The sequence below is a fragment of the Proteus vulgaris genome, assembly GCF_023100685.1.
GTDB lineage: Bacteria > Pseudomonadota > Gammaproteobacteria > Enterobacterales > Enterobacteriaceae > Proteus.
This window is the reverse complement of the sequence record NZ_CP090064.1, coordinates 2,071,563-2,129,233: the sequence shown is the minus strand read 5'-3', so window position 1 is coordinate 2,129,233 and position 57,671 is coordinate 2,071,563. Positions and strand designations below refer to the sequence as shown.

53 protein-coding genes (2 of these 53 cut by a window edge) are annotated in these 57,671 nt (G+C 35.7%); 32 read left to right on the top strand and 21 right to left on the bottom strand.

Features of this window, described 5'->3' with window-relative positions:
* Both LW139_RS10480 and LW139_RS10475 read right to left on the bottom strand, forming a co-directional pair.
* Positions 1-1,741: the 5' portion of a TonB-dependent receptor plug domain-containing protein gene (locus LW139_RS10480; protein WP_247851178.1), read on the bottom strand. It extends 398 nt beyond the left edge of the window; 1,741 of the gene's 2,139 nt are visible here — the first part of the coding sequence; it begins with the start codon at positions 1,739-1,741; its stop codon lies beyond the left edge, outside the window.
* Positions 1,742-2,018: 277 nt separating this feature from the next.
* On the bottom strand, positions 2,019-2,501 hold the full coding sequence (locus LW139_RS10475; RefSeq protein WP_227336879.1) for a MarR family winged helix-turn-helix transcriptional regulator: 483 nt from the start codon (positions 2,499-2,501) through the stop codon (positions 2,019-2,021).
* 97 nt (positions 2,502-2,598) lie between these two features.
* Between LW139_RS10475 and LW139_RS10470 the strand changes: the two genes are divergently transcribed.
* Positions 2,599-3,474, top strand: a complete 876-nt coding sequence (locus tag LW139_RS10470; RefSeq protein ID WP_247851177.1) for an EamA family transporter — start codon at positions 2,599-2,601, stop codon at positions 3,472-3,474.
* 69 nt (positions 3,475-3,543) lie between these two features.
* Positions 3,544-3,999, top strand: a complete 456-nt coding sequence (locus tag LW139_RS10465) for a YaiI/YqxD family protein (RefSeq protein WP_109408232.1) — start codon at positions 3,544-3,546, stop codon at positions 3,997-3,999.
* Between the two features lie 111 nt (positions 4,000-4,110).
* Here LW139_RS10465 and LW139_RS10460 read toward each other — a convergent pair whose 3' ends face one another.
* Positions 4,111-5,352 carry a TerD family protein gene (locus LW139_RS10460; RefSeq protein ID WP_166541224.1) on the bottom strand — a complete coding sequence of 414 codons (1,242 nt, stop codon included), beginning with the start codon at positions 5,350-5,352 and terminating at the stop codon, positions 4,111-4,113.
* Positions 5,353-5,524: 172 nt separating this feature from the next.
* On the opposite strand from LW139_RS10460, the gene LW139_RS10455 reads away from it, so the two are divergent.
* Both LW139_RS10455 and LW139_RS10450 read left to right on the top strand, forming a co-directional pair.
* Positions 5,525-6,925 (top strand): amidohydrolase, encoded by a 1,401-nt coding sequence (locus tag LW139_RS10455; RefSeq protein WP_166541225.1) that lies wholly within the window; start codon positions 5,525-5,527, stop codon positions 6,923-6,925.
* Between the two features lie 350 nt (positions 6,926-7,275).
* Positions 7,276-8,928: a DUF4139 domain-containing protein gene (locus tag LW139_RS10450; protein ID WP_162556983.1), complete on the top strand. Its 1,653-nt coding sequence runs from the start codon at positions 7,276-7,278 to the stop codon at positions 8,926-8,928.
* A gap of 81 nt (positions 8,929-9,009) precedes the next feature.
* Here the strand turns inward: LW139_RS10450 and LW139_RS10445 are convergent, their stop codons facing one another.
* The 4 genes from LW139_RS10445 to LW139_RS10430 all read right to left on the bottom strand — a co-directional run bounded on the left by LW139_RS10445 (position 9,010) and on the right by LW139_RS10430 (position 12,732).
* Positions 9,010-9,453 carry a GNAT family N-acetyltransferase gene (locus LW139_RS10445; protein ID WP_166541226.1) on the bottom strand — a complete coding sequence of 148 codons (444 nt, stop codon included), beginning with the start codon at positions 9,451-9,453 and terminating at the stop codon, positions 9,010-9,012.
* 215 nt (positions 9,454-9,668) lie between these two features.
* Positions 9,669-10,643, bottom strand: coding sequence for an HTH-type transcriptional regulator YidZ (yidZ, locus tag LW139_RS10440; protein WP_166541227.1), 975 nt, complete (start codon positions 10,641-10,643; stop codon positions 9,669-9,671).
* Positions 10,636-11,814, bottom strand: coding sequence for an MFS transporter (locus tag LW139_RS10435; protein WP_166541228.1), 1,179 nt, complete (start codon positions 11,812-11,814; stop codon positions 10,636-10,638). The genes yidZ and LW139_RS10435 overlap by 8 nt, the downstream gene beginning before the upstream one ends.
* A 126-nt stretch (positions 11,815-11,940) precedes the next feature.
* Complete coding sequence (locus LW139_RS10430; RefSeq protein WP_166541229.1) at positions 11,941-12,732, bottom strand: helix-turn-helix transcriptional regulator; 792 nt, start codon at positions 12,730-12,732, stop codon at positions 11,941-11,943.
* 94 nt (positions 12,733-12,826) lie between these two features.
* On the opposite strand from LW139_RS10430, the gene LW139_RS10425 reads away from it, so the two are divergent.
* Positions 12,827-14,227, top strand: coding sequence for an MFS transporter (locus tag LW139_RS10425; protein ID WP_247851176.1), 1,401 nt, complete (start codon positions 12,827-12,829; stop codon positions 14,225-14,227).
* Positions 14,228-14,279: 52 nt separating this feature from the next.
* Here the strand turns inward: LW139_RS10425 and LW139_RS10420 are convergent, their stop codons facing one another.
* A complete protein-coding gene (locus LW139_RS10420; protein ID WP_247851175.1) occupies positions 14,280-15,656 on the bottom strand; it encodes an IS1/IS1595 family N-terminal zinc-binding domain-containing protein in 1,377 nt (458 codons plus the stop codon).
* 169 nt (positions 15,657-15,825) lie between these two features.
* Here LW139_RS10420 and LW139_RS10415 point away from each other — a divergent pair, with 169 nt between their 5' ends.
* Entirely contained in the window at positions 15,826-17,385 is a 1,560-nt protein-coding gene (locus tag LW139_RS10415; RefSeq protein WP_166541231.1) for a bifunctional metallophosphatase/5'-nucleotidase, read from the top strand.
* A gap of 188 nt (positions 17,386-17,573) precedes the next feature.
* A complete protein-coding gene (locus LW139_RS10410; protein ID WP_166541232.1) occupies positions 17,574-18,317 on the top strand; it encodes a DUF4184 family protein in 744 nt (247 codons plus the stop codon).
* Between the two features lie 87 nt (positions 18,318-18,404).
* Here LW139_RS10410 and mnmH read toward each other — a convergent pair whose 3' ends face one another.
* A complete protein-coding gene (gene mnmH, locus LW139_RS10405) occupies positions 18,405-19,490 on the bottom strand; it encodes a tRNA 2-selenouridine(34) synthase MnmH (protein WP_247851174.1) in 1,086 nt (361 codons plus the stop codon).
* A gap of 316 nt (positions 19,491-19,806) precedes the next feature.
* Between mnmH and LW139_RS10400 the strand changes: the two genes are divergently transcribed.
* From LW139_RS10400 to LW139_RS10385, 4 genes are read left to right on the top strand one after another with little or no spacing between them, the layout of a single operon-like run.
* Positions 19,807-20,043: a YtcA family lipoprotein gene (locus tag LW139_RS10400; protein ID WP_227336871.1), complete on the top strand. Its 237-nt coding sequence runs from the start codon at positions 19,807-19,809 to the stop codon at positions 20,041-20,043.
* Between the two features lie 6 nt (positions 20,044-20,049).
* Positions 20,050-21,090, top strand: a complete 1,041-nt coding sequence (gene mdtN, locus LW139_RS10395; RefSeq protein ID WP_109408243.1) for a multidrug transporter subunit MdtN — start codon at positions 20,050-20,052, stop codon at positions 21,088-21,090.
* Positions 21,080-22,933: an FUSC family protein gene (locus LW139_RS10390; RefSeq protein ID WP_247851173.1), complete on the top strand. Its 1,854-nt coding sequence runs from the start codon at positions 21,080-21,082 to the stop codon at positions 22,931-22,933. Before mdtN ends, LW139_RS10390 begins: the two co-directional genes overlap by 11 nt.
* Positions 22,933-24,402, top strand: a complete 1,470-nt coding sequence (locus LW139_RS10385; RefSeq protein WP_247851172.1) for a TolC family protein — start codon at positions 22,933-22,935, stop codon at positions 24,400-24,402. Before LW139_RS10390 ends, LW139_RS10385 begins: the two co-directional genes overlap by 1 nt.
* Positions 24,403-24,483: 81 nt before the next feature.
* On the opposite strand, the gene LW139_RS10380 is transcribed toward LW139_RS10385, so the two are convergent.
* Positions 24,484-25,572, bottom strand: coding sequence for a linear amide C-N hydrolase (locus tag LW139_RS10380; protein WP_247851213.1), 1,089 nt, complete (start codon positions 25,570-25,572; stop codon positions 24,484-24,486).
* 102 nt (positions 25,573-25,674) lie between these two features.
* On the opposite strand from LW139_RS10380, the gene LW139_RS10375 reads away from it, so the two are divergent.
* Positions 25,675-26,088 carry a DUF6122 family protein gene (locus tag LW139_RS10375; protein ID WP_247851171.1) on the top strand — a complete coding sequence of 138 codons (414 nt, stop codon included), beginning with the start codon at positions 25,675-25,677 and terminating at the stop codon, positions 26,086-26,088.
* A gap of 38 nt (positions 26,089-26,126) precedes the next feature.
* Here LW139_RS10375 and LW139_RS10370 read toward each other — a convergent pair whose 3' ends face one another.
* Both LW139_RS10370 and LW139_RS10365 read right to left on the bottom strand, forming a co-directional pair.
* On the bottom strand, positions 26,127-26,558 hold the full coding sequence (locus tag LW139_RS10370) for a DMT family transporter (protein ID WP_166541239.1): 432 nt from the start codon (positions 26,556-26,558) through the stop codon (positions 26,127-26,129).
* Between the two features lie 3 nt (positions 26,559-26,561).
* On the bottom strand, positions 26,562-27,017 hold the full coding sequence (locus tag LW139_RS10365; protein ID WP_166541240.1) for a DMT family transporter: 456 nt from the start codon (positions 27,015-27,017) through the stop codon (positions 26,562-26,564).
* Between the two features lie 97 nt (positions 27,018-27,114).
* Between LW139_RS10365 and LW139_RS10360 the strand changes: the two genes are divergently transcribed.
* Positions 27,115-28,038, top strand: a complete 924-nt coding sequence (locus LW139_RS10360) for a LysR family transcriptional regulator (protein ID WP_166541241.1) — start codon at positions 27,115-27,117, stop codon at positions 28,036-28,038.
* On the opposite strand, the gene LW139_RS10355 is transcribed toward LW139_RS10360, so the two are convergent.
* The gene (locus tag LW139_RS10355; RefSeq protein WP_247851170.1) at positions 28,039-28,515 is read right to left on the bottom strand and encodes a hypothetical protein; all 477 of its coding nucleotides are present in this window, start codon (positions 28,513-28,515) and stop codon (positions 28,039-28,041) included.
* Positions 28,516-28,712: 197 nt separating this feature from the next.
* Between LW139_RS10355 and yegD the strand changes: the two genes are divergently transcribed.
* From yegD to LW139_RS10330, 5 genes are all read left to right on the top strand, one after another.
* Positions 28,713-30,065 carry a molecular chaperone gene (gene yegD, locus LW139_RS10350; protein ID WP_109408252.1) on the top strand — a complete coding sequence of 451 codons (1,353 nt, stop codon included), beginning with the start codon at positions 28,713-28,715 and terminating at the stop codon, positions 30,063-30,065.
* Positions 30,066-30,179: 114 nt separating this feature from the next.
* Positions 30,180-31,205 carry a threonine aldolase family protein gene (locus LW139_RS10345; protein ID WP_247851169.1) on the top strand — a complete coding sequence of 342 codons (1,026 nt, stop codon included), beginning with the start codon at positions 30,180-30,182 and terminating at the stop codon, positions 31,203-31,205.
* Positions 31,206-31,369: 164 nt separating this feature from the next.
* The gene (locus LW139_RS10340) at positions 31,370-31,633 is read left to right on the top strand and encodes a DUF3811 domain-containing protein (protein ID WP_109408254.1); all 264 of its coding nucleotides are present in this window, start codon (positions 31,370-31,372) and stop codon (positions 31,631-31,633) included.
* A gap of 139 nt (positions 31,634-31,772) precedes the next feature.
* Complete coding sequence (locus tag LW139_RS10335) at positions 31,773-32,237, top strand: YhfG family protein (protein ID WP_247851168.1); 465 nt, start codon at positions 31,773-31,775, stop codon at positions 32,235-32,237.
* A 3-nt stretch (positions 32,238-32,240) separates the two neighbouring features.
* A complete protein-coding gene (locus tag LW139_RS10330) occupies positions 32,241-32,834 on the top strand; it encodes a putative adenosine monophosphate-protein transferase Fic (protein ID WP_166541246.1) in 594 nt (197 codons plus the stop codon).
* On the opposite strand, the gene LW139_RS10325 is transcribed toward LW139_RS10330, so the two are convergent.
* From LW139_RS10325 to LW139_RS10305, 5 genes are all read right to left on the bottom strand, one after another.
* The gene (locus tag LW139_RS10325) at positions 32,831-33,523 is read right to left on the bottom strand and encodes a hypothetical protein (RefSeq protein ID WP_247851167.1); all 693 of its coding nucleotides are present in this window, start codon (positions 33,521-33,523) and stop codon (positions 32,831-32,833) included. The genes LW139_RS10330 and LW139_RS10325 overlap by 4 nt on opposite strands.
* A 134-nt stretch (positions 33,524-33,657) precedes the next feature.
* Entirely contained in the window at positions 33,658-35,112 is a 1,455-nt protein-coding gene (gene xylB / locus LW139_RS10320; protein WP_247851166.1) for a xylulokinase, read from the bottom strand.
* Between the two features lie 72 nt (positions 35,113-35,184).
* Complete coding sequence (gene xylA / locus LW139_RS10315) at positions 35,185-36,501, bottom strand: xylose isomerase (protein WP_247851165.1); 1,317 nt, start codon at positions 36,499-36,501, stop codon at positions 35,185-35,187.
* Positions 36,502-36,511: 10 nt separating this feature from the next.
* The gene (gene nhaC, locus LW139_RS10310) at positions 36,512-37,987 is read right to left on the bottom strand and encodes a Na+/H+ antiporter NhaC (RefSeq protein WP_109408257.1); all 1,476 of its coding nucleotides are present in this window, start codon (positions 37,985-37,987) and stop codon (positions 36,512-36,514) included.
* 6 nt (positions 37,988-37,993) lie between these two features.
* Positions 37,994-39,163: a MalY/PatB family protein gene (locus LW139_RS10305; protein WP_208105247.1), complete on the bottom strand. Its 1,170-nt coding sequence runs from the start codon at positions 39,161-39,163 to the stop codon at positions 37,994-37,996.
* Positions 39,164-39,351: 188 nt separating this feature from the next.
* Here LW139_RS10305 and LW139_RS10300 point away from each other — a divergent pair, with 188 nt between their 5' ends.
* Positions 39,352-40,518 carry a XylR family transcriptional regulator gene (locus tag LW139_RS10300; RefSeq protein WP_109408259.1) on the top strand — a complete coding sequence of 389 codons (1,167 nt, stop codon included), beginning with the start codon at positions 39,352-39,354 and terminating at the stop codon, positions 40,516-40,518.
* Positions 40,519-40,558: 40 nt separating this feature from the next.
* On the opposite strand, the gene LW139_RS10295 is transcribed toward LW139_RS10300, so the two are convergent.
* Together LW139_RS10295 and LW139_RS10290 are read right to left on the bottom strand one after the other, a co-directional pair.
* The gene (locus tag LW139_RS10295) at positions 40,559-40,849 is read right to left on the bottom strand and encodes a VF530 family DNA-binding protein (RefSeq protein ID WP_109408260.1); all 291 of its coding nucleotides are present in this window, start codon (positions 40,847-40,849) and stop codon (positions 40,559-40,561) included.
* 111 nt (positions 40,850-40,960) lie between these two features.
* Positions 40,961-41,401 (bottom strand): hypothetical protein, encoded by a 441-nt coding sequence (locus tag LW139_RS10290; RefSeq protein WP_109408261.1) that lies wholly within the window; start codon positions 41,399-41,401, stop codon positions 40,961-40,963.
* A gap of 597 nt (positions 41,402-41,998) precedes the next feature.
* Between LW139_RS10290 and LW139_RS10285 the strand changes: the two genes are divergently transcribed.
* The 6 genes from LW139_RS10285 to LW139_RS10260 all read left to right on the top strand — a co-directional run bounded on the left by LW139_RS10285 (position 41,999) and on the right by LW139_RS10260 (position 48,077).
* Positions 41,999-42,544, top strand: a complete 546-nt coding sequence (locus LW139_RS10285; RefSeq protein WP_166541251.1) for a fimbrial protein — start codon at positions 41,999-42,001, stop codon at positions 42,542-42,544.
* Positions 42,545-42,624: 80 nt separating this feature from the next.
* Complete coding sequence (locus LW139_RS10280; protein WP_247851164.1) at positions 42,625-43,302, top strand: fimbrial biogenesis chaperone; 678 nt, start codon at positions 42,625-42,627, stop codon at positions 43,300-43,302.
* 20 nt (positions 43,303-43,322) lie between these two features.
* Positions 43,323-45,908, top strand: a complete 2,586-nt coding sequence (locus tag LW139_RS10275; protein ID WP_247851163.1) for a fimbria/pilus outer membrane usher protein — start codon at positions 43,323-43,325, stop codon at positions 45,906-45,908.
* A gap of 17 nt (positions 45,909-45,925) precedes the next feature.
* The gene (locus LW139_RS10270; protein ID WP_166541254.1) at positions 45,926-46,954 is read left to right on the top strand and encodes a fimbrial protein; all 1,029 of its coding nucleotides are present in this window, start codon (positions 45,926-45,928) and stop codon (positions 46,952-46,954) included.
* A 16-nt stretch (positions 46,955-46,970) separates the two neighbouring features.
* Positions 46,971-47,531, top strand: a complete 561-nt coding sequence (locus tag LW139_RS10265; RefSeq protein ID WP_227336862.1) for a fimbrial protein — start codon at positions 46,971-46,973, stop codon at positions 47,529-47,531.
* Positions 47,532-47,540: 9 nt separating this feature from the next.
* Positions 47,541-48,077: a fimbrial protein gene (locus LW139_RS10260; RefSeq protein ID WP_166541256.1), complete on the top strand. Its 537-nt coding sequence runs from the start codon at positions 47,541-47,543 to the stop codon at positions 48,075-48,077.
* An 8-nt stretch (positions 48,078-48,085) separates the two neighbouring features.
* Here the strand turns inward: LW139_RS10260 and LW139_RS10255 are convergent, their stop codons facing one another.
* The gene (locus LW139_RS10255; RefSeq protein ID WP_247851162.1) at positions 48,086-48,763 is read right to left on the bottom strand and encodes a Crp/Fnr family transcriptional regulator; all 678 of its coding nucleotides are present in this window, start codon (positions 48,761-48,763) and stop codon (positions 48,086-48,088) included.
* A 137-nt stretch (positions 48,764-48,900) separates the two neighbouring features.
* Between LW139_RS10255 and add the strand changes: the two genes are divergently transcribed.
* The 7 genes from add to LW139_RS10220 all read left to right on the top strand — a co-directional run.
* Positions 48,901-49,896: an adenosine deaminase gene (gene add / locus LW139_RS10250; RefSeq protein WP_247851161.1), complete on the top strand. Its 996-nt coding sequence runs from the start codon at positions 48,901-48,903 to the stop codon at positions 49,894-49,896.
* A 241-nt stretch (positions 49,897-50,137) separates the two neighbouring features.
* Positions 50,138-51,178, top strand: a complete 1,041-nt coding sequence (locus LW139_RS10245) for a hypothetical protein (RefSeq protein WP_166541258.1) — start codon at positions 50,138-50,140, stop codon at positions 51,176-51,178.
* Positions 51,175-52,254, top strand: a complete 1,080-nt coding sequence (locus LW139_RS10240) for an acyl-CoA reductase (RefSeq protein WP_166541259.1) — start codon at positions 51,175-51,177, stop codon at positions 52,252-52,254. Before LW139_RS10245 ends, LW139_RS10240 begins: the two co-directional genes overlap by 4 nt.
* Before the next feature lie 5 nt (positions 52,255-52,259).
* On the top strand, positions 52,260-53,282 hold the full coding sequence (locus LW139_RS10235; protein WP_247851160.1) for an NAD-dependent epimerase/dehydratase family protein: 1,023 nt from the start codon (positions 52,260-52,262) through the stop codon (positions 53,280-53,282).
* Positions 53,279-55,528: a penicillin acylase family protein gene (locus tag LW139_RS10230; RefSeq protein WP_247851159.1), complete on the top strand. Its 2,250-nt coding sequence runs from the start codon at positions 53,279-53,281 to the stop codon at positions 55,526-55,528. The genes LW139_RS10235 and LW139_RS10230 overlap by 4 nt, the downstream gene beginning before the upstream one ends.
* 3 nt (positions 55,529-55,531) lie before the next feature.
* Positions 55,532-56,950 carry an AmmeMemoRadiSam system radical SAM enzyme gene (gene amrS, locus LW139_RS10225; RefSeq protein ID WP_247851158.1) on the top strand — a complete coding sequence of 473 codons (1,419 nt, stop codon included), beginning with the start codon at positions 55,532-55,534 and terminating at the stop codon, positions 56,948-56,950.
* 4 nt (positions 56,951-56,954) lie between these two features.
* A protein-coding gene (locus LW139_RS10220) for a lipase/acyltransferase domain-containing protein (protein ID WP_247851157.1) crosses the window boundary here: on the top strand, positions 56,955-57,671 show its 5' portion. Its footprint extends 525 nt past the window's final position; 717 of the gene's 1,242 nt are visible here — the first part of the coding sequence; its start codon is at positions 56,955-56,957; its stop codon lies off the right edge, out of view.

Below are 57,671 nucleotides of genomic sequence, written 5' to 3'. Positions count from 1 at the left end.
GGGCCATTACCTCCATACCATAAGTTTTCGCGCGATCGATATTGTCATAATAGAAGTAATCTGCTCGGCCTGTTTTGCTATTTCCTTCACAAATACGTTCTCCAGCACAAGCGACTGAGGTGATGTAATCTTTTGCTTCAGAATAATAAATGGCGCTATCAACATACCAATTATTCCCTTTATAACGCGCACCAAATTCCACGTTATTAGAATGTTCAGCCTCAAGATCACGATTGCCATAAGTCACCGCACCGCCCGCCGTTGTATTCATAAATTGCTGAACTAACGTAGGGAACACATAACCTTGTGCAAATGCAAGGCGCAATTCAGTATCTTTAAATCCGGAATAACGCAGATTGGATGAAATAATAAAAGCGTTATCTCTCACAGAGGTAGAGGATAATGTCTTATAGCTTGTGCCTGTTTTATTATGGTTAACAGTCTCATCACCATCTTGTAATTCTGATTTTAACCAATACTGCCTAGCACCCACAGTCCATGACCAATCTTCTGTTATTTTCCAATCATTTTGGGCAAAAACAGATGCATTAGTTTGCTGACTGCGATTATGTAACAGAGATTGTTTTTCATAGTTTACGGCAGGTGGGAAACCCGTTGTACTATTTGAAGATGTTTGGCCAGCAGAGGTTTGTTTTACTTTATCTTGTTGATATTGTGCGCCTAAAATGAGTTCATTATTTGCAGGTAACGTAAAGTTTGCCTGCATAGTCATTCCATAAGTATTCTGTGTATCCTCCGACTGTGTTCGGTTTTTAACAGTTAAATTACCAATCATTGGGCTACCTGTTGGCGTAACGACACCAACGCGGTTCTCAAATTTTCGCTCAATTCGCTGTGTATAAGCATCTATATGAAGTTTCTTAAAATAATCAGCATCAATATCATAATCATAAAATAAGCCGATTTTTTCACGCTCAAGCTTAGGTACTTTAACGCTAAATTCTTGATATTTGCCTTCATCAGCATAATAAGATTGCGTAGATAAATCATAGCGATCAAGTGAAAGCCCAAATTTATGTTTATCAACTTTATAGCCTAACCATGCCCCTTGACCATTATTTCTAAAATGCGTATTAGTTAAGCGACCATCTGGCGTATCGCGATCACCATGATCGGCATAACTCCCATTAAAACGGTATTCAAAATCACCTATTGTGCCTGAAATTAACGCAGACTCACGCCATCCCATCGTTGCTGAGTCATAAACAACTTTAACATTGCCACCAAAGGGCTTATCGCCACCTTTTTGGGTGATTAAATTCACCACACCGCCAATAGCTTGTGAACCATAAAGTACAGAATAGGGACCTTTAACCACCTCAATACGCTCTAGGGCAGATTCATCAATTAAAATACCCGCACCAAAGTTTTGACCACCTCGTTGATAGGTGACTTCTTGCCCATCAACCAATAAAAGTACACGTGATGAAGATTCGCCACGAATACGAATTTGTTTACGGCCCGCGAGGCTATTATCAGTCACTTCAACACCAGGAATATCACGCAATTGATCCGCAATAGAAGAAGCTGTTGATTGACTTAATGACTCTTTATCAATGACTTGAATGGTCGCAGGGCTATTCCATAAAGAGGAAGCACTACGTGTTGTAGTAACAACTAGCGTTTCTTCTTTAGGTGACGCCGTTTCAGCAATGGCGTATTGAGAAAGTGAGAGAGTTAGAGCAGATAAGACGAAGCAAGATTTAAATTGAATGCACATAGTTACAGATCCTAATGAGATCAATAATGATTATCATTCGCTTTATAATTTAACTTTTGGTATTCAGCAACCTAAAAATAGTAAATAGAATACATCTTTGATTTAAATCAAAGTAAAAATGTGACTTCATGCACATTAGGTGCCTAAATAAACAAAAACGGCATAAAAAGAAGGGTTTTTAAGCAAACAAAGAAAAGAAGGTAAGTAAGAACACTCGGTTTCTGTACTTACCTTTATTATTAAATATCTTGCAGAAAATAGAATAGGGGGAAAAATATTATTCTAGGGAATTAAGAAAAACTTTTAGTAATGCATTTAATGCTTGCTGTTCTTGTTGTGATAAACCCGCTACCAAACGTTTTTGATTATTAACATGAGCTTCAATAACTTGATTGATTAATTCCAAACCTTGTGGTGTTAAAGAAACTAAAAAGCTACGACCATCTTCCGGATTAACTTTACGAATAACCCAGCCTGCTTTTTCTAATTGATCAATACGGTTTGTCATTGTGCCCGATGTAACCATCAATGTTGATAACATTTCACCAGGAGAAAGAGTATAAGGATTTCCTGCTCGTCGTAATGTGGCAAGCACATCAAAACTTGATGTATTCAAGCCAAATTGGGAAAAAACTTTCTCCATTTCGCGGGAAAGATGCAAAGTGATATTACCCAACCGGCCAATTAACCCCATTGGGCTAATATCAAGATCAGGTCGTTCACGTTGCCATTGTTCGGTAATTCTATCTATTCTGTCCATGCATTTATCATGTCAATTATTTATCTTGACGTCAAGGTATTATCAATTTATCTTGACCTCAAGATAAATCACAATGACAAATAAATTGAGTCACTTTATGAATCGATACACAACGCTTTTATTAACAGCTTCAGCTCCCATTGTTTGGGGAAGTACGTATATTGTGACAACCGAAATGTTGCCCGCTAACGTACCAATGACATTGGCTGCATTACGTGCATTACCTGCTGGTATTTTATTATTAATAATTATGAGACAACTGCCTCAAGGGATATGGTGGTTACGCGTAATCATTTTGGGTATTTTAAATTTCTCACTATTTTGGTGGTTATTATTTATTTCTGCTTATCGTTTACCTGGTGGTGTTGCAGCAACTGTAGGAGCAGTTCAGCCTTTAATTGTCTTATTTTTGTCTCGTTGGTTATTACAAACACCTTTATCATGGCTTTCTATTTCAGCAGCATTAGGTGGCATATTAGGTGTGGCAATATTAATACTTACACCTAATGCAACACTTGATCCTATCGGAATAATGGCAGGATTAGGTGGCGCCTTATCAATGGCAGCGGGTACTGTATTAAGTCGTCGTTGGCAACCGCCAGTTACTCCTTTAACGTTTACCGCGTGGCAATTAACTGCTGGTGGCGCTGTATTATTACCTTTTGCGTTATTATTTGAACCTGCATTACCTTCATTAACGGGGATTAATCTTTTAGGCTTAGCCTATTTAACGTTAATTGGTGGAGCATTAACCTATATTTTCTGGTTTAGAGGACTGGCATTATTAGGGCCAAGCTCTGTAGCATCATTAGGATTTTTAAGCCCGCTTAGTGCTGTTATTTTAGGTTGGGCGTTATTAGAACAACAATTAACTAGCTTACAAATTATCGGTATGATTGTGATATTAGTGAGTATTTGGGTTAATCAGCAATCAGAAAAACGAGCAAGAGCAAAGCTTCAATCACTTAGTTAGGATTACTGTGTTATTTTAACCTCCTTAACCATGCAATATTTAATACAGAATAATCAAGAGAGAGTTGTTATGCCTATTTGGGTTGATGCTGACGCATGTCCTAAAGTAATCAAAGAAGTGTTATATCGAGCAGCAGACAGAGAAAAAATGATCATTACTTTTGTTGCTAACCAACGATTAAGCGTACCTGCATCGCCTTTTTTACGCACATTACAAGTTTCTGCTGGATTTGATGTTGCGGATAACGAAATTGTTCGCCGTACCAATAAAGATGACTTGGTGATCACCGCAGATATCCCATTAGCGGCTGAAGTGATTGAAAAGGGGGCGGTTGCTCTAAATCCTAGGGGTGAACGTTATACTGAAGCCACTATTCGTGAACGCTTAAATATACGTGATTTTATGGATACGATGAGAGCTAGTGGTATTCAAACGGGGGGGCCAGCAAGCCTAAACCAACGCGACCGCCAGCTTTTTGCTAATGAATTAGACAAGTGGCTATTAGAGCAAAAAAGACGCGCTTAATTTCACAGGTTATCATCTCTTTAAGTAAATAAATAAAAAACGGGCATTTTAATCATTGCCCGTTTTCCTTTTTTAGGACAAACGCTAAGTTATTTCTTTTTTATAATAAAATTAAACATAACGTTTTTTGCCTAGAATACTTGGTTTCTTTCCTTTAAAAACATGAGGGCCATCCATCGTTAATTTAAGTTCATCACCAATACGTGTTAACCAAGGAGTGGCTTCACTGCCTGCTCTTGATGTCACACCTGAAGGTTTTAACGTAATACTGTCTTGATCGATTTCAATAATACCAATGACATAGGTGTAAATCATATTATTGAAAAAGCCTTTTTTGTATTCACAAGAGCACTCAACGATTTGATTACCATATTCCATACGCATTGTTGGTTTTAATGATGCAACAGAAACACAACCATTACTAATGGCAGAATAAACACTACAAACTAACGCCACTTTTCCGCCCATTAATTGAGAAATAGCGGGGTTTATTTCAACTGTTTCACAGCCGGGCTGATCTTGACTAACACTGACCACATCACCCGTATGGAAAACAAAAGGATCTGCATTAAAAGCACCACTTTTATCTGGCGCTTGAATTATAGACATTTGACCATTGGGACGCAAAATACCCACACGAAGATCTAAATCATCATTATCCTTACCATCACCATTATCTATCCATGTTGCACTGACTAAAATGCGCTTAGGTGCATCACTCCCTTTTAGTAAAGAAACACGGTGGCTACTATCTGGTTTCGTCAGTTTCACCACACTTTTTTGTATATTAACAGGTGGTGTTGATGCAGGCACAATAACTGGGGCAGGCTCTTCAACTTCAATGCCATAAAGATCGCATAGCCCAGCAAGTCCAGACGCGAACCCTTGCCAAACAGCACGTACTTTATTTTGCCCATTTCGAATATACAGCTCTAAAACAATAATGCCCGTTTCTTGCGAAAATTGGCTTGGTGCTAATTCAATAACATCATTATTTATCAATACTTGCGCTTTTAATTGATTAACAACAGCAAAACCGCCAGCACTTCCATCTTGCGTCAAGGTAATGGCAATTTTGGTAATATTGGCGGGTAAACGAGATAAGTCAAAATCAATACTATGAATAACCGTTGAGCCTTGAGTTATCGGTGAAATAAACGAAGCCGCACCAGAGGCATGATGAGGAGCGTTAAAGAAAACCATATCGTCGTCATTAACGACTTTTCCTGATCCTGTTACTAAAAATGCCGTCAGATTAATATCAAGATTATCGCCTACTGCATGAGAGACTTTAACTTGTCCTTTATTTTCACTTAGTGATGTATTTTCACCAGGTTGCAACGTTTTACTCATTAAACCACTCCTTGATTGATAAGACTAACTGCAAGAAATTTAGACACCGAGCGCGATAATAACTTCGATTAATTATTTATTCGGTGATCTCATTCACTTTCGGTTGATATCAAAAGCTGATGAATTTATCTATAATCTTAGAAAAATTTTCCCATCAAGACGAGAGGTAATGATGTCATTTTCTAAATCTATGCTTGCTTTGGCTGTCATGGCAGTCTCCTTTTCTAGTTACGCGGCAAAACAGGCTGATTTGATGATTGTTGATGGTACTGTTCTAACTATGGATCAGCAAAATAAAATCATTGAACAAGGTACTGTTGTCGTAAAAGAAAATAAAATTATTGCCGTTGGTGGCCCTGAGCTTTCTAAAGAATATCAAGCCAATAAAGTATTAGATGTTGATGGTGATATTGTGATGCCGGGTTTAATTAATACCCATACACATGGTTCGATGACGGTATTTCGTTCATTAGCCGATGATGTCCCAGACAGACTTCACCGTTATATTTTCCCACTTGAAAGCAAAATGGTTTCTCGCGAAATGGTCAGAGTTGGCGCTAACCTTGCCAATATCGAAATGGTAAAGGGGGGAGTAACGACTTATGTTGATATGTATTATTTTGAAGATGAAGTTGCTAAAACGGTTGATAAAATGGGCAATCGTGCGGTATTAGGAGAATCTGTTATTAATTTCCCTGTTGCAGATGCGAAAACACCAGAAGAAGGTATTCAATATGCGGTAAATTTTATTAAAGAATATAAAGATCACCCTCGCATTATCCCAGCATTTGCACCACATGCTCCTTATACAAATACCACTGAAAACCTTCAGAAAATTGCTAAATTATCAATAGAACTTGATGTTCCTGTTATGATCCATTTAGCCGAAACAGACCGTGAACAAGAAGAAATAGCCAAACGTACAGGTGGTAAAAGCCCTGTTCAATATATGGCCGATATTGGGGCGTTAAATAACAAAGTTATTGCAGCACACGCAATTATGGTTGATGAAAAAGATATTGATTTACTGAAAAAATATGATGTTGGTGTTGCTCATAATATCAGTGCGAATACTAAATCAGCGAAAGGTGTAGCACCTGTCGTTGCAATGCTAGAAAAGGGTGTCCGTGTCGGTTTAGGGACTGATGGTCCAATGTCGAGTAATACGCTAACAACCATGAACGAACTCAATCTTGTGGGTAAAATCCATAAATTAGAGAATAAAGACCGCGCGGCAATGCCACCTTTAACCGTTGTAGAGCTAGCAACTATGGGTTCAGCAAAAGTCTTGCATATGGAAGATAAATTGGGCTCATTAGAATCAGGTAAGCTTGCTGATATTATCGTTGTTGATACAAAATCACCTAATATGGTGCCTATGTATAGCCCTTATGCAGCATTAGTGTATGGCGCAAATGGCAGTAATGTTCGCCATACCATTGTAGATGGCAAAATCTTAATGGAAGATCGCCAACTATTAACCGTTGATGAGAAAGCGATTATTAAAGAGGCACAAGATTTCTCTGATAAAGTACGCAAAACTGTTATTGATAGTGGTGAAGTTGTTAAATAAAAATTGATAACAAACATCTTTATCCTAGGCAGTTTATTTTTAAACTGCCTTTATTTAGTTTTATTGAAATATTTATCTTATTTCTATCTAAACAAGACGATATAAAGCAAATAAAAGCTAAATATCTCGCCATCATTAAGATAATCCTTATCATTCAAACATTCATTTAATTTAAAACAATAACATATTGTTTTATCTATTGTTTTTTATCCTCACATTATTAGATCTTTAAGTTTATTCTGTTATCTAATTTATTAGAGATGCAATACTATCTAAATATACTTGTGCAACAGTGCATCTCTATTTTGCGGTTCTTACAATACTGCTCATCAACTATGGATAGAATGAAAATGATGATTAAACCCAATAAATTAACGTTATCGCTTATTACATTATCTATTATTAGTACAACTAGTGCTTTTGCTAATGAAATCAATTCCGTAGATCCCACTAAACCACTTAATTATGATATAAAACTCAATCAAGCAACAATTTTTTTACGGGGTGCTGAACTTGAAAATAACGTCACTCTCAACTTACCAGCGGGGCAGAGTGACGTTGTTTTGTCTAATGTTGCAAACAATATTGATCCTAGAAGCTTATCAATTAGTATTGATAATGAAGATGTGATTATTAACACCATTAACGTTAAAAAAATTCCTATTGCCCCTAGTTACCCAGCCACCATTACGACATTAATGGATAAACAAAAAGAGATTAATAAACAAATTGAAGTATTAAACATCAACATTAGCGTTGGTGATGAACAAATTATTTTACTGAAAGATCAATCCTTTTTTGGTAATGGTGAAACGCAAACATTAGAGCAATCATCACAAAAATTTGATTTTATTAGTCAAAGAATGACTTCTATTTTAAATCAACAAAAAATGGCGCGTGAAGAAATTGCTAAATTAACAGAACAATTAGAAGAATTAAACCGACAATTAGAAATTGATATGCCAATTATTGCTGAAGAGAAAACACAAATTGTTTTATCTTTAGGCACGTCAAAAAATCTAACTAGTAAGATGCGTATTTCTTATATAACACCAGATGCTGGATGGTCACCTGCTTACGATATTCGAAGTCAAGGAATGGATAAGCCGATATTACTCACCTATAAGGCGGATGTTATTCAAAATACAGGCCTAAATTGGGATAAAGTAAAACTGGTTTTAACATCCACTAATCCATCACTTAATATCACTGCACCAACATTATCACCTTGGTATTTATCTCTTTATAATGATAATTCAAAATTTAGAAAAGACAGTATGAGAATGGCGATGCCTGCACCAGTCGCAGTTATGGAAGAAAATGTTTCAGACCTAACTCGAGAAAAACAAATAAACAAAGGAGTGACTCGATATGTTACGACGAATAATAATGGAATTAATTTAAGCCATGCTATCGCGTTACCTTACACCTTAAAAAATAGCACCGAGCCTAACACATTGGTCATTAACCAAAAAGAAGTCACCGCTGATTATCGCTATTTAGCCACACCGAAATTAGTAGAAGAAGTTTATTTACAAGCTGAAATTAAAGATTGGGAAAATTTAAACTTACTTAATGGCCGTGCAAATATCTACTATATGAATAGCTTTGTGGGTAATAGCTATATTAATACAAATGAACTTGAAGAGTTACTTAATATTCCGATGGGGATAGACAAAAACATTCAAATTAGCCGTATTAACAATGAGAAAATAAGAAAAGAGCCTATCTTTATTGGTACCACGATTGAACAAAAAGAGAGTTATACCATTAAAGTAAGAAACACTTATAACTCTCCTGTAAAAGTCACTATTTACGATCAGCTACCACTTAGTCAAGAAAACAATATCAATGTAGCAGATGCCGTTTATAAAGATGGCGTACTTGATAAAGATACAGGTGAAATAGAGTGGAATATCACACTAGAGGCAAAACAAGAAAAATCCTTACCATTAAATTATACGCTTTCTTATCCTAAAAATAGACAAGTTATGGGGCTATAATTACGTCATTTCAGGTTGATAAAAATAGAAGGGGGTGCAATTGCACCTTTTTCTATTTTAAAGAGATCAATTTTATATTTTTCATTGTGTTATTTTTATTACTGCTAACATATCATCCCCATCTTTATCCATACCAGTCTCTTTAAAACCGAAAGAGCTATAGAATGTTTTAGCTACTGGATTTAATGGGTTATAACAAATTTCAATTTCATTGATTGTTTTATCTTGCTTAATTTCATTTAAAGCGATGTGTAGGGCTTCTCTACCTAACCCTTTATTTTGGTGTGCTTTGTCTATCATAAAACGCCAGATAGCAATTTTATATGGGCTTTCTTTTACCCACATAAAGAAACCAACTGGTTTATCTGATAAATAAATACCTCTGACGACATAGTTCTCGTTATAAGCTGCTTCAACTAAAGACCACATATTAGAAGCAATATAGTCTTCTTGATATTCTTCCACTTCAAGTAAACTAATTTCTTCATAATTATCTAAAGTGATAGGTTTTAAACTGATATCCATCATATTTTCTTTTTTTAATCACTAATTAAAGTATCAATATAAGTTTACCTCTTATTATCATAGATAAAATTTAAGAAAGATTAAGAGAAAATTTAGATAGCACTATACTTTATCTAATTAAAAAAACGGGATAAAATTTTTATTAAAAATAATCTTAATCCCGCTCATAATTTTCAGTAAACACAGAAGAAACCAAATAAATAGCAGTAAAATTTTTAATGGCCATTTTTCTGCATAAATTGATTGACACTATTTTTGATAGTTTCTCTTAACCACAATATTTTAGAGTTGTACGCATGGCGTTTATGCCACAGCAAAATAAATGAGATATCAAGCTGTTCAGAAACACTGTGTGGCAGTGGTAAAGGTAATGTCACTAAATTAGGTAAAGCTCTAGAGAGATAATGTACACAATATCCGGGCAAACAAGTAATAAGCTCATGATTAGGTTGAGAAATCATAAATAAAGTTTGCTCAAATGACGTGTAAGTTATGGCAATATTACGTAAACGTCCATGCTCTGCCAAAATATCATCTAATGCCCAATGAGGCCGTTTATCATATTCTGTTGAGATGTGAGAATAGCGCAAAAATGTCTCTAAATTCCAAGGCTCTTTTAATAACGGATGATCTTTTCGCACATAAACTAATGGTGTATCACGAAAAAGCTCTTCACAATCGATAACATCAGGTAATAGATGTAATGCTTCTTTAGAGCCCGAATAATATTCACGACCTAAAAAAGCAATATCAGCATCACCGTCAATAATGCTCGAGAGTGAGTTATATTCCCAATTTCGTATTTTCACCATTGATTGAGGATAATAATTCAATATTTCTAAAGGAAATTGATTTAGTAACACCTGATGTAAAGGAGATTCTAATATTAAACTGAAATGAACACCTTTAGGCGTTTCGCTATTTTGCTTGCCCGCGATATGGTTACCAATATTAATAAAATCAGAAAGAGATTCTTCAATACTTAATGTCAAAGGTGTCGGAATTAATCCCTGAGGGCTACGAACGAAAAGGGGATCATCAAACCAAACGCGTAATTTAGCCAATGCTTTACTCACCGCAGAAGGTGAAACAGACAACCATTTTGCAGTCAATGTGACACTACGCTCTTGTAAAAGAATTTGAAAAATAACTAATAAATTCAAATCTATTCGATGTAATGGCTTATGCATCACAATTCACCTTTTGTTGTTGTCCTGAAGAACGAAAGAGATGCAAAAAGGTAAAACCAATAAAGCTACTTGCAAACAATATAACAATCAGCATATTAATTGCAGATATTCCTAACCATCCCATAGTCCAGATATAGAGAGATGCAAAACTCAATTGCGAAATCCCTAAAATCGAACTGGCGAGTCCAGCTCGCTGACTAAATGGAGAGAGAGCTTGACTCATTATAATACCAAATAGTAACGCAAACCCCGCGCCACATAATGAAAATGAGACAAAGAACCAGCGAGGATCACTGTTTTTTCCGATAAAAAGAAAAATAGCCGCACCTAAAAAACCCGATAAACCAGTATATAAAATGGTTTCATAACGAAGTTTTGTTAATATTTTCGGCATCATAAACGAAGTGGCCATACTAACCATCGAAAGCAATGTGATTGCTGTTGAATACTGCCCAGTGCTGTAATGCATTTGCTGCATAATCACGATTGGAGAGATATTAACATAAGTCAGGATCACGCTCATCCCCAAACATGAAATAAGCAAACGACTTAAAAAGAAGCTATTTAAGAAAGATTCATCGGTGATGGTGGTCGTTTTATTTTTACTTTTGGCCAACTGTTTTGGTTTGGTTTCTTTTATTACAAAAAAACAATAAATAAAGATTAATGATGCATAGATTGCCATGGCATAAAACATGACTGGCCATTTAAATTTTAATAAGATCAGAAAACCTAAAACAGGCGCTAATACAGGAATAATACAAGTAATGCCATTTATCATAGAAAGAACTTTAGCACGTTGTTTTTCGGCTAATGTATCTCGCAATATCGCAAAAGTAACAACATAACAAAATCCAGCGCCAATACCTTGGAAGAAGCGTGCGATCAAAAAGTTATTTTCCGTTACCGAAACTCCAGCACCAAATGATGCCAATAAGAAAATAACGGTTCCAAGCAATACAACAGGTTTACGACCTAAATTATCACTACACCATCCTGCAACTAACATGGATGAAACCATGCCCATTAAATAAATTGAAAAAGCTTGATGTAATGTCACTTCCGATGCGTTTAAATCATTTGCAATTGCCGTTAAGCCCGTTAAATGTAAGTCCACACCAAGAGGGTAAATCAACACTAAACAAAAGCTAAAAAGGATATATTTTGTCATCCAGCCACCTCAATTATTCTAATGAAGAGGCATTTTAGTCGTCAAAGAAACTGAAACCTAATGACAAAAAAGCAATCTCTAATTTCCATTTTGGAAATAATATATTTATCTCATTATCAAGAATAATCACGCCTTCTTAGGGATATACACTAAAATCCGATTATATTTTTCCAAATCAAACGCTAATGATGTGTATTCATAATACTCTTTTTTATTATCAAAGTTTAAGGTTCTTACACCATCACAAGGGGGATATATCTCATGTTTTTCCCACATTCTCTTAAATTCAGGTGATGAACAATTTAACGAGGCAATTAATTTACGAATATTGGGATCATTCTTTGTTCTTGCATGGTCACGACGAAAGCTTGCCAATAATCTCTCCGCAATATTTTCCCAATCATCAATACGCGTTTTGTAACGGGGATCCATAAACAACAAATAAAGATAATTACGATTTTCGGCACTATAATCTGAAAAATGAAAATAAGTATCTGCTTTTTGATTATAAGCCAATACATCCCAATGTAGATTTAAAACATAACAGAGATATTCTTGTGGAAAGTCAGCCAAAATCCGCAAAATAGTTTCAGGAACCTGATGTTCTGTTATTCCTGTTTCTGTCGGCTCTCTCATATGCGATAACAAATAAAGGTGCTGCCTTTCTGCACTATTTAAGCGTAAAGCGGTGGCTAAACTATCTAAAAATTGGCTCGATACGCCAATATCTCTTCCTTGTTCAAGCCACGTATACCAAGTTAACCCAACGCCAGAGAGTGCTGCAACTTCCTCACGACGTAATCCTGGTGTACGGCGACGCCCAGTACCAGGTAATCCCACGGTTTCAGGTAAAATACTTTGCCTTTTAGTTCGTAAAAAATCAGCTAATTCAGGACGAGTTCGTTTTCTTTCAGTCATAGCCTATTGCTTTTAGTAATAGTATAAATGGTTAAATTGTATCAGGATAAATAACTCATTATAGTCTCATTTCTTTAATCATTGAGACAAAAAAATGAATACCCAACAACGCATCGCCTTATTTGTTCTGCTATTAGCGGGATTTGTCACAATATTTGATTTATTTGTCGTCAATGTCGCTATCGTGAATATTGAACAAACGCTCAATGCAACACTAACAGAACTTACATTAATTATCGTAGGATACGAATTAGCCTTTGGTTTATTATTAATTACAGGAGGGCGACTCGGTGATATTTACGGCCGTCGTACCCTTTATCGCATTGGTATGTTTGGTTTCACTTTAACATCTGTATTGTGTGCAGTTTCTCCTAATGCAGTCAGTCTTGTTATTGCTCGTTGTCTGCAAGGATTAACCGCAGCGTTATTGTTCCCCCAAGTTTACTCAAGTATTCGCCTCAATTTTGATGATATACAAGCTAAAAAAGTATTTGGTTTATTAGGAATGACATTAGGATTAGCAGCAATAGCAGGGCAAGCATTAGGAGGGCTTTTAATATCGTTAAATCTTTTTGGGCTTGAGTGGCGTACTATTTTTTTAATTAATCTTATCATTGGTATTATTGCATTGGCACTTTCTCACTATTTAACGCAAAGTGAGACTCTAGATTATATAAGATTAGATATTGGCGGTGTTGTTTTATCTGCTTTAAGTATAACGTTCACATTACTTCCTTTATTAATGCTACCTATCTGGGGGTGGAAATTACATAGTACGTTACTTTTTCTTTTCGGACTAATATTGTTAACACTGTTTATTTACAATGAAAATCGATTAAAACAGCAAGGAAAACAACCGCTTTTTGATCTTATTTTATTTACTAATCGCCCTTATGTAATTGGGATCGGAATTGTCGTTTGTGTATATGCAACATCATCGGCTTTCCCTATGATGATGTCGATATTATTACAAAGTGGATTTAAACGTTCTGTTCTCGATTCTGGATTAATTTTTGTTCCATCAAGTATAGGTTTTGTTCTTTCATCATTATTAGCACCTAAATGGATAAGAAAGTTTGGTGAGCAGATTATTTATTGGGGAGCTGTTTGTTATGCTTTAAGCTATCTCTTTTTAATTGGAGGTATTTATTATCTAATATCGCCAGAAAATAGCTCTCTTGTGATCCCATTCCTATTCTTAGTTGGCTTTACACAAGGCATGATAATGACACCCATGCTTAATTTAGTATTAACAAAAGTTAAATCCGAATTTGTTGGTATCGCTTCAGGATTAACTGCAACATTACAACAAGTTGGCGCAGCTATAGGAGCAACTTGTGTTTCAATTATTTTACAATTTAGTCTTAGTCACACACTTTCAACAAATATGATTGAGCAATATAAGATTGCATTTAGTTTTAGTATGATTTTCAATTTTATTATGGCTATATGTGCCACATTGCTATTAAGAAAAATAGTCATCAAAAATAGATAAATTAGCTGATATAAAAATACCTTATAAACACTTTTAATAAGATATTTTTATTTTAATTAAACAGTGACTTTATCGTTATCTTCTCTTTTATTAGTTCTATTTTTTGTGCTGGTGTTTTACTCTCATTGGAAAGGCAATAATTATAATAAAAGCTATAAATAGACAATAATATATTTACTGTACTAGGCGATAGCTTTCTTAAAAACACATCAGGAAATTTATCTTTAAATGACTGAATAAATAGATGGCTGTAATCAAGAGAAGGGGAAATTTTAGTATAAAAACTAACGTCATCTGTTTTATTTAACCCCAAATTACATAGGTAGAATAACTCTCGATTATCTTGAGATATAAACTCATACCATTTATTATTCCACCAACCCAGCGTATAACTTCCTTTATAAATAAAATCTGGTGTTAAGCGAGTTCCCGTTGAAACCACATAATAAAGGTTAGATATTCTTTGCTTTATTTCTTTGCCATAGGCAACCATACACCCACCACGGATAAAACTATCATGATAAATAAAATGATGTTTAATACTTATTGGGAGAATAAACTTTAATTTAAGAAAGTGAAAATGTGATAAAACAACAGGTTCAATAATATGCTCAGAGCAAATTTTTTCTGTGTATTGAATTTGACCGAAACTTTTCCTACTATTTATTTGCTCATATCGCATAATAATATTATCGAGTAATACACCTTGAGTATTATCTAATGTCTCTTTTTTAGTGTTGTTATGATATTGACTATCAGAGCTCACTAATATTTCACTCCAATTGACACTCGAAATAAAAACATAACCTGTTTTAGAACAACAGGTTACCATTCCAAAAAGTTCATTTGAAAAGCCTTTTTTTGTGTTGTTACGGCAACTCAACGTAAATACATTTGTTTGCAAATCATAAGTTTTATTTTTATCTAATAACTTTTCATATTGCCTTGTTTTTATTTCTATTATCTTTTCAATAGCAGATAGTTTTCTATAAAAAAGAGCAGGGGTAATGTTTAAATTCTTAATAATATAAGTGGGTGTTTGCGAATGTAAAATAAGAAGCTCTATTATTTTATTATTAAGAGATTTTAAATCTATATTATTTTTAAGAGAAAAAACCGTATTACACTGTTTACATTGATAGCGTACCGTTCCTTTTCCCGTTTTGCCATAAAGTATTTTTTCTGATGAATCACAATTTGGACATAGTTCATTAATATTTAAATTAAAGAAATCAATATAAGGATTTAATAATTCCTTTATATCTTCATTATTAATTAATACACTACTACCACCACAACAATTACAATAAACGGCAGGAAAACCTAATTTAAAAGACGGGATCACATAGGCATTTTCTACAACTTCAGAAAAATGCTCACAACTCTCTGTTTTACATACATTAACATTAATTTCTTTTACTATTTTCATCAGCTCTTATCACGAAAAACCAACACGAAATGATAATAACATAATTCAACTACACGTAATGCTAACGCACTGTGATAATTATCATACTTTTAACAAGTCAGGTGTTATTAACTGAATACCGAACATCAACCAAGTTATTTCAGTATTTTTATTATTACAGGATATTATTATGAATAAGCCCGTTCTTATATTACCTCTGTTAATTGGCGCTTTATTAGGAAGTTCTTCCGTATTCGCTCAAGAAATTACTATTTATCATACTAACGATTTACACGCGAATGCCGTTCCTTTTAAAGCACCTTATGTTAGTAAAGATAGATTAGTCGGTGGGTTTGCAAATATTGCGACCATTGTTAAAGATGCTAAAAAAAATAATCCAGGCGTTTTATTTCTTGATGCTGGCGATTATTTTACAGGACCTTATTTAAGTACTTTAACCCAAGGTGAAGCCATCATCGATATCATGAACGAGATGTCTTTTGATGCGGCTTCTGTGGGTAATCATGAATTCGATCACGGTGTAGAAAACATGGTGACTCAACTTAAAAAAGCAACATTCCCTGTACTTTTAGGCAATGTTTTCTATCAAGATAACGGCAAAGCTGTCTGGGATAAACCGTATATTATAATAGAAAAAGAAGGCGTGAAATTTGGTGTAATTGGATTGCATGGTAAGTTTGCTTTCTATGACACGGTTAATAAAGATAAACGAGAGGGTGTTGAAGCAAGAGATGAAGTTGAATACCTTAATAAATATCTTAATGAACTGAAAGGAAAAGTTGATATAACCGTATTACTCGTTCATGAAGGCGTTCCAGCAAGACAATCTAGTTTCGGCTCAGCTGATGTCGCTCGTATGCTACAAAAAGATATTGAATTAGCACAACAAGTAAAAGGACTAGATATTTTAATTACTGGTCATGCCCATGTGGGTACACCAGAGCCTATTAAAGTAAACAACACGCTGATTGTTTCTACGGATGCTTATGGCATTAACGTTGGAAAATTGGTGTTAGATATAAACGACAAAACTAAAAAAATTGATAACTATAAAGGCGAGTTAGTTAATATCTTTGCTGATGAACACAAGCCTGATCCAGATACACAGAAAAAAATAGAAACATGGACTAAAAAATTAGATGAAATTGCACAACAAAAAATTGGCAATACTCAGAATGAACTAACACGTTCTTATGGTGAGTCTTCTGAAATTGGTAATTTAATTACTGATGCTTTTTTAGTCACAGATAATCGAGCACAAGTTGCTTTTGTTAATAGTGGTGGCATTCGTAACGAGATCCATAAAGGAGATATTACGATCGGGGATATTATTAGTATGTTCCCATTCCCAGATGATTTAACTTACATGGAGTTAAGTGGTAAAGACTTACGGGATTTAATGAACCACTCTGCAAATTTAACTAATGGTGTATTGCAGGCATCTAGTGGTTTTGAAATGAAATATGACAGTACTAAACCTGTAAATGAACGTGTTGTTTCAGTTTCTATCAATGGAAAACGTGTTGAAGATAATACTTACTATCCAATTATTGCTAATTCATTCTTAGCGAGAGGCGGAGATGGTTTTACAGCCTTCACTCAGGGTAGAAATGCTAAAGATATTCCTAATACTAGTGCGGCTACAGCAGTGATTGAATATATTAAGCAAAAAGTCACTATCAACATGCCTAAAGAAGAACGAATTATTGATATCTCTACAAAAAAATAGTGTGTAAATAATCAATAACCCATCATCTAACGCCATTAATATTCTCACCATTAGTGGCGTTTTTGTATTAATGACAATGAACCTCTTTAATCTTAATAATCGTTGTGATATCAGATAAAGCTTAGCTAATCTACTGATATACTCATACTAATTTTTGTTATTCATCTTCATATTATAGAGATATTCCTATGCCGTGGACTTTTTCACATCCTTCTATTGTTTTCCCCATAAAGCAGTCCCAAATAGGAAAAAACCTTAATTTACCTGCATTAATTGTGGGAAGTACTTCACCGGATTTACTCTATTCTTTTGGTTTATACCAATCAGCAACAACAGCACATGATTTATTAGGTTGGTTTTATACTGCATTTCCTTTTTGTATCTTCGTTTTTATCTTAAATTACTTATTCAGAAATCCATTAAAATATGTATCGCCCATACCTTTATATGACCCTCTAAAATTCAATCTTCGGACATTGAGTCTATTTGTTTTATCCCTGTATATTGGCGCAGTAACGCATATTGTATGGGATTCATTTACCCATGAAACAGGAACTGCCGTCAGATTTTTTTCTGTACTACAAGCACAGTTATTACAAGGAATGACCGATAGCCAAGAGATTGCGATTTATAAATTGTTACAACATTTAGGCTCGGTATTAGGGCTACTTTATTTGTGTTGGAAATACATTCAATACCAGCGTAAACAAGACCATCTAACACAAAAAGAAAACCGTATTAAATTATATCGTTTAGTTGGGATCGGCTTTCTGTCTGGGTTATGTGCTTTGCCTTTAGCTTTGCAATTCTCAAATAGAGGACAGGGGATCAACATTAATCGATTTATTTTCTTAGAACTATCTTTAGCTGTGCCTTTTTTCTTTGGTTTAATGATAATCTTAGGGTTATGGTTATATCAAACTAAAACTTGACCAAGTAAACTAGAAAAGCCCCATAATATAAATTTATGAGGCTTTTCTTTGGTGTCCGTATTTAATAGAGAAAATCTTAGCTATTTATTAGTTTTTAAACCACTGCATGACTTCTTCGTAACTTCCTTGGTAAATAATTTTATCTGCCTTTTTGCTTAATTGATAACGATACATAGGATCGTAATACTCTTTCAGTAAAGGAGTTAACCAAGTAAAGTGTGCTTCAGTATTAGCTTCTTTTTTTTGTATTTCTAAAGCATTATCGAGTAATTGTGTTAATTCCGTAGCGCGTTGAGATCCCAATCGACGGCGGATAGCAAATAAACCATGATGTAAATAATCGCTATAAGCTTGCCAGCCTTTATCTTCGCCATATATCTCTAAAAAATCATGAGTCATACGATCAAAATACTCCGCTTTTAAACGCTCAATACGTCGCTCTAAGGGATCATCAACAACAACGATTGATGCCTCGGCCATTTTTGCTCGCAAACATTCAGGTAATCCATTAGCCCCAATAGCACGACCTTCATCCTCAAGCACCCATCTCGGGTATTTTTGTGATTTTTTCAACATTTCAATACCAAGATGGTTTTCAAATGTCGCTTGAGGAAATTGATCTTCAACAGTACGGCCAAAAGAAGAGCCTCGATGATGGGCAATACCTTCAAGATCAATACCTTCAGGTAATGAACGCACTAATGTCGTTTTTCCATTACCAGTACATCCACCAATAAGGATAATAGGGCGCTGAACTAATTCATTGGTCATTTCAATAACAGTCTGTCTTAACGCCTTATATCCACCTTCAATTAATGGATAATCTATACCGATTTCTTTAAGCCATTGCTGAACGATATGAGAACGCATTCCTCCACGAGCACAGCAAATATAACCATTTGGAAATTGCTCACAAGCTTCACGCCAAGCTGCGATACGGTTATCACGAATTTCACCACTAACCAATTGATGTCCTAAATCAACCGCTTTTTGTGAGCCTTGTTGTTTATAACAAGTTCCCACGGCCGCGCGCTCTTCATCATTCATTAAAGGCAAATTAACCGCATTAGGGATCGAACCTTGATTAAATTCAATAGGCGCACGCACATCAATAATAGGTGTGTTAGTAGCAAGAATATGTCGAATATTTTGAGCAGAAAACGCTGATTCCATAATAAAAATTGTAATATCTAGTCGGGCTGAAAGATTAGCTACTATACTCTTAAAATCATGTAACGCCCATAATTACAGTCATATTTGAAAATGGAGTCCTTCTTTCAATAAAAAAATTTAAGATAAGGCTATAGATTGATAGATAAAAAACATCTAACATCTATTTGATGGGATGTTTTAGATTAATTCATTGATTAAATACTATAAATAAAAACACTATCGTGTTGAAAACGGACCATAAAATTTATCGAAAAATGACGAGTGTATTACCTTGGATATAATAAAAAAATATTATCGTATTACTAGCTTGAGCATAATGATATTGCTGTTATCAGGTTGTTCTCGAGGCCATTCTCCTTTTATTAGTATGTTAGGCGCCTATTTCCCATATTGGATGTTATGTACATTTATTGGCTTATTAGGGGCTTTGGTCATACGTGTGTTACTTATCTATTGGGGTATTGATGATAAATTGCCACTTCCTTTAATCTTTTATTTTGCAATATTGTTATCAATTTCTTTAACCATCTCTTTATTTTATTTTTCTTATTAAAAAATTATGGATAAAAAAATCAAAAAAAAGCTGGCACTTATAATCACGGTGAGCGTTTTTGTGATTACACTCATCTTATTATGGAAAAACATTCAATTATCAGCGTTAAATCCACTCAGTGAAGATGCAATAATTGATGCCAATAAAATTAACATATCATCAACTGTGCCAGGTCGAATTAGTGCTATTTACGTCAAAGAAAATAGCAAGGTTAATAAAGGGGATTTACTGTTTACTATCGATCCCACTATGTACGCATTAAGAGTTCAGCAAGCAAAAGAACAACTCATGATTGCTGAAGCAACATTAAGTAACAAGCAACGTATTATTATTGCAGAAACATCAAATTCAGAAGTTGCAGAAGCACAAATAAAACGTGCTCAAGTCAATTTATTATTAGCGACTCAATCACTCAATAGATTAGAGCCATTATTAGCAAAAGGATTTGTGACCGCACAACAAGTTGATGATGCTAGAACATTAAAACATGATGCAGAAGTCACATTAAAACAGGCACAAAAACAAAATGTCGCCTCAGAAGCCTTAATTAATAATACAGATTCAGAAGTAGCATTAGTGAAATCGTTAAAAACCTCATTGGCAATGGCTGAATGGGAATTAAGTAATACTGAAGTAAAAGCACCAAGCAATGGCTACGTTGCTGGATTAGTGCTATCACCAGGTGAATTTATTATTTCTGGACAGTCTGTTTTTACCTTAATTGATACTGATACTTGGTATGCTTCAGCTTATTTTAAAGAGACCGATTTAAATAATATAAAAATAGGCAACTGCGTCGTTATTTATTCAATGATTGATAATAAACATCCCATTAAAGGCAAAGTAGAAGGGATTAGCCGAGGGATCATGTCAACTGATCTTATTAATATTCCAAGAGACTTACCTTATGTACCTAAATCATTAAATTGGGTTAGAGTTCAACAACGGTTTCCTGTTAAAGTCACTATCACCAATCCACCAGAAGATCTTATGCGGGTTGGCGCTACAGCAACTGTTAATATAATAGCTAACGACGATGATTGTTAAACCCTCTCTAATAGTGAAACAAGTCAAAAAAGACTTGTTACCCTTTGATTTTCGTTTAGCAACTACTTGGCGCATTGCATTGCTTTGTGCATTAATGGCTGCTATTGCGATGATTTATGAAATTCCCGAATCCGCAATAAGTTGCTATTTAATTATCTATTTAATCAAAGCTGATGCTGTACAAAATATATTATTATCTGTTGGCGTAATTATTTTATGTTCTATTGTTGTGTGTATTATCTTTGTTCTTTTTAATCTCACGATACAAAATATTATTTTACGATTCTTCTTTATGGCTTTATTTTCAGCTGCTTTTATGTATTTAGCATCGGCCAGTAGCCTTGGTGATATTGGTAATTTAGTCGCTTTAGTTATCGCCTTTTTAATGACTTTAATTGATGATATCCCTGTAGGAGATGTTGCAACAAGAGCATTACTTTATGCATTACTGATGGCAGTATCTCCAATGTTATTGGTTATTTTATTTAATTTCTTTGTTGGCATTAGCCCAAGAAAATTACTGTTAAACAGAATCGCCAAACGCTTTTCTACTGCAAGTGATTTCTTTTTAGGAAGAAAAGAAAGCCAACTCGAAATTAGTGAATTACTGAGTACACAAACAGAATGTAAACGTTATTTAATGTTTATTAAAATATTTTATTTACGGGGAAGAGAAGATATTCAATGGCTAGAAAATATTATTGATAACTCTTATAAAATATTAATTATGTCATTAACTTTTGATAAAAACACACCAACTTCTATACGTTTTCTTCTTTCTAAAAGATGTTTAGAAATTGCCGATTGTTTTACACATCATCAAATAGATAAAATAAAAGATAAACAACAAGAACAATATACAATAAGCAAACTTCACTTATTAAATATTTTTGATAAGATTTTATCTAATAAAAGAGAAACTAAACCAGTACAGAAAAAAACACCTTTTTTTGTTAGTGATGCATTTACAAATCCTAACCATAAATACTTCGCTTTAAAAACCACTATAGCCGCTATTCTATGTTATATTTTTTATGATTACTTTAAATGGCAGGGTATTCATACTGCAATGATCACTTGTTATGTTGTGGCATTAACATCTGTCGGTGAAACAGTTCATAAATTAACATTGCGGATCACCGGATGCCTAATTGGGGCACTAATTGGCATGATTTCACTGCTCTATATTATCCCTAACTTATCTGATGTTTTTGAATTAATGGTGCTGATCTTTTTCTGCTTATTACCTGCAGCTTGGGTTGCTGTTGGTAATGAACGTATCTCTTATGCCGGTGTACAAGTCGGTTTAGCATTTTTATTAACAACATTACATGGATTTAAACCTAGTTTTGATATGGACGTGGTCTCTGATCGTATTTTAGGTATTTTGTTAGGTAATATTGTGATGTACATTATTTTCACAAAAGTATGGCCTTCAAGTATTGTTAATACAATATACAAACAAATCACCTCTATTTTAGATAATTATATAGACCTAAGATATTCGACAAATAAAAACGATATGTTAGATTTAGTTTCATCCGTAAATGAAGCTATCACACAGTCAAAAGACAATATAAACTTACTCATTTTTGAAAAAAAAGATAGAGAAAGAAATAAAAACCTAATGCTCTTTTTTAAGGAGTCATTAAATAAAATTTCTTATATTAGTTATCATAATTACGCTCATAAATTTATTTTTGAAGATAAATTTTCTTATTCAAATATCGATGAAAATTCAAAATATGAATTTAAAAAAAACATCCTTAATAAAGAAATGAAAATATTACCAGTAGATGAAAGAGAGCTTGTATTTAAACATTTAATAAGAGAAAAACTATAATGATAAATTTAGTCATTAATAATAAGAAAAATATTCTGTCATCTCTGTTAAGCCTATTACTTGTTGGTTGTGTTGACACAAGCAGTTCATTTAAGCAATATTCTCAAGAGCCTATCGCTTATGATAATACTCAATATCTTTCCTCACCGGCTGAGCAATACTTATCGCTCCCTCAAGAACGAACGGTTAAATCTCACTATGCTTTAGCTGACCTGATAGATTTAGGGCAACAAAATAACCCAGACACACGTATTGCATGGGAATTAGCCAAAAAATCAGCCACTGATATTGGTATGGTAGAAAGTACATATTTGCCAATTATCACAGCAACAGCACTCGCAGGATATCAACATGGGAAAATTGATTTACCTAAAAATCCTATTGTTGATGATATAAAAACATCTAGTAGCGCTTTTATTCCAGCACTCACATTTAGGTGGCTTATTTTTGATTTTGGTAAAAGAGGGGCATTAGTCGATGCTGCCAAACATACTTCATTAGCAATAAATCTTAATTTTAATCTGATGCATCAGAAGATTATTCATGATGTCTCGGTTGCCTATTTTAGCTATGGTGCTGCACAAAAAAAGGTGAATATTACTCAAATGGCCCTTCAAAGAAGTAAAGATATTTTATATGCCGTTGAGCAAAAACGAGTGAAGGGATTAGCGACCGTATTGGATGTAGCATTAGCAAAACAACAAGTTGCACAAATTGAATTACAAAACGTGTTAGCTAAAGGTCATGAAAAAGATCAATATCAAATCTTATTGTCTGCTATTGGCGTTTCACCTTTTGAAAAAATAACCATTAATTATGCCGATGATAATTTTCTTCCTGATGATATTTCACCATTAACTCATGATGTGATAAAAAAAGCACTTGCACAACGTCCTGATGTTTTAGCGCAATATGAATTACAGCAAGCCGCAATTAAGGCTGCTAATTCTGTCGAATCTGACTATTTCCCTAAAGTATATCTTGCTGGTGCACTTGCAGGAGGAACAGGTAGCTTTGATGTTCAGGGACTTCCTGATATTAGCCAAAGAACGTCATCTTCTAATATCTTGATTGGAGTCAGTATTCCATTATATGAAGGCGGAATACGTCAATCTAAAATGGCAAATGCACAGTCAGAAATTAGGCTAGCTCAAGAAAATTTACGCAAAAGCCAAGATCTTGCAATAAAAGAGATTTCAATTAGCGAAAATACACTCAAGTCGGCACTTGAGGCAAATAAAGCGTCTAAAAATTTAGTAGAGACAACACAATTAACCTATACCGCCAGTGTAGAATTTTATCGTAACGGATTGGGAACAGTAACCGAAATTAATACCGCAGAAATTGCATTATTAAATGCACAAATGTCTCAGATTGATGCCTATACAGGATCACAGATTGCAGCCGTTGATTTAGCATTTGCATTAGGTGAAATAGGTAGGGCATTGCCTAATTCAGCATCATATTAAAAATATTTCTTTTGTATATTGTTATCTTAGTAGAGGCGGCGTTAATAATAAGTCGCCAGCCTCTAACACAACGATGAAAGATTATTTACTCACGTTAATCTGTTCAAAAACAGGTTTATTCATATCTTTAAACTGTGAAAGAGAATATTCGGTATAGTTGATATCGTTATAGCCTCTTATTTTCATTACACCATTCGTTAAATCAGATAACGTTGTCCAAACCGTGTATTCCGTTTGCAGTTGATTACTGGTGCTTTGACTTTCTCCCATGATATCAGCCGTGATATTTTTTGTTCTATCAAAGCGATTCATAATGTGCGCTAGAGTATTCATCGCTTCAGGTGTCGATTCGGTTGTTGGTGCATAGGTTGAAAAATAAACCGCGCGGATAAAACGGCCGACAGACGTATCTGATGAAGGTAATTGAGATGTTGCAATGCCACTATCAGGCTGTACGACATTGATATTAGCCAATTTACCTGAAGATTTATCAATATTAGTTAATTGGCTATAATTATTAAGGTTAGTTAAATGCCAAGGAAAGTCTGGACCATTTGTCATTACACGGGTTGGATTTTGATAAACGTGTAATTTACCGTTTGTGGCTTCAACGACGATACTGCCACCTTTTTTATCATAGAAGGCATAGTGAAAAGGCGATTTTAGATTGCCAAAGTTTTTTAACACGGGAGCCCAAAAATAACCTGACTCAACCGCTTTTTGTACTTCTTCAACTGTTGAAAAATTAGCTAATGCCCATTCACCGATAGAAGTGACGGGAATGGCTTTATCATAATCCTTTTTATCAAGCGGTGATAATTCAGCTTCTGTTATCATATTGGCGCTAAATGACAAACCCGCACTATTTAAACCTTGTAATAAGTTATGATCATCACCATCAAAAAAGATATCGGTTGTAACGGCTAATATGTCATATTTATTGCTATAACTTAGGCTATTTTCACCATTAGGAGCTTTTTTTGTAAATTGTGTATTTTTAGGATAAAAAGTAACCCATGAAGGTAAATCTGCCGTCAGTTCAAGTGTTCTACCTTGGTAAACGTTATTATTTTTATCAAGTATAGCCAAACTAGAGCAGGCTTCACTCGCTACTGAAACAGCGAGTAATGAGGATAATAAACCAACCAATATTGTATTGCGTTTCATTATGAATTCCTTAATTAAAAAACTCCTTTAAAGTTAGTTCAAATAAAGAATACAACAACTATTTGGTAATTAAATAATAAATATTTTTAGAGCATTGGGGATCTTGTGATACTTGAAATTTTTAGAACACTTTTACACTATAGCTTGCATTTTCTGGCACCCATTTTATTAGGCTATTTTTTCTGGCGTAAGGATTGGAAGATAGCCTCACTGCTTATGATCGGAACAATGGCCATTGATATTGACCATTTGCTAGCAACACCTATTTTTGATCCCAATCGTTGTAGTGTTGGATTTCATCCATTACACACGGGTTGGGCCGCTTTGGTTTATTTGGGTATATGGTTTTTACCTTCATGGAAATTAAAAGCCATTGCAGTAGGATGTTTATTCCATTTATTTACCGACTCGATTGACTGCTATTTAGGTGGATTAAAACCCAATCTAACAATAACGATGAGTTGTGATAAAAATTACTTTATATCCAATTTCAGTAATAACTTTATTAGTCAAAAATAGGAAAAATAAAAAGGAAGGGATAAACCTTCCTTTATTTTTTATTTAAATTGCTTAGTAAATTTTATTAATACACCACCAATAATCAATAAAATACCTATTATTTGCAATAGTAGGTTATTGCTTTCAACACCACTGCATATATCAATAATCAGACTTGAGATCATTTGTCCGCAGATGGCTAAAACAGAAGTTAACATGACACCCAACAGCGGTAAAACATAACTATTAATGACAACGAAGAACGCGCCAATAATACCACCAGCAAAGGCAATTAAAGGGATCGTTGATAGTTCAATAGAATGATAATCTTTTATCCATAAAACAAAGACAGTTAAGAATATAAAACCAATTAAGTGATTGATTAAAGAGCTATAAAAAGCATTACTATTTTGTGCTAACTTACCATTTAAAGTACGGCTTGTTACAATACAGACACCATTAAACAATGCAATTAAAATAAAAATACTCATTAGTTATCTACCTATAATTAATAATGTGCTACCAGAAATAAGTAAAAAGCACATAAACAAATCGCGTAGGATAATTTTTCTTTTTTCAACCCCGAACCATCCCATTGCATCAACAATAACACTAAAAAGAATTTGTCCTGTTATCATTAAAATAATACTACCTGAAAGTGATAATGAGCTATTTACTGTAATTGCAGCTAATAACACCGTAAAAGCACCAGGTATCCCACCCAAATACCATAGAATTTTTATCTTATTATTATTTTTCTTGTTCTGTTGATTCTTTCTTAAATATAAAATATATATAATTAAAGAGAAAAGAGTTCCTATAGCGTGTGTTATCCATGATGCGGTTAATGGTGTTGTAAAACTAGCTAAATAGCTATTACTCATAATCATTAATGAAAGTAAAACGCCAGAAAAGACCGCAACAAGAGAGAGAATATACTTGTTATTCATAATATTAAATTTGTATAAATTATTTTTGTGTAGGCTTAAAATATTCCTTTTTGAGAATACTGGCAAGGAAACACACTGTTTACTCTAGGTTGACAATATGAATGATATGAACGTTTTTCCCATTCTGATTGCTGTGGCTGAGCATTTGAGTATTACCAAAGCAGCCAAAACATTGAATATGACAAAATCAGCGGTCAGTAAGGCCATCCAAGGTGTAGAAGAGAAATTAGGTATACGCCTATTTCATAGAACGACAAGAAGTGTCAGCTTAACTGAAGAGGGCATTGTCTATATTGGCTATATTCGGGGATCTTATAAGTTAGCTGTAATGGCGGAAGAGGCCATTTCACAATTTAGCGATAAAGCCAAAGGCAACATTAAAATTTCAGCGCCCATGTCATTTGGTACGTTACATCTTGCTAAAATAATGCCTTTATTTATGCAGAAGTACCCAGAGCTTGATGTACAACTTTTATTTGATGATAAAGTAACGGATTTAGTAGCAGAAGGGTACGATCTTGCAATTAGAATTGGTGAATTACCCGATTCCTCATTAATAGCGCGTCAATTATCACCTTGTCATAGCCAACTTTACGCTTCTTCAGAGTATCTTGAAAAATATGGTGAACCCACACAAGTTTCTGAGCTAAAAAATCACAATTGCTTATCGTATTCATTATATCAAGCTGGCTTAGAGTGGATTTTTTATCAAAGAGGTAAAAAATATAGCCATATTCCTAAAGGTAGTTATCGTGCCAATAACAGTGAAGCATTATTACAAGCCGTTTTGCAGGGAATAGGTATTGCTTTACTCCCTCATTTTATTACTCAAACAGCCTTATCAAATACAGATAAAAAACTTATCCCAATATTGACGCACTTCGATTTACCTGAACACTTTATTTATGTAGTTTATCCTGATAAAAAAAATCTTCCTCGCAAGATAACGCTATTTGTTGATTTCTTAAAAGAGCAGTTTGGTGTTCATAGCGACTACCAACGCAACATTGAAAGAAAATGATCACAATAAACGATTATCATCACCGAAAAAGTCACCTGTTAACCACTGCGTTACGGTTTTAGCATTAATTTGATTTGCTTGTAGCTTTTCAATCGCAAAGTATTCAGGGAATGAGGTATCTGATTCATCAGACTCTCTTTCAAGTTGTTCTAATTTAGAGAGGGCATTTTCATAGTTATCAAAAATAACTTTAATATCTCGATAGATCTGACCAAAACCTTCACTAAAACGTGAAACAATATAATAAAAATCTGAAAGAGGGATATCACAACTAAAAGTGTCTAATTTCACTTCTTCAACTTCGATCCATCTGTCCTTTTCAGTGAGAACTTTAACTTGATTTTCGTCGTTTTGATTATCTTTAATGAAAGTCATTTTTGCTTTTTCAGCAGCATCTCTGTTGTCAAAAGCCCCTAAAATAAAATCAGGGCCTTCATAATCAGATATACCTATAATGCATAAATAAATTATCTTCATGTTTTTTGCGCCTTCTTGAAAAAATCTCTAATAATTTTATAACCATTTTAATTTTGTTAAGAATATTATAAGCCCCCCATACACTAAATTACTTGGCTCATTGACACTCTTTTTGACTTTATAATCTGGTGGTAATTGCAAAAATCTTGATGTAGAGTGCTCAGTCTTTTTTTAATGAAGTCTATTGGGGAGGCTGAATGTTTATAGGCTTTGATTACGGAACATCGAATTGTTCTGTTGCAATCATGAAAGAAGGAAAACCGACTCTTTTGCCTTTAGAAGGTAATGATGTCTATATTCCATCGACCCTTTGTGCGCCAACCCGTGAATCTGTTTCTGAGCACTTATTTCGCCATTTAAATATTAAACCTTCCAGTGAAATTGGCGAACAATTACTAAGAAAGTCGATTGCGTTTAATCGAGAAGAAGATATTGAATTAGTTCCTGAAGATATTCTTTTCGGACAATCCGCACTAAGTTTATATCTACGTGATCCGCGCGATGTCTATTACGTTAAATCACCGAAATCCTTTTTAGGGGCTTCTGGCCTGCATGATATACAAATTAGCTTCTTTGAAGATTTAGTGTGCGCCATGATGGCGAATATTAAACATCAAGCAGAAAAAAGCACACAAGAAGCAATTACAGATACCGTTATTGGCAAACCTATTAACTTTAATGGGTTAGGTGGTGAAACGTCAAATAAACAAGCAGAAAGTATTCTTATCCGCGCAGCTAAAAGGGCTGGCTTTAAGAATATTATGTTTGAATTTGAACCAGTAGCGGCTGGGCTTGAATATGAATCAACCTTAAATAAAGACCAAACAGTGCTCGTCGTTGATATTGGCGGAGGTACAACAGATTGCTCATTAATTCAGATGGGGCCGAGTTATCAAGGAAAAACTGACCGTTCAAACACCTTACTAGCCCATAGTGGACAACGTGTTGGTGGTAATGATCTTGATATTTACCTTGCTTTTAAACAGCTTATGCCTTTATTCGGTATGACAGGATTAACTTCTTCTGGTATTAAATTACCGCTGAAACAATTCTGGGATCCCATTGCGATTAATAATGTCGAAGCACAAAAAGATTTTTATTCTCGTCAAAATTTAGCCGCATTAAATCAACTTAGACGAGATGCAAAAGAACCTGAAAAAATAGCTCGTCTAATCGAAGTGTATAATGAAACACTGGGTTATAGCATTGTTCGACGTGCTGAAGAAGCTAAAATTGCTTTATCAGATTCTCCTGAATATATTGCTAATATCGCCTTATTAAGTGAAACATTAGAATGCACCATTGAACGTGAACAAATGGTGGAGTCGATTGAATCCCCTAAAAGTAAAATGATTGAATTAGTTAATGACGCTGTTCAACAAGGGGGAATAAAACCGGATGCTATCTTTATGACGGGTGGCTCAGCGCGTTCACCGATTTTATGCCAAGCAATAGAACAACAATTACCTAATATTCCTATTGTGAAAGGGAATGATTTTGGATCGGTTACCGCAGGATTAGCACGCTGGGGCGAGGTCTGCTTTAAATAACTTACATTTTCAAGATATTAAAGCGCTTTACATTTAATCGGTGTATTGATTAGATGTGGAGCGTTTTTATTTATAAAACACAATAAAAAAATACAACATTTGACAGGAGAACACATGTACCGCTTCCAAAATGATTATAATGAAATTGCACATCCCGCGGTCATGAAGGCAATCACGGATACAGTGGGTCAACGCTATGATGGATATGGCATGGATACGCTTTGTCATCAAGCTGCTCACTCAATAAAACAGCGTATTCAACAACCTGATGCGGATATTCACTTTTTTAATGGTGGTACCATCACTAATTTAACCGCGATTTCTCATTTTTTACGCCCACACCAAGCTGTTATTTCTGTGAGTACAGGACATATTGCAACACATGAAACCGGCGCTATTGAAGCAACAGGGCATAAAGTTATCACCACATTTTCGGCTGGTGGTAAATTAACCCCTGCATTATTAAAACCTATTCTTGCTGAACATAACGATGAACATTGGGTTCAACCTAAGCTTGTTTATATTACGAATGCCACCGAAATTGGTACGGTTTATCGTAAAACAGAACTACAAGCACTCCGTGATTTCTGTAACGAGCATAATTTGTGGTTGTACCTTGATGGTGCGCGTTTAGCCGCAGGATTAATGTCAGCTCAAAGTGATCTGACTATTGAAGATATCGCCAGTTTAACCGATGCGTTTTATATTGGTGGTACTAAAATCGGTGCAATGTCAGCTGAAACGCTAGTGATTTGCCATCCTGCATTAAAATCTGATTTTCGTTTTAGCTTAAAACAAAAGGGTGGATTACAAGCAAAAGGTTGGTTATTAGGTGCGCAATTTGAAGCTTTATTTAAAGATGATCTCTATTTTAAATTAGGCAAACACCTTAATGAAATGGCATCACAATTAACCGAATTCTTTACTGCACAAGGTTTTGAATTTTTAGCACCGCCAGAATCTAACCAAGTTTTTGTTATTCTGCCAAACACGATTGCGGAAAAATTAACACAACAGTTTGTTTTTCATCGTGTATTACTTGAAGATCCTAATTTGAGTTGCTTACGTCTTTGTACTTCTTGGGCAACAACACAGCAAGATATCGATGGATTTAAAACAGCATTTCTGCAATTAGTTTAATTTGTTATTTACAGTTATTGTTTATGCATTACGCACTTATTCAGGCGTAATGCATTTTTAATGTAATAATAAATTAATTTCTCCAATTTTAAATATAATGATGGAGAGGAATCTTAATAGTGTTATATTAATCTCTCCTCACTCAACATAAGTAGGGTAAAAGAATGAAGAAACTGACACTCCAAGAAATGACAGATGCCCAACGAATGCGAGTAAGAACCCGAATAGCTCAAGAGAAAAAGAAGTTCGGACGTGAATTAACTAATGCTGAAATGAACAGAACCAAAGACTCCATTATTACCGAAATCTCCCTCGAAGTTGAAAAAGCCACCAAAAAAGCACAAGCCCTCAAGAAAAAACAGAAATTAGCCCCTAGTGATGAAACTTATAGTTGGTCAGCCAAAAACCATCGTAGCGGGTATCGTTAATTTTTTCCTTGCTAGTAAGCCCTATTACTAGCAAGGAATTACCTTGAAAGTCGTATTTTCAATTACTATTGTTAAATAAAAAAACACGATATAGTATGATGAATATATCAGTAAATTTTAGAGAATGAGAGCTTTGAACATGTATATTAAAAATATTTTAAAAACTAATAATATAGAGGATTTAAAATTATTAGGTTCTTTTAATGAGCTCGTCAAAATTATCGAAAATGAACTTGATACAAAAATTATAGTTACAGATTGGATTTCATTATACAAAACTATAATGTCAATTAATGACTTTATTCTTTGGTTAAATTCAGGTGATTCATTAAATTATAAAATGGGATCTTTTTTAGATACTAAAAAACAACTATCAGGAAAACTGGGATTTACAATTAAAGCAAAGAGTTGGAAGGCGTTAGAAGTAAAAATAGACAAATTAAAGAAATTACCTGTTTTAAATAGTTTTGATCCCTACGAATATTATGAAAAATATAAATTAGAGAAATTTTGTGATAGTTCAAGATTAGAGGGGTTAGATATAAAAATTCCTGATGAATCAACAAGTTTAGAAAAAATTCTAGCAAAGTATTATCAAGGATAACATATGGACAAATATGACGTCATCCACGACCATTATTGTTATTCTGGCTCAAGTACCTTAAAAAACAAATTAAACATAAAAAATATTGAACTCCTAGAGGAAGCAGAAAGAGAAATTACTGCCATTACAATTAAAAATATTAGATTTTTCCTTCCTCCTTATAATTTAGATTACCTTTGTTATATACATTATCAACTTTTCTCTGAACTCTATGATTGGGCGGGAAAAATCCGAACAATTGATATATCTAAAGGAGGAACACGATTTTGTACCAATACAAGAATTGCTATCGAAGTGAATAAATTATTTTTACAACTAGAAAAAGAAAACTGGCTAATTAATCTAAAACGACACGATTTCTGTAAAAAACTTGCTGAGTATTATATTGAGTTCAATATGATCCATCCTTTTAGAGAAGGTAACGGAAGAGTTCAGCGGCTATTTTTTGAGCACCTATCGTTAGCTGCAGGTTATGATTTAAATTGGAAAAATATTGAACCAGAAGAATGGATTCAGGCTAATATCGATGGAGTAAATATTAATTACGTGCCAATGGAAAAAATATTTAGCCGGATCATAACCCTTCCAAAAAATTAATTCCCTGCACTCTGAACAACAACACCCAATAAAGCGCCTAATGGAGCCAGTTTTGGTGTGCCTTTTAAATCATAAAGAGCAATATTAATAGGTTTAGGTAACACTTTTTCTACGATAACCACATATCTCGTTTGGTTACGTTCAAAAACATTGGCATTGATCCAAAAATCAATACACCACTGCAAGCTACCATCTTGTGCTTTGCACTCTTTTTTAAAATGAGCCTGTTCTAGCTCTTTTATTTCACTTTCCAGTAGTTTTACTTCAGGATTGATTGAAAATAAGAAAACACCTTGAATATCAGAAGCTAAAATATTATCGCCTTTATTAACGTGTCTATTTTGAATTTCAAAAGGAACGGCACCTTGAGATGCTATTCTGGCGCTAAATTTCATTTTTGGCATATATTTATAGATAACTTTTAATGGGTAATCACCATAAGAGATATTATAAATTCGGGTTTTACTCGCTAGTGACATCCCTCTAAGTGAAATAGCGCTACCATCTCGTATAACTAATGGCTCTTTATCTTCTTTTAATTCCAATTTAACTACTTCAGTAATTACATCTTTATATTCTTCTTCATAATGATAAGTAAAATCTGAAACAGGATTATTGTTCCATAGAGATTTAGTCATACAACCCGTTAGCAATGATACTCCGATGATAACTAAACCTAATTTTTTCATTTTGCCTTCTTATCTATTATGTTTTCAATATAGAGAGATCTCATAGTGCATCTTATCTTACAACTGTAAGTGAAAAATAAAACCACTCTTTATTGAGTGGTTTTAAGTATTACCCTGATATTGACGCAATATTGCTATATTTCCATCGTATCAATCAATGAATATAGCTTTTTAAAAGCATGATATTTTTTTTCGTATGTTTTATGTTTTTCTAAATTGGGTGTATGGCGTTTTTCAAGCTTAGGTTGAGAAAGAATTACTTGTGATGAATGAGTAGGGTTTACTGCTAATTGTGCCAGTCTTGCTGCACCAAGTGCAGGGCCAACATCACCACCTTGGCGATAATCAAGGGTTTTTCCTGTAATATCTGCCAGAAGTTGTCGCCAATATTCGCTTCTTGCACCACCACCAATTAACGTAATGTTATCCGCTAATTGCCCAGCATTATCAGCAACTTCAATCCCTTGTCGTAATGCAAAACTTACACCTTCAAGAACAGCTAGGCATAAGTCAGCACGTTGATGTTCATGAGTTAATCCCCAAAAAACACCTTTGGCATTAGGGTTGTTATAAGGCGTCCGTTCACCTGAAAGATAAGGTAAAAAGAGTAGAGGGCTATCAGCAAAAGTAGCGTGTTCAATCTCTTCAAACATCGCACTCACACTCTCAATTCCTGTCAATTGACACACCCAATCAAGACATGATGCTGCACTTAACATCACTGACATTAAATGCCAAGTATTGGGTAATGCGTGACAAAAACTGTGTACTGCATCGTCACTATTTTGGAGAAATTTTTCGCTAACAACAAAATAAACACCAGAAGTACCTAAAGAGAGCATCGCCTGACCGGGTTGGTAAACGCCAACACCGATTGCCCCCGCAGCATTATCACCGCCACCCGCAATAATAGGTACTTGCTTCATTTGCCATTTTTTAGCCACATCAGCTAATAGATAACCGGTGATTTGATTACCTTCAAACAATGTTGGCATCTGCCGACGCGTTAAGCCTGTTGCACCTAAAAGTTCATCACTCCAGTCACGCTTTTGCATATCCAACCAAAGCGTACCGGCGGCATCCGACATATCACTGGCAAAATTACCACTCATCTTCCAACGTAAAAAATCTTTCGGTAATAAAACATGCGCAATACGTTGAAAATTTTCAAGCTCGTTTTCAGCAACCCATTGTAGTTTTGGTGCCGTAAAGCCGGGCATAACTAAGTTACCAGTGATTTTTTTAAACTGAGGATATTTAGCCTCAAGCATCTGACACTGTTTAAAACTACGGCCATCGTTCCATAAGATCGCAGGGCGTAAAACGACTTGTTGAGCATCAAGTAAAACGGCTCCATGCATTTGTCCGCTTAATCCAATTGCCTCTATTTGTTCCATCGGATAATTGCGACCAAGCTGGAGAATAGCTTCTTCCGTTGCTTGCCACCATTGCAGTGGATCTTGTTCTGACCATTGAGGGTGAGGGCGTGATATTGCTAAAGAAACAGAATGGCTGGCAATAACATCGCCTTGCTCATTCATGATGATCGCTTTAACGCTTGAAGTGCCTAAATCTAGCCCTAAATACATGAAATTACCTCATGACCTGTATCTAATTAATAAACACAGCGGAAAACCCGCTGTGTTATTACGTTTATGCCATTAACCAAAAATATAGCGATTCACTAAACTTTCTAGCATTTCTTGACGTCCACTTTGTAACTGTGGCGCTAATGTATTGCTTTGTGCGTATTTCGCCACATCTTCAAGGCTTAATTTACCTTGTAAGATATTTTGGCCAAATTCAGCACTCCAACCTGAATAGCGCTGTGCCGTGAATTTATCAAGGCCACCATCTTGGATCATTCTTGCCGCAATGCGTAATGCCATTGCCATTGTGTCCATTCCTGAAATATGCCCGTAGAATAGGTCATATTTATCATTGCTTTGGCGACGAACTTTAGCATCAAAGTTTAATCCACCTGTAGTAAAGCCACCAGATTTAAGAATTTCATACATGACTAGTGCATTTTCTTCTACACTATTTGGGAATTGGTCTGTATCCCAACCTAATTGCGGATCACCACGGTTAGCATCAACTGAGCCTAAAATGCCTAACGCAATCGCAGTTGCAATCTCATGGTGGAAGCTATGTCCTGCTAATGTTGCGTGGTTTGCTTCAATGTTTACTTTCACTTCTTTTTCAAGACCAAACTGCTTTAAGAAGCCATAAACGGTTGCAGTGTCATAATCATATTGATGTTTTGTTGGCTCTTGAGGTTTTGGCTCAATCAATAATGTGCCTTGGAAACCAATTTTGTGTTTGTGCTCAACCACCATCTGCATAAAGCGGCCAATTTGCTCTCTTTCTTGGCGTAAATCAGTATTTAATAGCGTTTCATAGCCTTCGCGTCCACCCCATAATACATAGTTTTCGCCACCCAGCGCTTTTGTCGCTTTCATCGCTTCACACACTTGTGTTGCGGCCCATGCAAAAACATCAGGATCAGGGTTTGTTGCAGCACCTGCGCCATAACGAGGATTAGTGAAGCAGTTTGCAGTTCCCCATAATAACTTAACGTTAGTTTCTTCTTGTTTTTTCGCTAATACGTCGGTGATCGCCGCCATGTTAGAAATATATTCATTGATGCTATTCCCTTCAGAAATTACATCGACATCATGAAAACAGTAGAAAGGAACATTGAGCTTATGAAAGAACTCAAAGGCCACATCTGCTTTACGCTTAGCTTGCTCTAAAGCTTCACCAGGTGTTTGCCACGGTCTATCAAAAGTGCCGATACCGAACATATCAGAACCATTCCAGCAGAAGTTATGCCAATAACAAGCTGCGAATCTTAGGTGATCTTCCATTCGTTTACCCAAAATAATCTCATCAGGGTTATAGTAACGAAATGCTAATGGGTTATCGCTTGTTGTGCCTTCATATTGAATTTGTTCAATTTTATTAAAGTAAGACATGGAACCGTCCTTATTTAGTATCAAGTTGTAATTCTGAATGTGATCCAAGCTCAGCAGTCATTTCTTCCTGCTCTTCTGGTGTTAATTTGGCAATGCCAAAGCCCGTAAAACCCCACAGCATGGCAAAGAAGATGCCACTCCAGCACAATACAGCCCAAGGTAAGTAACTTAAGGTTGCAACACCTAACGTACCCGCCATATAAGCGCCTGCAGCAGTCCACGGTAAAATAGGTTCAAAGATAGTGGCGGAGTCTTCTACAGTACGCGCCAGATTTTTAGGATGTAAGCCTCGTTCAATATAGGCACCACGTAACATTTCAATAGGAATAAGGATTGAGATTTGTCCATTACAGGTCACGCCAATCATGGTTAGTCCGCAGGCAATTGTGGCTAAGATCATTGAACCTGTTGAGTGCACCATTTTTAACAATGCATGGACAATCACTTCTAATGCGCCACTTAGCGATAAAGTACCAGCAAAAGAGAGGGCGCAGAAACAGATAAGCAGAGTGCTCATCATGGAGTTCATGCCACCACGATTTAGCAAATTACCTAACAATTCAGGAACTTCTTTACCTTGGATCATCGAGACGTTGAAACCATCAACCGCACTTTTTACGATGTCATGTAAACCAAAACCTTGAATAAGATAAGCGTTAAGCATCGCAATTGCGGCAGAAGCTAACATCACTGGGATAGTGGGTTTTTTCGTTACTGAACCATATAAAATCACTAATACTGGAATGAGAAGAATAAGATTGAAGTTATAAACATTCTCAAGACCATTAGTAATTAATGTCACTTTTTCTGGCACACCTTGACCCGCTAAATCGCCATTCATGCCATAAACCGTCATCACAATCGCCGTTAAAATCAGCGAAGGCAGTGTGGTATAAAGTAAGTGCCAAATATGTTGATAAAGGTCGATCCTTGCTGCCATTGCGGCAAGGTTAGTATCACCTGATAATGGTGAAAGCTTGTCACCAAAATAAGCCCCAGCAACTACGGCACCCGCTGTAGCTGCAAGGTTTGCTTCCATGCCCACTGCAACGCCCATAAATGCAACACCGATGGTTCCAGCAGAACCCCATGATGTTCCTGTACAGACCGACACCAATGACGTGACCAATAACGCTGTAACATATAGCATTTCTGGGCTGATCATTTTCAAGCCGTAATAGATCATCAGTGGAATGGTGCCACCAATCATCCATGTGCCTATTAACAAGCCCACACTGATTAAAATCAGCAATGCTGGCATAGTTTTAGCAATCTTTTGTGAGATAGCTGTTAAGATTTCGTCATAGCGATATCCCAACCGTTTTACTAACAGTGCAGCCACAACAGTCGAAAGCACCATTAATGGTTCTGGTGGTAAATCAAAAGCGGCATAGCCTCCTCCTAATAACACCACCATAGTGAGAATAGGAAAGAGCGATTCAAGAAGCGTAGGCGTTCTTGGGCTGTTTATCGTTTGCGTTTTCATTGTAATTTATTCCAAACTGGCGTGAGGTAAGGTACGAATAAGCCGAGTGAAAACGGTTTCTAATATTGAACGAGGTGTCGCGATATTAATGCGGAAAAAACCATCCCCAACCGCACCAAAACCACGCCCCCAACTCATTTCCACTTCGGCTAATGAAACAAACCAATGTTTTAGTTGTTCTTCGGTTAACTGCATTTTTTGGTAATTAACCCATAGCATGTAGGTGCCATGACTTTGTGTGATAACCCAATCGGGAAAGTGACGTTCACATTGTTCCTTTACCCAACGTCGGTTATCAGCAAGGTACGTTTTTAATTCACCAACCCATTGTTGGCCTTGTAAGGTATAGGCTTGTAAAAAAGCGGGAACAGAAAAATATCCTGGATTATGAATACCAGCGGCAATCAAACACTGTTTAAATTTTTCACGATATTCAGGGTTAGCAATCACAATATTCGCTATCTCTAGTCCTGCTAAATTGAAAGTTTTAGCTGGAGATGTACAAATAAAAGAGTGCTGTTCTACATAGGTGTTTAAAGATGAAATAGGGTGATAGAGAGCATCATCAAAAACAAAATCTGCGTGCACATCATCAGAAATAATAAAAACGTGATATTTTTGTGCAAGCTTTGCTATTTTTATTAAGTCAGTTTGTTGCCATACCGTACCTGTTGGATTGTGTGGTGAGAGCAACATAAAACAGACCGACTGTTTAAACTTATTTTCTAGATCGTCAAAATCAATTTCATAATAACCGTCACGATAAATTAATGGGCTTTCTAATAACTCGCGGTTATTTACACAAACAGCATTACTAATAGGATGATAAGCCGGAGACAGCGTTGTGACTTTATCGCCTATTTGTGTGAAATTCTGGATATAAAGTGAAACCGCTTGTATAACACGAGGACAAAATACAATCGTCTCAGGGGCAACTATCCATTGATATTGGCTTTTAAACCAATTAGCGGCAACATTATTCCAATCATGGCTAAGATCGGTATAACCATAAATTCCCTTGTGATTAAATTCAGCAAGTTTGTTTGTAATAAAATCAGGTGCAGCAATTTCCATATCTGCAACAGATAATGGAATAACATTGGCGTTACTATTACACCATTTTGCGCTATAGGTATTTTGCCTAGAAATTAATTTATTAAAGTTATTCTGATACATGAAAAATCTCCTCGGCAATCGTGTTTAAAAACAAAATACTCGTTGTTCTTAACATTGGTTATTCCTATTTTTTACTTTGCTATTACGAAATTTGGCTTGTGTGATAGTAATCACATAGCGATGAAAGCAAGTTCTTACAAATCTAAAGCTATGGTTTAATGCCAGCCTTGGGGAATAGGTAAACAAAAATGAAAAAAGATACATACTTTCGTATTGTGCTGTTATTCAATGCTAATAAAGTGTACGACCGTCAAGTAGTTGAGGGGGTTGGAGAATACCTTCAGGCATCACAGTGCCATTGGGATGTCTTTATTGAAGAAGATTTTCGTACTCGACTGGATAATATTAATCACTGGGTTTGTGACGGTATTATTGCAGATTTTGACGATCCAATTATTGCTAAGCATTTAAGCCAATCATCGTTAGCGGTAATTGGTGTAGGTGGCTCTTATCACCAAGAAAAAAATTACCCGCCAGTACCTTATATCGCCACTGATAATTATGAATTAGTTCAGCAAGCCTTTTTGCATTTAAAACAGAAAGGGCTTAAGCATTTTGCTTTTTATGGTTTACCCGCAAAAGATCATCCCCATTGGTCTAATGAACGAGAGCACGCTTTTCGTCAATTAGTCACCAGTGAAAAATATCCAGGCATTGTTTATAACGGCATGGATATTACCCAAGAAAATTGGCAACACGCACAGAATCGTTTATCTGATTGGATACAAACTTTACCGCCACAAACAGGGATTATTGCGGTCACTGATGCAAGAGCGCGTCATTTATTGCAAGTTTGCGATAATTTAAATATTAATGTGCCTGAAGAAATAAGCATTATCGGAATTGATGATGAAGATATGACACGCTATTTATCCCGCATTGCATTATCTTCTGTTGTGCAAGGTTCACGGCAAATGGGATATTTAGCTGCAAAATTATTACATCAAACCCTAGAAGGGCATGTAACAGATAAACAGCAAAGAATATTAGTTCCCCCCGTTAAAATTGTTGAACGGCGCTCAACTGATTTTCACTCATTTAACGATCCCACTGTTGTTCAAGCTATGCATTATATTTATTACAATGCCTGTAAAGGGATAAAAACAGAGCAAGTTTTAGATGCAGTTAATATGTCGCGTTCTAATTTAGAGCAACGGTTTAAAAAGGAAATTGGCAAGACAATTCATACTGTTATTTATGAAGAAAAACTCAAACGCGCTCAAAATTTATTAGCCACGACAACACTCGCAATTCAAGAAATTTCCGTGATGTGTGGCTATCCGTCATTGCAATACTTTTACTCTATCTTTAAAAAAGAATTTGGTATGACGCCAAAAGAGTTTAGGGATGAGTGAGAGTAATATCTTCAGTACTATTTTATCGATTCTAGATATTTTACTTTCGACGGCTATTCGCCCAAGGATCACAATCAGGATGGTCGATCACTTCAATCACATCATCAATATCAGCTTCAAGAGAATCGAGATAGAGCGCTTCTACTTCAGCGCGTGCCCAAGGAGTTCTGCGCAAAAATTTCAAACTTGATTTCACGCTAGGATCACTTCTAAAGCAGTTAATCTTGATAAGTTGACCTAATTTAGCCCAACCATATTTAGCCACCAGCGCATTTACCTGCATTTCAAGAGTGACGCCATGTAGTGGATCTTTAGAAATATGTCCTGTCATGATTTTCTCAAATACGTATTATTAATTTCAAGGTAAGAAGCGGTGCAGAGTACAAGAAAGCCGTGGAAGTGGCAATAAAATGGGCTGAATAAAAATAGAGATGAAGCGTTATTATCCAGCATGACTTGTAATATAAAAAACTTCCCATTTGTCATCGCCAGTATGCCTTAGCGTGATCCTAAGATCAGTGGGGCCTTTAAATTCGATATTGATATCCTGCATTTCGACTTCAGTGCCATTAAACCAACGACGTAGTCGGTTTCCATTTGTTTGTTTTGGAAAACTATAAGCAAACTGATATCCAGAAGCAGGGATTTCTCTTATCGCTTTAGCTTTAAACTCTTCTAATGTTTTCCCTGTGTACATGTTTCGTTGTGTCAGATTAAATGCCTGTTCATATTCTTCATTATTGATATTACTAATAAAATTAGTAGCCAGTTGACGCTGATAAGAAAAAGAATAGGGTAGTTTAAGCCAATAGTAGGCACCCAATGCCGAAACAATAAATAAAAACGAAAAATAAGTGGCCATCTTCTTATATTGTTTTCTCATGATACTCCCCATTCTCATTTTTAAGTTTAACATTCCATTATAACCACCGTGTTTAAAGCTTGATTACAACAGAGTCATTAACTCTTTAGCCACAATGAATAATATCATTTCTTTGCACCATCGCTTTATTTAAATAAAATTAATCTGTAATACAGGTTATTAACTTTTATTTTATTAATACTAGCGATTTATACGTAGAGCCTAAATTTTATACTGCGCGTGATCAAACATTTATATTATTTATCTAATATAAGGATAAATCCTAAGAAAGCGTTAAATTCTATGTCCTCTGAAATTTTACGTTACAATTTCGAACATTATATCAAGCACTCACAAGATGCTTATTATCAGATTTTAATATTATATGTAAGTTAAAAATCAGACTAAATCACCAAAAACAAAGTACAAAAATGATATTTAAAAATTTAATATTTCAAACTACAGCAAATTTTTGAAAAGGTATTGCAATGTAGATCTCATAAGGAAAAGTAAATATAATTTCTTCGAGTTGAACATGCCGGCACATATTTAATGTTTAAATCTTCGAAATATTGCCGACTAAATAAATAAACATTATTTAATTTAACGAGAAAACTTATGACTTTTTCTAAAACACTTTTAATCACATCTATTATTGCAGCTTCATTTTCTGGTATTGCAAATGCAGCACCTGCTGATGGTAACACAACTGGTGTTATTCATTTTAAAGGTCAATTTATTGATTCAACTTGCACAGTTGAAACTAATAACCAAAATCAAAATGAAGGCACGGTCCAATTAGGCACTTGGTTAACAAATACCTTTAATACTGTAGGTGAAAAAACAGAAGCAATGCCATTTACCATCGGCTTAAGTGGTTGCCCTGCAACATTAGGAACCGCACGAGTGACATTTGAAGGAACTGAAGATAATGAAAACCCTAGCTTATATAAAGTAAGTGACGCAAAAGGTGTTGGTATTGGTCTTTTAGGTGATCCTAACAGTGAGACTTATTTCACGCCAAATACTGAAGCAGAAGGTATTACACTAAAAGGTAATCAAGGTCAAAAAACATATTATGCGCGTTATGTAACCACGGCAGAAGAAGTATCACCAGGAAATGCTAATGCGGATGTTACTGTGACAATTAAATATACTCAATAATTTATTACTCTATATTTAATTACCCCATATTTACGTCAAAGGGGAACGTAGGTTCCCTCTTTTTTTCAAAGGAAATATAAATGAAAAAATCAATTATTGCCTTATCACTTTTAAGCATAGTTACTATTAATGCTAATGCGAGTGTAGTATTAGGTGGTACTCGTGTTATTTATGAAGGTGACAAAAAAGAGGCATCAATCTCCGTTAGAAATAATGAAAAAATACCTTATCTAGTTCAATCATGGATTGAAAATTTTGATAATAATGACTCAACTAAACCGCCATTTTCAGTAACACCACCTTTATTTAGAATTGAAGCAGAATCAGCAAATGCAGTGCGTATTGTATTAACAGATCCTCGTTTATCAACAAATAAAGAATCTGTTTATTGGTTAAATATAAAATCTATTCCACCAACAGATCCTAATGCTGTCAATAATTTGACTATTTCTGTTAATAATAAAATTAAGCTTATTTATAGACCTGCAAACTTATCGAAATCAGCGGCGGCGACAGCTTATGAAACCTTAACGTTTGAAAAACAAGGCGACCAATTAAAAGCTAAAAATCCAACACCTTATTATGTTTCATTTGGTCAATTAGTCGTAGGTAATAAAGAATTAGATAACCCAGGCATGGTACCTCCAATGGCTGAAGCCTCGTGGAATATCTCTGGTATTCAAGCCAACCAAGTGACATGGAATGCAGTTAACGATCACGGTTCAATCACGGATAATAAAACACAAACATTGAAATAATAATTGGATGATTATTCATTATGCGCCTTATTACAAATCACAAAAAAACAGAAAAAAATTGTAATAAATACATTATCTCTTCGCATAATGGATTATTTACATTTCAATTAAAAAGAATATCTCAAGCTATTGCTACTATTATTATTGTTGGAGCAACAGCGAATTATTCCATTGCAAATGACTATTTTAGTCCAAATTCATTAAGTATTATTGATGGACAGAACATTGCAGATATAGAAAGCCTTGACCAATTCTCCAAACCTGGAGGGCAATTAGCTGGAAATTATCACGTCGATATTATTATTAATAATATTGTTGTTGATGCAAAAAACATTACATTTATTAGTAATGAAAAAACAGGTCAATTAATGCCTGTATTAAAAAAAGAAGATTTAAATGATTGGGGTATCAAAGTTGATTCTATTTCTGATTTGGCTTCATTAGCACCAACACACGAAATTACTGATATCAGCGATTATATTGCTGATGCAAAAACAGAATTAGCATTAAATCAGCAAAAATTAATGTTTTCTATCCCCCAAATTGCGATGGAAAAAATAGTACCGGGAACAATTCCAAGTAGTAAATGGGAAAATGGGTTACCAGCATTAGTTTTAAATTACTACTATAGCGGTTCAAATAACTGGAGCCGTACAGGAGGTCAAGACACTAATAATCACTATGTAAACTTTCGCAGTAGTGCAAATTTAGGCCCTTGGCGCTTAAAAAACTATTCAACTTTTAGCGAAAGTTCAGCAGGTAGAGAGTGGAAAAGCATCGAAACGAGCTTAGAGAGAGGGATTAATAACCTAAAATCACAATTAATTATGGGTGATACCTCAACACCAAGTGACGTATTTGACAGCTTTCAATTTCGAGGCATTCAATTACAAAGTGATGAGGCAATGTTACCAAGCTCAATGCGTGGTTTTGCTCCGGTGATCCGTGGTATTGCACAAAGTAATGCAGAAATTACCATCAAACAAAATAATTATGTAATTTACCAAGCTTATGTCGCGCCAGGTGCTTTTGAAATTGATGATCTCTATTCAACAGGAACTAGCGGTGACTTAACGGTGCTAATTAAAGAAGCGGATGGTACAGAGCGCTCTTTTGTTGTGCCATTTTCATCAATTGCCATTATGCAACGTGAGGGGCAATTTAAATATTCACTCACAGGGGGAAAATTTAAATCTAATGCTGACAACGCCAAAGAGCCAGAATTTGTGCAAGGTACGGCCATTTATGGTTTACCTAAAGGTGTTACAGGTTATACAGGCGTATTGCTCTCAAAAGATCATCAATCTTATGTTGCTGGTGTTGGTGTTAACTTAGGTAGTTTAGGGGCGTTCTCAACAGATATTACCCATGCGAATACTCAAAACTTAGCAGGTAAAAATAATAATAGTGGGCAGTCTTATCGCTTCCAATACTCTAAAAATATGATGACAACGGGAACCTCTGTCACATTGGCTAATTATCGCTATTCAACAGAAGGTTATTACAGCTTTACTGAAGCCAATAACCATTACAGCGATGAGTTACATCATGACAATAAAAAGAATCGCTTTCAGATAACATTGAGCCAGTCTTTAAATGACTACGGTAGTATTTATTTTTCTACCTATCAGCAAGATTATTGGGATCGTTCAGGAAAAGAGCGCTCCATAAGCTCTGGCTATAGTAATAATATGGGCGGAATTTCTTATAATTTAAATTATAGCTATTCAAGCACACCTAATCAGCGTAAGTCAGATAATCGATTTGCGTTCTCTGTTTCTATACCTTTGGATAGCATGGCGGGAAGTTACACGTCATTAAACAGCAGTGTAACAACAGATAATAACGGTAATGCTGACATGATGGCCGGTATTAGTGGCAGTTTACTTGAGAACAATAACCTAAATTATTCAGTCCAGCAGTCTTATGGCAATAAAGAAAATAATGCTAGTGGTAATGCATCTGCTTCTTATCGCGCAAGTTATGGTGTCGCTAATGTAGGCTATGGTTATGACAAACATTCACAACGAGCTAATTATGGATTAACAGGTGCTGTGGTTGCTCATCCTTATGGCGTGACACTGTCACAACCTATTTATGATTCGTTCGCCATTGTTAGAGCACCAGATGCCAAAAATGTGCAAATTCAAAATCGCACAGGTGTTTCCACCGATTGGCGAGGCTATGCCATCGTACCTTATTTAAACGCATATTCTAAGAATGAAATTACATTAGATATCAGCTCATTACCTGACAACGTTGAATTAAAGAATAATACCGTCACGCTTATCCCAACGAAGGGAGCCGCTATGCTTGCTGATTATCAAACTCATGTGGGATATCGCGTGTTATTTACCGTTATTAACAACGGTAAACCTGTTCCATTTGGTGCTTTAGCTCAATTATCACAACAAACCAATGAACAAGAGGTAAGTACAGGTATTGCCGATGAGAATGGGGATGTCTATCTCAGTGGAATGCCAGAAAAAGGACAGCTTACCGTGTCATGGGGCAAAAACACGCAAGATCAATGTATTGCAGATTATCATTTAACGGCAGAGCAATTAAAACAGCATTTGCCAACCTTAACTGTTAATTGCCGTTAATTAAGAGGATCTTCATTATGAATATTAAACAATTTATTATTGCTACTTCTTTAACCTTGTTTTCATCTCAGGCATTAAGTGATGGTACTTTTTACCTCGGTATTAATAATTTTATTATTGATGATATAGCTCAAAAAAAACCATCAGGCTCTCTTTTAGGTAATGGTTGGCAAACATTCAGCGCAAGCTCTGATGAAAATTTATGCGAGGCGTTTACACCTGGCAAATATAACTATGTAACAAAGATCACAACAAATTTATCAGGTATTTCTGCAATACGCGAAGATTCACAATCTTATCCTGTTTTTAAAACCAACATAGATGGCATCGGTTATATTATGGGATATCGTCAACAAGGAACATCACAGTGGTATCCCATTACTTCTGCTGAAACCTATCGTGAGACAAAAGATAATACCGTAAAGCTTTATTTAGAAATGAAAATTGCCTTTGTAAAGACGGTATCTGGCGAAATAAATAAAAGTACATCTAATAGAATAAATTTAGAATCATTAAACTTTCAATGTACTCGAGGAACAACATCTTTGGTTATGGGGGTGGGTTTAATTGTACGAAGTTCACCTGCTGTGACGTGGAAAGAGAGCAGTTGTGAAGTAAAAACCAAACGTGAAACCGTTGATTTAGGGACTCATGAGCTGGCGGCAATACGCAAATTGGGTATTGGTGATAATTTTGGTTATGCACAACAATCAATGACGGTTGAATGCCCTGAAAATATGATTGTTGATTACACGATTGCTGATAATAACAACCCAAATAATATTGGCTCAGATATTATTTATTTAGAAAATCAGAGCAATAACCCCGGCTTTGGTGTGCAGATGTTTGAATCAGGAAGCTCTGAAGCTTTAAAACTCGGTGGCGATAGAAAAACACCGGGTAATTATCAATATTCTTTTGCGAAAACAACCAATAAGAAAGAAGTGATAAATAAAGATTTTGATTTTAAATACGTAAAATTATCTGACAATGTCAAGGCGTCTGATGGCAATGCTAAAGTCACTGTAACGTTAGTTTATCGCTAATTTAGAAGGAACTATCGTGAAAAATAAATCAATTTTAAAAAAGAGTGTTATTCAGTGCATTTTATTCGCATTAGTATTCTTTTCTTTCTCTGTCTTTGCTAGTGATAGCGTTAAAGTCAATTATACGGGTTCGATAAAAGCGGCGGCTTGTAGCATTGAAACAAATAATTTAAATGTCGAATTAGGTACTTGGTTATTAACAGGAAATGGCAATAATTTCTCTGCGGGCAGTACAACTGATTGGGTTGAATTTGAATTAGTCTTTAATTGTAAAATGCAAAGTAGTCAAGTGGTAGGTTCATTACAAGGAGCACCTGCATCAGATAAAAACTTATTTAAGCTTGACGATATCGCCAATGCTGCCTCAGGAATGGCTATTCAAATTGAAGCCTATTCTCCAGAGCGCAACCACTGGGAAGCTAAAAATGCCAATGAGTTAAGTGTGTTATTAAGCTCGAAAGAAGTTACCAATGGTATTAATAAATTGAAATTAAGAGCTCGTTATAAACAGTTAGAAAATACGGCAACGCCGGGCAAAGCTAATGCTTCAATTACCTTTGTTGTGCAAAGTAATTAAGGAATAATGATGAAACCAATCCAATCCATAATCCTTTTTGTCTCTTCCTTATTATTTTCTTCACAAGTAATAAGTTATGACACCTTATTTGATATTAAAGGAAAGGTGCAAGCTAGTACCTGCATATTAGAGTCATCAAAAATCAAAGAGGTTAACCTTGGGCATATTTCCTTAAGTAACAACGGATTTGGCGAACAGATACATTCAACAAGCGAAAAAATAGACTGGAATATAACCCTAGAGTGTCCTGAAGGTTTGCCCGTTATTTTAAATCCTAGAGGAACTGCCTTTTCTGGCGACAATACTGTTTTGGCATTAAATCCTTCATCTGATAATGCCAAAGGAGTTGGTGTTGAAACACAATACAGTGTAAATGGCAGTAATTGGTCTACATTAGAATTAAATAAACGTAATACCGTGATTAGCGCCACCCAAAATGAAGGTGAAGTAACTTTAAATTTTAGGGGTTATTACAAACAAATGGAAAAAGACGTTTTCCCTGGGACAGCAAATGCTACATTAGATCTTGAAATTGTTTATCAATAAAACGTTTATTAAACTAAGCCATTAAGCTGAGACAATAACTCTTCGTCCAACACCGTTATCGATTTGCTCTTTAATTTAATCGCCTTAATACTGACTAAATGAGCTAAAGCGCGGTTTAATTGTCTGGTTGAGATCCCAAGCATTGCCGCTAATGAGTCTCTTTTTTCTAATTGAAAAGAGACTCCTTCTTGTTGTGTTTTAAAAAATAAATATCGGCGTAGTTTAAATTCTGAAGAATAGGGTGACTGAGAGTGTCTTAATGAAGATTGATAAAGTTTTTGGCTTAATTGCTGGCAAATAAAGGTGAGAAAATTAGCATCTTGTAATGCTTTTTGTCTGATTATGGAAAGAGGTAATGCTAATAAATAGGAAGGAACTAAGGCTTGTACAGTACTAAAGATCATTTCATCTTTGGTTGAAAAAAGCTCTAAATCACCAATAACACAGAAAGCTTGTTCAAAAGAAAAAACCACATGCTCACCGTTTATTTCATAGCGTTCAATTTGTAATTTCCCTTCCACTAAGCAGTATAAATGTGTTGCTTGGCAATTTTGTGTAATTAAATACTCACCTGTTTTCACTTCCATTAACCGCAGAGAAGACAATAAAGTATCAGATAAATAAGTATCAAGCTGATGCTTTAAAATAAAAGCGTTACGTTTTTTTTCATTATTAACTACTTTCACTTTTATTTTCCTTCCACAATTACGGCTTCAATTTATTATCGAAAATAGCATACTTTGCAAAAAAGGACATATGTCCTTTTTTAGGCTGGTGGAGATTATTACTATCATGATATTCCTAATATTTAGAGATTATATTAATGACATTCAATCCCCGTTTATTGCCTAAAATCGAGCTTCATGTGCATTTAGATACCTGTTTAAGCTATTTTTATATTAAACAGTTAGATCCAACGATAAGCTTTGATAAGTTTAATCAGCAATTTGTTGCTCATAAACCTTGTTTTGATTTGGGTGATTTTTTAAGTAAAGTCACGCCTCAAATTGATCTTTTGCAGACTAAATCAGCAATTACACTGGCTGTTGATGATCTATTTCATCAGTTGAAAGCAGATAATGTTATTTATGTTGAAATCCGTTTTGCTCCGTTATTACACACCAAACAAGGTTTAACAGATAAAGATATTGTTGAAGTTGTTATTTCAGCAATGAAGGAAGCATCTCAAAAATATAATATTAAAGCGGGATTGATTTTATGCACATTACGTCATTTTAGTGCGATAGAAAGCCAGCAAACCGCTAATCTGGTTGTTGAATACCTTAATAAAGGCGTGGTTGCACTTGATTTAGCCGCTGATGAGGCCCGTTTCCCTTTAGATAATCATATCGCTGCTTTTGATTATGTTAAAAAAGCAGGAGGTAATTTAATTGCTCATGCAGGAGAAGCAAAAGGCGCTGAAAGTGTCACCGAAACATTGGATAAACTGCATGTTACTCGAATTGGTCATGGTGTAAGAAGTATTGAGGATAGCGAAGTTATTAATAGGCTTAAATCTCAAAATATATTATTAGAGGTTTGCCCAAGCTGTAATATTATCTGCAATATCTATGAGCAAATAGGCCAACATCCCGTTAATCAGCTAAAAAAGCAGGGCGTTAAATTAAATATTAATACCGACGCACGAACGGTTGCCAACACTTCATTAAATAAAGAATATCAATTATTACATGATATTTTTGGTTGGTGCGAAAAAGACTTTCAGCAATGTAATATCGATGCTCTTAATGCCAGTTTTATTTCAGATGATATTCGTAAAAAGCTAATGGATAAGCTTTGCTACGTTCACAAAAAATAGCGATCCACACATAATAATCACCAAAGAGAACACTTTATTTTTAAAGTGTTCTCTTTGCTTTTAAGCAAAACTACTTATTTATCAGATTGTGATTATTCAATCTAGATAAAACAATGTGATATAAAACATAAGAACGGTGAAATCTAATCACATCCTTCCTGTTTTAAGAATAATTACATTCAATAAGTAAAAATAATTGCTGACTATGTTGATATAACCATTATCAATGTAAGGATACATCATGTCAGAAAAACGGTGTCATAAAATTGATAGCTTAGTTAACCTTACTCAACCTTATGCTGTTGATAGTTTTGATGATGCTCTTTTTACTGCATCTATGGATGAAGCAGATATCTGGCATCGTCAATATAATGCTAATTATCAATCGCTATGGCAAAAAATGCCTCAACCAGTTATCCCCGTTAATTTATTTAAAACCATGGATTTAGCGACACCAACACATCGCAATGGCATTTGGCTAAATAGCTCAGGAACGGGACAACAAGGAAAAACGCAAGTTTTCTTTGATGATGTCAGCCTAAAGCGCATTGAAACGGCAATGACACAGATTTTCTATCACAATAGCTTAATATCCACAAACCCAGCCCATTTTCTGATGTTATCGCCCGATCCTCAATCTGGCGATCATGCTGGTTTTGCCACTGCTTTCTTAAAATTTACCCAATGCGCACCGATTAAAGAGCTTGTTTTTACGGTATCAGAACAAGGCCAATTTGATACAAAACTAGCATGGTCAACATTACAGCGTTGGGCGAGTGATCCGGCTCCTATTTATATTCTTGGGTTAACACTTTTCTTTGAGCACTTATGTTTAAGCCGACCAGAACCCTTCACGCTGTTATCGCCGATTAAAGGCTTAACGGGCGGAGGATGGAAAGGGATGACAAAACAACTTGAACGACCTGATATTATCCAAGGATTAAAAGAAACCTTACATGCTCCTAATGTTGATATTCGTGATATTTATGGCATGACAGAACATCCTCTACACTACATTAGTTGTAGTGAAGGGCATTTCCACATTCCAGCTTATTCTCGCTTTGCCATTATTGATGAAACGGGTGATCGGGCACCAGAAGGTAAAACAGGATTTATTCAACTTGAGAATCCTTTTTTTGATTCTCTGCCTTCTCAACGTCTGTTAACTCAAGATTTAGGAATATGGGGAACACAATGCGCTTGTGGTCATTCTTTACCCTATATTCATTATATTGGAAGAGCTACTTCACCAGAGGGCACTTGCGCTGCACAGATAAAATGATAGAAGCTATACTTGTTCGTTTAGCAAACATTAAACTGTGTTTAATACACTGCCTTAATGAAAACTGGTTATTTTCTGATGACGTTTTGACGCAAAAATTCTGCCTTGAACGTCTGAAACAATGGGCTTATAGCGATGTATTAGCACAAAAAGTGGCTAACGAATTAGGAAATAAAAACTGGCGAGCGCCCAATAAATTATTAATTGTAGTCTCTGAAAAAGATCCCCTTGGTACATTAGAAGCCTTACTTGCAGGCTATTTAATTGGTAGTCCCATCAGAATAAAAGCACGATTATCAACACAATGGCTTTATCCATTACGGGCATATTTAGGCTTAAATGAAAATCAGTGTGAAATTCTAAATTGGTCGAGTGAAAATCAAAACGATGAGCTTGTTCTTGAAGGTATCGAGGCCATTTTATTAGCAGGTGGTGATGCGCTTATTCAGCATTATCGCCAAATCACACCAGCACATATTAAATTAATTGAGTTAGGTCCCAAAATAAGTGGGATGGCTATTTTGGGTGATTCATTACCTGATATTTCTTTGGTGTTAAATGATGTTTGCTTGTTTAGACAGCAGGTTTGTAGTTCACCTCGTTTTATTTTATTAGAAAATAAAACCTGTGCAGAACAACTCTATCAGCAACTTTCTATCGCATTGCCCTCATTACCGCCATTGCCTGATGATCTAAAACTTCAACAAATGGCACAAGCGCATGAGTATTCACTGTCTCGTGAGCGACTCAATAATGAAAAACCAACACACTATGATGCAAAATCAGGCTGGGCAGTCACTTATCACACTCAATTTATGCCTCAATATTGGCTTAATTTTGGCTTTCAATTGATTGTTGGCTCTGTGGAGCATCATTTGCAATTAGCCCAAAAAGAGTGGTTTGCACGCTTACAAACGCTTGCTTATCACGGCGATCTCTCTTCACTTTCACTGCAAAATTACTGTTTCACTCGTTATTGCCCAATTGGCACGATGCATTCTCGGCCAATGACAGCTACGCATGACGGCTTTTTTATATTGGCTGCACTGGTGTTCTTTGTGAATAAAGAAGGATAACAACATTGAATAAACGGAAAATATTTATCACAGGCGCTAGTGGATTTATTGGCTCTTACTTATTAGCTAAACTTGCAGAACTCGGTGATGAATTAACGATATTATGTCGCGAACCCCGTAAAAATCATCCTTATCGTCCAGCATTACCCAACGGTATTAAGGTGGTGAAAGGCGATTTATTGCAACCGAATACCTACCGAGAAGCGCTGATTGGGCAAGATATCATTATTCATTTAGCCGCGGATTATCGAGTCGGCATTGCGCCGACACGTTCAGAACATCAAAAAATGTATCAAACCAATGTCACTGGCACATTGAATTTACTAGATGAAGCCAAAAAAGCACAAATCTCTCAGATTTTATATACCAGCACAACAGCAGCATTAGGAGAAACAAAGGGGTTATTACTTGATGAAACTCATCGTCACAATGGTTATTTTCGCAGTTATTATGAAGAAACCAAGCAAATTGCTCACGTATTCGTTGAACACCACCAGCAACAAGGTATGCCGATAAAAATTGCGATTTGTGGGGGTGTTTTTGGACAAGGTGATAATAGCGTTTTAGCCCAAACTTTATCCGCATTTTTTAATAAAAAAATTCCTTTTCAAATCAGTACAAACAGCACATTTCAACTCTGTCATGTTGAACGGCTTTGTGACGGATTATTGCGATTACTGGCCTTAGATAAACCACAAGAAACTGTTCTTTTCACAGGTGATGTTTTTTCTATGCCTGAAATTTTCACACTATTAAGTGAAATACAAAAAACACCCTCATTACCGACAAAAGATCGCCGTAGTTTGCGGCCATTAGCATGGTTGATGGATAGACTCTCTATGCTAGTTCTAACCATGCCACTTTCTTGTGAAGCACTAGGTATTATGGATGGTAGCACTTATACCTATTCATCTTATAAGGCAGAACAACTATTAGGATGGACAGCAGGAGAGCCATTAACTGAATTTAAGGATTATATCTGCAGCATAGCTCATCAACAGACGTTGATAAATAAGGAGCAAAAATGAAGCCAAGGACACTAACCAGCCCATGGGGAGCGGTTTCACTCTCACTTGAAACTGAGCAACTATTAAGTATCAAGGGTGATACAGATAATGCGGTTTTCTATGGTCAAGGTTATGGTGCAGCTTATTTGCGATTGTGGCAATTAGACTTATCACGCCGAGTTGCCAGTGGTCGCTTAAGTGAAGTCATGGGAAATGGCGCCCTTAGAACAGACATTTTTCAACGTCGATTAGGATTAGTAGAGTTAGCCAAAATTGCAGAACTTAACGATAAAAACGCACCGTCGGATAGTTGGCAGGCGACTCAATTTCAACATATCACTGCATATATTGCAGGTATTAACCAAGCTATTAATGATTTAAAAATCAGACCTATTGAATGTTTATTATTGCGTTATCAACCTGAAAAATTTACCACGACAGATAGCTATCTCTTAGGGCAATTGAAATACTTTATTAACTCAGCTTGGCAATATGAGTTATTTAATACCCGCTTAGCGAATCGACTAACAACATCTCAACATCAACAGCTTTTATCTACCTTTAGCCTAGAAGGCAATCAAATTCCACCATTACCTTTAAACGAGCAGGGGGAATATCACCCTGAAGTGATTGCAGCGTTTAAAGAAGGGTTAAAAGGCCTACAGCACTTAGGACTGGCTTCACCTGATACGGGATCTAACGTGATTGCAGTGAATGGCTTGTTTACCGCATCTGGTAAACCGATGTTAGCTGCTGATCCGCATATGGGACATGTTAATCCTAGTTTTAATCTGTTATGTCGGTTAAAAAGCGATGAAGGATTAAGCGTAATGGGTTCACATTTTCCAGGATCACCGGGCATTATTGTGGGACGCAATGCCCATGCAGCGTGGGGAATGGTTGGCATTATGGCGGATAACCAAGATTTATATTGGGGACGCATTGATTTAGAAAATGAAAAGGTTGAAACCACACAGGGATGGGAACCTTTAGTAAAAAGAACACATAGCATTGGTTTATCTTCAAAACGCCAACAGAGCTTTGTGACTTATGAGTATTCACAAGGTCGATTGATGTCAGAAAAGGAGGGCTATGGTTTATTTCTACGCTGGCCCGCATTAGATGATCCAAGTGGTGATATTACTTTTTATCAGCTCGCAAAATGTCATAACTGGGCATCATTTAGAGAAGCGTTAAAGCATGTAAAAAATTCCCCCATGATGGTGGGATATGCAGATATTCACGGCGATATTGGCTTACAGAGTATGGGGTATATTCCTAAGCGTCATCGTGAAATTGGCAGTTTAATACTGAGCCTAACGGAACCATTGCATCAATGGCAAGGTTATGTTCCTTTTGATGATTTACCCACCGAATATAACCCTGAACGGGGATATGTTCTTTATGCCAATCAATATAGCGAATCTCTTTTTAATGGGAAACCTGCGCTATCTAATCGCTGGCATCCACCAACAAGAGCGTTGCGTATTGAAGCGCTTATTCAGCAAACAAAAAAACACACTGTTGAGACATTTTGCCAACTTCAAGATGATAAAAAAGATGTTTTTGCTCAACAAGCACTCGCTTTTTTGCTCCCTTATGTGCCTGAAGATAAAATCCTTTCTCAGTGGGATGGCAATACTCAACAATTAAATGCCTCACGATTTTTTGATGTGTGGTTCCAACATCTTACTGACAAGGTATTAGGCAAGGTATTAAAAAGAGGATCACGCGCACTGTATACGGATTTTTGGCCAAGTTGTCGCTGGAGTATTTTGAATATTTTGCAACATCATCTACAAAGTTGGCAGTTTGAAGAAAAAGAGATACCCATATTAATTCGTGAAACCTATGCCAGTGCATTAATTGCCAGTCAAAAAATGGAACGCCCTTATGTTGAATTCCAACATAGTATCAAAAAGCCATTGTGGCTTAATCGTCTATTAACTGGACGTTATCTCTATCAAGGTGGTAATCGTGAAACTATTCACGCGACACGACAAAATGCAGATTTCTTAACGCAATCTCAAATAGGGAATAACGATACCATTAAAATCAAGCCATATACGTTTGGTCCCGGTTTTAAACTAATTTCCTCTTTAACGCCACAAGGCGAATGCCATTATTTAATTAATACACCGGCAAAAGGCCATCCTTTCTGCTGGTCACTACGTCATGTTTTGAAATACTGGCAAACCGGTATTCGACAAAAAACCACTTTGCCGCTTCATGAAAATAATCATCATTGTAATGATCAGAAGGAATAACTCATGGTAAGAATGAAGCAATGGCAACAAACAGGGAACCCAGCGCGCTTATGGCACCCAATTTCAAATAATCGCATTCAATGTGAGCTTTGCCCACGAGCCTGTAAAATTAATTTAGGTCGCACAGGAACTTGCAAACTAAGACGCAATGAGAATGGCAGTTTAGTGACGCTAAACTACGGTAAATCGGTACCCATGACACAAGAGTCGATAGAAACCGAAGCGGTTTATCATTATGCACCCGGTGAACGCATTTTATCGTTAGGTAATATTGGCTGTATGTTACGTTGTGATTTTTGCCAAAACTGGAGCACCAGCCAAGCACGTTATGTACAAGACAGCAGTGTGGCGTATTACAGCCCTGAAGATGTGGTCAATTATGCGTTAAAACATAATATTCGTGTTTTGTCGTGGACTTATAATGATCCGATTGTTTGGCATGAGTTTGTCATGGACACAGCGAAGCTTGCTCGTGAACATGGCTTAAAAAATCTGTACAAGAGTGCATTTTACATCAGCGAAAAAGCCATTGATGAATTACTAGGTGTAATGGATATCTTTAGTATTTCATTAAAATCAATGCTAGATAGTTTTTATCGTAAGCATACAGGAGGGCGTTTACAGCCCGTTCTTGACGGTATTAAACAAGTCTATGATGCACGCAAAGCTACAAATAGTCCGCATCTTGAAGTCTCTAACTTATGCGTGACGGGACGTAATGACTCACTAGAAGAAGCGAAAAAAGTCACAGATTGGATGCTTAAATATCTTGATGCAGATATTCCTTTGCACTATGTTCGTTTCCATCCTGATTACCAATATCGACACGTTGAACGCACATCAATTCCTTTTTTAGAGCAAGCTCGCCAGCAAGCCTTAAACGAAGGTATGCGTTATGTTTATGTCGGAAATGTGTTTGATACAGACAGCGCAAACTCTTATTGTCCTGAATGCCATGCCTTATTAGTTAAGCGAAGTGGATTAATTGCACAATCTCACTTAGATAATGGGCAATGTCCTCATTGTCATTTTCAGCCGTCCATTATTTTGCCTTGGGCTAGATCTAATACTGACAAATTATCAGAACATATCCCTGATGATTTTATCTGTATTACCCATCCTTTCCGTGGTCCTGTTCAGGCTTGCCATATTGAACAAAAAAATGATTCGCCTATTTATTATCAATTTATTACAAAACAAGGTGAGCCTATTGGCCCAATCAGCACCAACAGTTGCCATCGCTTTATGTTGTCCAAAAGTAGCCCTAAAGCAGAGGGGATCCGCCTTTATCATCACCAAAATGAACCTTGCCAACTATTTGAGGTTTACGATCGTGCTCACTTTCCTGTTACTGAGGCCGAAAAAACGCATCTTGGTAGCGAAAATGTGCCGATCACTCTTATTCCATTAAAAGGACGCTAAAAATATGCCACTCAATAGAGGATGGTCATTAATCCGTGCTCAGCTTATTGCGGCTCAAATTCGTAAAGCACAACTCGATGATAAAGTACCCAATCTTCCTATTATCTATTTACCAGGAATTTTAGGCACTAAGCTTTTTGATAGACAAAAGCAGGCCTTTATTTGGGGTGATCATCGTAGTGTTTTTACAAAAAGTGATTATGAATATGAACATCCCAACGCTCAACATTCACCTCGCGTATTAGCCACCGAGCAATTGCATGCCTTTTCGATTGTCCCTTATTTAGTGAGCACACTTGTCACTCAAGAGCTTAAAGATGTACTTGAAACCGCATTGGGTTATCGTGAAGGGCAAGATCTATTTTTCCTTGCTCATGATTGGAGAGCCGATCATCGATTGCTGGTGGATACTATTGATAGAGAAGTTAATCGATTAAAAACGATTTTTGGCGAGAGTCAGCCTTTTATTTTTATTGCACAATCCGCGTCTAACCTCGCAATACGCTATTGGTTACGTCATACCACACCAGAAAATAGAGCATTAGTGGCGAAATGGTATGCCTTTGGCCCACCTTGGCACGGTACATTCCAAGCGTTATCAATGATGGAGACTGGCTATTATGCCGGAAGTGGTTATCTTCATGGCTTTTCATCCGATGATGTCTGCGGTTGTCCTTTTGTATACCAACTTTTACCGCCTAATCCTGTGGTTATGGATAGC

What these genes read in the sequence shown, in the direction of transcription:
- LW139_RS10460 (WP_166541224.1), bottom strand. Translation starts at nt 5,352, where the DNA reads ATGAGTAAAACGTTGCAACCTGGTGAAAATACATCACTAAGTGAAAAT.
- mdtN (WP_109408243.1), top strand. Translation starts at nt 20,050, where the DNA reads ATGGATAAAAAAATCAAAAAAAAGCTGGCACTTATAATCACGGTGAGC.
- xylB (WP_247851166.1), bottom strand. Translation starts at nt 35,112, where the DNA reads ATGTATTTAGGGCTAGATTTAGGCACTTCAAGCGTTAAAGCGATCATC.
- LW139_RS10330 (WP_166541246.1), top strand. Translation starts at nt 32,241, where the DNA reads ATGGACAAATATGACGTCATCCACGACCATTATTGTTATTCTGGCTCA.
- LW139_RS10390 (WP_247851173.1), top strand. Translation starts at nt 21,080, where the DNA reads ATGATTGTTAAACCCTCTCTAATAGTGAAACAAGTCAAAAAAGACTTG.
- LW139_RS10425 (WP_247851176.1), top strand. Translation starts at nt 12,827, where the DNA reads ATGAATACCCAACAACGCATCGCCTTATTTGTTCTGCTATTAGCGGGA.
- LW139_RS10385 (WP_247851172.1), top strand. Translation starts at nt 22,933, where the DNA reads ATGATAAATTTAGTCATTAATAATAAGAAAAATATTCTGTCATCTCTG.
- mnmH (WP_247851174.1), bottom strand. Translation starts at nt 19,490, where the DNA reads ATGGAATCAGCGTTTTCTGCTCAAAATATTCGACATATTCTTGCTACT.
- LW139_RS10370 (WP_166541239.1), bottom strand. Translation starts at nt 26,558, where the DNA reads ATGAGTATTTTTATTTTAATTGCATTGTTTAATGGTGTCTGTATTGTA.
- LW139_RS10420 (WP_247851175.1), bottom strand. Translation starts at nt 15,656, where the DNA reads ATGAAAATAGTAAAAGAAATTAATGTTAATGTATGTAAAACAGAGAGT.
- LW139_RS10295 (WP_109408260.1), bottom strand. Translation starts at nt 40,849, where the DNA reads ATGACAGGACATATTTCTAAAGATCCACTACATGGCGTCACTCTTGAA.
- LW139_RS10305 (WP_208105247.1), bottom strand. Translation starts at nt 39,163, where the DNA reads ATGTATCAGAATAACTTTAATAAATTAATTTCTAGGCAAAATACCTAT.
- LW139_RS10300 (WP_109408259.1), top strand. Translation starts at nt 39,352, where the DNA reads ATGAAAAAAGATACATACTTTCGTATTGTGCTGTTATTCAATGCTAAT.
- LW139_RS10450 (WP_162556983.1), top strand. Translation starts at nt 7,276, where the DNA reads ATGATGATTAAACCCAATAAATTAACGTTATCGCTTATTACATTATCT.
- xylA (WP_247851165.1), bottom strand. Translation starts at nt 36,501, where the DNA reads ATGTCTTACTTTAATAAAATTGAACAAATTCAATATGAAGGCACAACA.
- LW139_RS10455 (WP_166541225.1), top strand. Translation starts at nt 5,525, where the DNA reads ATGTCATTTTCTAAATCTATGCTTGCTTTGGCTGTCATGGCAGTCTCC.
- LW139_RS10340 (WP_109408254.1), top strand. Translation starts at nt 31,370, where the DNA reads ATGAAGAAACTGACACTCCAAGAAATGACAGATGCCCAACGAATGCGA.
- LW139_RS10400 (WP_227336871.1), top strand. Translation starts at nt 19,807, where the DNA reads ATGATATTGCTGTTATCAGGTTGTTCTCGAGGCCATTCTCCTTTTATT.
- nhaC (WP_109408257.1), bottom strand. Translation starts at nt 37,987, where the DNA reads ATGAAAACGCAAACGATAAACAGCCCAAGAACGCCTACGCTTCTTGAA.
- LW139_RS10355 (WP_247851170.1), bottom strand. Translation starts at nt 28,515, where the DNA reads ATGAAGATAATTTATTTATGCATTATAGGTATATCTGATTATGAAGGC.
- LW139_RS10230 (WP_247851159.1), top strand. Translation starts at nt 53,279, where the DNA reads ATGAAGCCAAGGACACTAACCAGCCCATGGGGAGCGGTTTCACTCTCA.
- LW139_RS10240 (WP_166541259.1), top strand. Translation starts at nt 51,175, where the DNA reads ATGATAGAAGCTATACTTGTTCGTTTAGCAAACATTAAACTGTGTTTA.
- LW139_RS10290 (WP_109408261.1), bottom strand. Translation starts at nt 41,401, where the DNA reads ATGAGAAAACAATATAAGAAGATGGCCACTTATTTTTCGTTTTTATTT.
- LW139_RS10360 (WP_166541241.1), top strand. Translation starts at nt 27,115, where the DNA reads ATGAATGATATGAACGTTTTTCCCATTCTGATTGCTGTGGCTGAGCAT.
- LW139_RS10335 (WP_247851168.1), top strand. Translation starts at nt 31,773, where the DNA reads ATGTATATTAAAAATATTTTAAAAACTAATAATATAGAGGATTTAAAA.
- LW139_RS10280 (WP_247851164.1), top strand. Translation starts at nt 42,625, where the DNA reads ATGAAAAAATCAATTATTGCCTTATCACTTTTAAGCATAGTTACTATT.
- LW139_RS10410 (WP_166541232.1), top strand. Translation starts at nt 17,574, where the DNA reads ATGCCGTGGACTTTTTCACATCCTTCTATTGTTTTCCCCATAAAGCAG.
- LW139_RS10285 (WP_166541251.1), top strand. Translation starts at nt 41,999, where the DNA reads ATGACTTTTTCTAAAACACTTTTAATCACATCTATTATTGCAGCTTCA.
- LW139_RS10365 (WP_166541240.1), bottom strand. Translation starts at nt 27,017, where the DNA reads ATGAATAACAAGTATATTCTCTCTCTTGTTGCGGTCTTTTCTGGCGTT.
- LW139_RS10325 (WP_247851167.1), bottom strand. Translation starts at nt 33,523, where the DNA reads ATGAAAAAATTAGGTTTAGTTATCATCGGAGTATCATTGCTAACGGGT.
- amrS (WP_247851158.1), top strand. Translation starts at nt 55,532, where the DNA reads ATGGTAAGAATGAAGCAATGGCAACAAACAGGGAACCCAGCGCGCTTA.
- LW139_RS10275 (WP_247851163.1), top strand. Translation starts at nt 43,323, where the DNA reads ATGCGCCTTATTACAAATCACAAAAAAACAGAAAAAAATTGTAATAAA.
- LW139_RS10270 (WP_166541254.1), top strand. Translation starts at nt 45,926, where the DNA reads ATGAATATTAAACAATTTATTATTGCTACTTCTTTAACCTTGTTTTCA.
- LW139_RS10435 (WP_166541228.1), bottom strand. Translation starts at nt 11,814, where the DNA reads ATGACAAAATATATCCTTTTTAGCTTTTGTTTAGTGTTGATTTACCCT.
- LW139_RS10475 (WP_227336879.1), bottom strand. Translation starts at nt 2,501, where the DNA reads ATGGACAGAATAGATAGAATTACCGAACAATGGCAACGTGAACGACCT.
- add (WP_247851161.1), top strand. Translation starts at nt 48,901, where the DNA reads ATGACATTCAATCCCCGTTTATTGCCTAAAATCGAGCTTCATGTGCAT.
- LW139_RS10470 (WP_247851177.1), top strand. Translation starts at nt 2,599, where the DNA reads ATGAATCGATACACAACGCTTTTATTAACAGCTTCAGCTCCCATTGTT.
- LW139_RS10430 (WP_166541229.1), bottom strand. Translation starts at nt 12,732, where the DNA reads ATGACTGAAAGAAAACGAACTCGTCCTGAATTAGCTGATTTTTTACGA.
- LW139_RS10245 (WP_166541258.1), top strand. Translation starts at nt 50,138, where the DNA reads ATGTCAGAAAAACGGTGTCATAAAATTGATAGCTTAGTTAACCTTACT.
- LW139_RS10445 (WP_166541226.1), bottom strand. Translation starts at nt 9,453, where the DNA reads ATGGATATCAGTTTAAAACCTATCACTTTAGATAATTATGAAGAAATT.
- yegD (WP_109408252.1), top strand. Translation starts at nt 28,713, where the DNA reads ATGTTTATAGGCTTTGATTACGGAACATCGAATTGTTCTGTTGCAATC.
- LW139_RS10345 (WP_247851169.1), top strand. Translation starts at nt 30,180, where the DNA reads ATGTACCGCTTCCAAAATGATTATAATGAAATTGCACATCCCGCGGTC.
- yidZ (WP_166541227.1), bottom strand. Translation starts at nt 10,643, where the DNA reads ATGCATAAGCCATTACATCGAATAGATTTGAATTTATTAGTTATTTTT.
- LW139_RS10465 (WP_109408232.1), top strand. Translation starts at nt 3,544, where the DNA reads ATGCCTATTTGGGTTGATGCTGACGCATGTCCTAAAGTAATCAAAGAA.
- LW139_RS10260 (WP_166541256.1), top strand. Translation starts at nt 47,541, where the DNA reads ATGAAACCAATCCAATCCATAATCCTTTTTGTCTCTTCCTTATTATTT.
- LW139_RS10415 (WP_166541231.1), top strand. Translation starts at nt 15,826, where the DNA reads ATGAATAAGCCCGTTCTTATATTACCTCTGTTAATTGGCGCTTTATTA.